Source organism: Stenotrophomonas sp. 107298_Sma, assembly GCF_056480345.1.
Genome location: NZ_CM151094.1, coordinates 4,625,981 through 4,683,651, shown reverse-complemented (window position 1 = coordinate 4,683,651; position 57,671 = coordinate 4,625,981). Strand labels below are relative to the sequence as shown.

General features: G+C 67.1%; 48 protein-coding genes and 1 riboswitch (2 of these 49 running past the window's edge). Of the genes, 32 read left to right on the top strand and 16 right to left on the bottom strand.

The features are described 5' to 3' along the window. The 3 genes from ACZK2G_RS21590 to hemH all read right to left on the bottom strand — a co-directional run. Positions 1 to 193, bottom strand: the 5' end (the start) of a protein-coding gene (locus tag ACZK2G_RS21590; protein WP_478474335.1) for a methyl-accepting chemotaxis protein. Its footprint begins 1,913 nt before the window's first position; the window shows 193 of its 2,106 coding nt (coding positions 1-193); its start codon is at positions 191 to 193; the stop codon falls past the left edge of the window. A 290-nt stretch (positions 194 to 483) separates the two neighbouring features. Continuing rightward, positions 484 to 1,338, bottom strand: a complete 855-nt coding sequence (locus ACZK2G_RS21585) for an alpha/beta fold hydrolase (protein ID WP_046982580.1) — start codon at positions 1,336 to 1,338, stop codon at positions 484 to 486. Further along, the gene (hemH, locus tag ACZK2G_RS21580) at positions 1,335 to 2,297 is read right to left on the bottom strand and encodes a ferrochelatase (RefSeq protein ID WP_046982593.1); all 963 of its coding nucleotides are present in this window, start codon (positions 2,295 to 2,297) and stop codon (positions 1,335 to 1,337) included. Before hemH ends, ACZK2G_RS21585 begins: the two co-directional genes overlap by 4 nt. A gap of 165 nt (positions 2,298 to 2,462) precedes the next feature. Between hemH and ACZK2G_RS21575 the strand changes: the two genes are divergently transcribed. The 4 genes from ACZK2G_RS21575 (at position 2,463) to tatC (ending at position 4,918) form a co-directional block, all read left to right on the top strand. Further along, a complete protein-coding gene (locus ACZK2G_RS21575) occupies positions 2,463 to 3,356 on the top strand; it encodes a lipid-binding SYLF domain-containing protein (protein ID WP_046982581.1) in 894 nt (297 codons plus the stop codon). A 75-nt stretch (positions 3,357 to 3,431) separates the two neighbouring features. Next, a complete protein-coding gene (gene tatA / locus ACZK2G_RS21570) occupies positions 3,432 to 3,659 on the top strand; it encodes a Sec-independent protein translocase subunit TatA (protein ID WP_012512521.1) in 228 nt (75 codons plus the stop codon). Between the two features lie 15 nt (positions 3,660 to 3,674). Then, on the top strand, positions 3,675 to 4,172 hold the full coding sequence (gene tatB / locus ACZK2G_RS21565; protein WP_478474333.1) for a Sec-independent protein translocase protein TatB: 498 nt from the start codon (positions 3,675 to 3,677) through the stop codon (positions 4,170 to 4,172). After that, complete coding sequence (gene tatC, locus ACZK2G_RS21560) at positions 4,169 to 4,918, top strand: twin-arginine translocase subunit TatC (protein ID WP_478474332.1); 750 nt, start codon at positions 4,169 to 4,171, stop codon at positions 4,916 to 4,918. Before tatB ends, tatC begins: the two co-directional genes overlap by 4 nt. A gap of 77 nt (positions 4,919 to 4,995) precedes the next feature. On the opposite strand, the gene ACZK2G_RS21555 is transcribed toward tatC, so the two are convergent. The 3 genes from ACZK2G_RS21555 to ACZK2G_RS21545 are packed head-to-tail and all read right to left on the bottom strand — an operon-like array spanning position 4,996 to position 8,511. Next, positions 4,996 to 5,907, bottom strand: coding sequence for a BPSS1780 family membrane protein (locus tag ACZK2G_RS21555; RefSeq protein WP_057499371.1), 912 nt, complete (start codon positions 5,905 to 5,907; stop codon positions 4,996 to 4,998). 50 nt (positions 5,908 to 5,957) lie between these two features. Next, positions 5,958 to 6,704 carry a glutamine amidotransferase gene (locus ACZK2G_RS21550; protein ID WP_049443849.1) on the bottom strand — a complete coding sequence of 249 codons (747 nt, stop codon included), beginning with the start codon at positions 6,702 to 6,704 and terminating at the stop codon, positions 5,958 to 5,960. After that, positions 6,676 to 8,511 carry a GspE/PulE family protein gene (locus tag ACZK2G_RS21545; protein ID WP_046982585.1) on the bottom strand — a complete coding sequence of 612 codons (1,836 nt, stop codon included), beginning with the start codon at positions 8,509 to 8,511 and terminating at the stop codon, positions 6,676 to 6,678. The genes ACZK2G_RS21550 and ACZK2G_RS21545 overlap by 29 nt, the downstream gene beginning before the upstream one ends. 83 nt (positions 8,512 to 8,594) lie before the next feature. Between ACZK2G_RS21545 and glyQ the strand changes: the two genes are divergently transcribed. From glyQ to ACZK2G_RS21515, 6 genes are all read left to right on the top strand, one after another. Then, positions 8,595 to 9,506 (top strand): glycine--tRNA ligase subunit alpha, encoded by a 912-nt coding sequence (gene glyQ, locus ACZK2G_RS21540; protein ID WP_006403404.1) that lies wholly within the window; start codon positions 8,595 to 8,597, stop codon positions 9,504 to 9,506. 71 nt (positions 9,507 to 9,577) lie between these two features. Beyond that, a complete protein-coding gene (gene glyS, locus ACZK2G_RS21535) occupies positions 9,578 to 11,653 on the top strand; it encodes a glycine--tRNA ligase subunit beta (protein ID WP_136639437.1) in 2,076 nt (691 codons plus the stop codon). Positions 11,654 to 11,909: 256 nt separating this feature from the next. Further along, positions 11,910 to 13,706, top strand: a complete 1,797-nt coding sequence (locus ACZK2G_RS21530; RefSeq protein ID WP_136639445.1) for an autotransporter assembly complex protein TamA — start codon at positions 11,910 to 11,912, stop codon at positions 13,704 to 13,706. Beyond that, complete coding sequence (locus ACZK2G_RS21525) at positions 13,703 to 17,560, top strand: translocation/assembly module TamB domain-containing protein (RefSeq protein ID WP_478474329.1); 3,858 nt, start codon at positions 13,703 to 13,705, stop codon at positions 17,558 to 17,560. Before ACZK2G_RS21530 ends, ACZK2G_RS21525 begins: the two co-directional genes overlap by 4 nt. Before the next feature lie 170 nt (positions 17,561 to 17,730). After that, positions 17,731 to 19,878: a S46 family peptidase gene (locus tag ACZK2G_RS21520; RefSeq protein ID WP_478474327.1), complete on the top strand. Its 2,148-nt coding sequence runs from the start codon at positions 17,731 to 17,733 to the stop codon at positions 19,876 to 19,878. 135 nt (positions 19,879 to 20,013) lie between these two features. Beyond that, a complete protein-coding gene (locus tag ACZK2G_RS21515) occupies positions 20,014 to 23,460 on the top strand; it encodes a hybrid sensor histidine kinase/response regulator (protein ID WP_046982590.1) in 3,447 nt (1,148 codons plus the stop codon). A gap of 156 nt (positions 23,461 to 23,616) precedes the next feature. On the opposite strand, the gene ACZK2G_RS21510 is transcribed toward ACZK2G_RS21515, so the two are convergent. The 3 genes from ACZK2G_RS21510 to acs all read right to left on the bottom strand — a co-directional run bounded on the left by ACZK2G_RS21510 (position 23,617) and on the right by acs (position 27,283). Continuing rightward, positions 23,617 to 24,192: a manganese efflux pump MntP gene (locus tag ACZK2G_RS21510; protein WP_046982591.1), complete on the bottom strand. Its 576-nt coding sequence runs from the start codon at positions 24,190 to 24,192 to the stop codon at positions 23,617 to 23,619. Between the two features lie 88 nt (positions 24,193 to 24,280). Beyond that, a riboswitch (yybP-ykoY riboswitch) is annotated at positions 24,281 to 24,370 on the bottom strand. A gap of 223 nt (positions 24,371 to 24,593) precedes the next feature. After that, positions 24,594 to 25,259 carry a response regulator transcription factor gene (locus tag ACZK2G_RS21505; protein WP_046982592.1) on the bottom strand — a complete coding sequence of 222 codons (666 nt, stop codon included), beginning with the start codon at positions 25,257 to 25,259 and terminating at the stop codon, positions 24,594 to 24,596. 80 nt (positions 25,260 to 25,339) lie between these two features. Further along, complete coding sequence (gene acs / locus ACZK2G_RS21500) at positions 25,340 to 27,283, bottom strand: acetate--CoA ligase (RefSeq protein ID WP_478474325.1); 1,944 nt, start codon at positions 27,281 to 27,283, stop codon at positions 25,340 to 25,342. A gap of 245 nt (positions 27,284 to 27,528) precedes the next feature. Between acs and ACZK2G_RS21495 the strand changes: the two genes are divergently transcribed. The 4 genes from ACZK2G_RS21495 to xth all read left to right on the top strand — a co-directional run bounded on the left by ACZK2G_RS21495 (position 27,529) and on the right by xth (position 33,250). Continuing rightward, complete coding sequence (locus ACZK2G_RS21495) at positions 27,529 to 28,956, top strand: DcaP family trimeric outer membrane transporter (RefSeq protein WP_046983432.1); 1,428 nt, start codon at positions 27,529 to 27,531, stop codon at positions 28,954 to 28,956. Between the two features lie 78 nt (positions 28,957 to 29,034). Continuing rightward, positions 29,035 to 30,696: an MFS transporter gene (locus ACZK2G_RS21490; protein WP_253078553.1), complete on the top strand. Its 1,662-nt coding sequence runs from the start codon at positions 29,035 to 29,037 to the stop codon at positions 30,694 to 30,696. Between the two features lie 154 nt (positions 30,697 to 30,850). After that, complete coding sequence (locus tag ACZK2G_RS21485; protein ID WP_478474323.1) at positions 30,851 to 32,260, top strand: coniferyl aldehyde dehydrogenase; 1,410 nt, start codon at positions 30,851 to 30,853, stop codon at positions 32,258 to 32,260. Positions 32,261 to 32,482: 222 nt separating this feature from the next. Further along, positions 32,483 to 33,250 (top strand): exodeoxyribonuclease III, encoded by a 768-nt coding sequence (xth, locus tag ACZK2G_RS21480; protein WP_253078555.1) that lies wholly within the window; start codon positions 32,483 to 32,485, stop codon positions 33,248 to 33,250. Positions 33,251 to 33,322: 72 nt separating this feature from the next. On the opposite strand, the gene ACZK2G_RS21475 is transcribed toward xth, so the two are convergent. Beyond that, complete coding sequence (locus ACZK2G_RS21475) at positions 33,323 to 33,574, bottom strand: GlsB/YeaQ/YmgE family stress response membrane protein (RefSeq protein WP_012512507.1); 252 nt, start codon at positions 33,572 to 33,574, stop codon at positions 33,323 to 33,325. An 84-nt stretch (positions 33,575 to 33,658) separates the two neighbouring features. Between ACZK2G_RS21475 and ACZK2G_RS21470 the strand changes: the two genes are divergently transcribed. From ACZK2G_RS21470 to ACZK2G_RS21430, 9 genes are all read left to right on the top strand, one after another. After that, entirely contained in the window at positions 33,659 to 34,258 is a 600-nt protein-coding gene (locus tag ACZK2G_RS21470) for a 4'-phosphopantetheinyl transferase family protein (protein ID WP_478474321.1), read from the top strand. Between the two features lie 39 nt (positions 34,259 to 34,297). Further along, positions 34,298 to 34,936: a 16S rRNA (guanine(527)-N(7))-methyltransferase RsmG gene (gene rsmG, locus ACZK2G_RS21465; protein ID WP_478474320.1), complete on the top strand. Its 639-nt coding sequence runs from the start codon at positions 34,298 to 34,300 to the stop codon at positions 34,934 to 34,936. Positions 34,937 to 35,048: 112 nt separating this feature from the next. Beyond that, positions 35,049 to 35,846 carry a ParA family protein gene (locus tag ACZK2G_RS21460; protein ID WP_478474318.1) on the top strand — a complete coding sequence of 266 codons (798 nt, stop codon included), beginning with the start codon at positions 35,049 to 35,051 and terminating at the stop codon, positions 35,844 to 35,846. After that, the gene (locus ACZK2G_RS21455; RefSeq protein WP_046983442.1) at positions 35,846 to 36,769 is read left to right on the top strand and encodes a ParB/RepB/Spo0J family partition protein; all 924 of its coding nucleotides are present in this window, start codon (positions 35,846 to 35,848) and stop codon (positions 36,767 to 36,769) included. The genes ACZK2G_RS21460 and ACZK2G_RS21455 overlap by 1 nt, the downstream gene beginning before the upstream one ends. A 128-nt stretch (positions 36,770 to 36,897) precedes the next feature. After that, positions 36,898 to 37,629 (top strand): suppressor of fused domain protein, encoded by a 732-nt coding sequence (locus ACZK2G_RS21450; RefSeq protein WP_046983443.1) that lies wholly within the window; start codon positions 36,898 to 36,900, stop codon positions 37,627 to 37,629. Between the two features lie 46 nt (positions 37,630 to 37,675). Then, positions 37,676 to 38,641, top strand: a complete 966-nt coding sequence (locus tag ACZK2G_RS21445; RefSeq protein WP_046983444.1) for an NAD-dependent epimerase/dehydratase family protein — start codon at positions 37,676 to 37,678, stop codon at positions 38,639 to 38,641. An 89-nt stretch (positions 38,642 to 38,730) separates the two neighbouring features. Further along, positions 38,731 to 39,453 (top strand): glycosyltransferase family 2 protein, encoded by a 723-nt coding sequence (locus ACZK2G_RS21440; protein ID WP_136639431.1) that lies wholly within the window; start codon positions 38,731 to 38,733, stop codon positions 39,451 to 39,453. Next, positions 39,453 to 39,800, top strand: coding sequence for a lipid-A-disaccharide synthase N-terminal domain-containing protein (locus tag ACZK2G_RS21435; protein WP_046983511.1), 348 nt, complete (start codon positions 39,453 to 39,455; stop codon positions 39,798 to 39,800). Before ACZK2G_RS21440 ends, ACZK2G_RS21435 begins: the two co-directional genes overlap by 1 nt. A gap of 303 nt (positions 39,801 to 40,103) precedes the next feature. Then, positions 40,104 to 41,876, top strand: a complete 1,773-nt coding sequence (locus ACZK2G_RS21430; protein ID WP_046983446.1) for a DUF885 domain-containing protein — start codon at positions 40,104 to 40,106, stop codon at positions 41,874 to 41,876. Positions 41,877 to 42,009: 133 nt separating this feature from the next. On the opposite strand, the gene ACZK2G_RS21425 is transcribed toward ACZK2G_RS21430, so the two are convergent. The 5 genes from ACZK2G_RS21425 to ACZK2G_RS21405 form a co-directional block, all read right to left on the bottom strand. Further along, positions 42,010 to 45,219 (bottom strand): efflux RND transporter permease subunit, encoded by a 3,210-nt coding sequence (locus tag ACZK2G_RS21425; RefSeq protein ID WP_478474315.1) that lies wholly within the window; start codon positions 45,217 to 45,219, stop codon positions 42,010 to 42,012. Positions 45,220 to 45,229: 10 nt separating this feature from the next. Beyond that, entirely contained in the window at positions 45,230 to 46,435 is a 1,206-nt protein-coding gene (locus tag ACZK2G_RS21420; protein WP_478474314.1) for an efflux RND transporter periplasmic adaptor subunit, read from the bottom strand. Next, the gene (locus tag ACZK2G_RS21415) at positions 46,432 to 47,685 is read right to left on the bottom strand and encodes a TolC family protein (protein ID WP_046983448.1); all 1,254 of its coding nucleotides are present in this window, start codon (positions 47,683 to 47,685) and stop codon (positions 46,432 to 46,434) included. The genes ACZK2G_RS21420 and ACZK2G_RS21415 overlap by 4 nt, the downstream gene beginning before the upstream one ends. Before the next feature lie 56 nt (positions 47,686 to 47,741). Next, positions 47,742 to 48,077 carry a hypothetical protein gene (locus ACZK2G_RS21410; protein ID WP_006402574.1) on the bottom strand — a complete coding sequence of 112 codons (336 nt, stop codon included), beginning with the start codon at positions 48,075 to 48,077 and terminating at the stop codon, positions 47,742 to 47,744. A gap of 179 nt (positions 48,078 to 48,256) precedes the next feature. Beyond that, complete coding sequence (locus tag ACZK2G_RS21405) at positions 48,257 to 48,655, bottom strand: RidA family protein (protein WP_308517612.1); 399 nt, start codon at positions 48,653 to 48,655, stop codon at positions 48,257 to 48,259. Between the two features lie 108 nt (positions 48,656 to 48,763). Between ACZK2G_RS21405 and ACZK2G_RS21400 the strand changes: the two genes are divergently transcribed. The 9 genes from ACZK2G_RS21400 (at position 48,764) to ACZK2G_RS21360 (ending at position 57,428) form a co-directional block, all read left to right on the top strand. Next, complete coding sequence (locus tag ACZK2G_RS21400) at positions 48,764 to 49,657, top strand: LysR family transcriptional regulator (RefSeq protein WP_478474312.1); 894 nt, start codon at positions 48,764 to 48,766, stop codon at positions 49,655 to 49,657. 165 nt (positions 49,658 to 49,822) lie between these two features. After that, a complete protein-coding gene (gene dnaQ / locus ACZK2G_RS21395; protein WP_136639428.1) occupies positions 49,823 to 50,332 on the top strand; it encodes a DNA polymerase III subunit epsilon in 510 nt (169 codons plus the stop codon). A 264-nt stretch (positions 50,333 to 50,596) separates the two neighbouring features. Further along, positions 50,597 to 50,833: a 50S ribosomal protein L28 gene (rpmB, locus tag ACZK2G_RS21390; protein ID WP_005411638.1), complete on the top strand. Its 237-nt coding sequence runs from the start codon at positions 50,597 to 50,599 to the stop codon at positions 50,831 to 50,833. A 10-nt stretch (positions 50,834 to 50,843) separates the two neighbouring features. Beyond that, positions 50,844 to 51,011 (top strand): 50S ribosomal protein L33, encoded by a 168-nt coding sequence (gene rpmG / locus ACZK2G_RS21385; protein ID WP_170272460.1) that lies wholly within the window; start codon positions 50,844 to 50,846, stop codon positions 51,009 to 51,011. Positions 51,012 to 51,214: 203 nt separating this feature from the next. Then, on the top strand, positions 51,215 to 52,633 hold the full coding sequence (gene cls / locus ACZK2G_RS21380; protein ID WP_478475611.1) for a cardiolipin synthase: 1,419 nt from the start codon (positions 51,215 to 51,217) through the stop codon (positions 52,631 to 52,633). A gap of 45 nt (positions 52,634 to 52,678) precedes the next feature. After that, positions 52,679 to 54,100 carry an FAD/NAD(P)-binding protein gene (locus ACZK2G_RS21375; protein ID WP_478474311.1) on the top strand — a complete coding sequence of 474 codons (1,422 nt, stop codon included), beginning with the start codon at positions 52,679 to 52,681 and terminating at the stop codon, positions 54,098 to 54,100. A gap of 10 nt (positions 54,101 to 54,110) precedes the next feature. Next, entirely contained in the window at positions 54,111 to 56,303 is a 2,193-nt protein-coding gene (gene uvrD / locus ACZK2G_RS21370) for a DNA helicase II (RefSeq protein ID WP_478474309.1), read from the top strand. Between the two features lie 136 nt (positions 56,304 to 56,439). Next, positions 56,440 to 56,766, top strand: coding sequence for a low molecular weight protein tyrosine phosphatase family protein (locus ACZK2G_RS21365; RefSeq protein ID WP_046983454.1), 327 nt, complete (start codon positions 56,440 to 56,442; stop codon positions 56,764 to 56,766). A 107-nt stretch (positions 56,767 to 56,873) separates the two neighbouring features. Beyond that, a complete protein-coding gene (locus tag ACZK2G_RS21360; protein WP_337302388.1) occupies positions 56,874 to 57,428 on the top strand; it encodes a hypothetical protein in 555 nt (184 codons plus the stop codon). A gap of 134 nt (positions 57,429 to 57,562) precedes the next feature. Here ACZK2G_RS21360 and ACZK2G_RS21355 read toward each other — a convergent pair whose 3' ends face one another. Further along, positions 57,563 to 57,671 carry the 3' portion of a hypothetical protein gene (locus ACZK2G_RS21355; RefSeq protein WP_253078564.1) on the bottom strand. Its footprint extends 38 nt past the window's final position, so 109 of the gene's 147 nt are visible here — the last part of the coding sequence; its start codon lies off the right edge, out of view — the gene reads right to left on this strand; it ends in the stop codon at positions 57,563 to 57,565.

The window sequence follows — 57,671 nt, the reverse complement described above, 5'->3', positions numbered from 1 at the left end:
GCCACATGGCAGGCAATACCGCGACGGCGGCCAACGAGGCGCTCAGCACCTGCGGGCCGCGCACGGCCAGCAGCAGGCTGGCCACGGCCAGGGCCGCACTGCCAAGCAGCAGGCGACGATCAGCACTGCGTGCGAGCTGCTGCAGATGCGGCAGGCGGGCGGTATCGGGGGGACGGGAGAATGCAGCGGACATCGGCGACTCCTGGATCAACAAACGACAACGGCCACGCCCTGATGCACGCGCAACGGCGTGCTCATGGCATGGACCGGGAATTGGGGGAATGCGGCGCAATCAACGCCGCAGCGACGGCGCGCCGTGACCCCATCCTGTGGGTGACGGTGCAGTAAAGCGGGCATGCGGACTTCCTTGCAGAACCAGACACACGCCGCAGGCCCGACCGGACCCGCGTGCCGCGGGCGCAGGGGCCCGCAACTGGTGTATCGGCCGCAAGCGCGCAGAGTGAAGTGCGCGTCGGTCCGGACTCAGCCGGCGTTGTCGTTGTTGCAGAAGCGCAGGATCACTTCGGCGATCCGTGCCGGGTCTTCCATGTGCAGGTGGTGGTTGCCGGGAAACACCGCCAGCCGTCCATCACGCAGGTGCCGCAGGCGATCACTACGCATCGGCTCCGGATAGTAGGACTGCGCCGGCGTGGCATAGATCACCTGTGTCGGGCAGGCGATGGCCTGCAGCAGGTTGTCGATCTGGCCTTCACTGAGGCGGATCGCGGTGGGCAGCATCAGGCGTGGATCACTGCACCAGCGGTAGCCACCTTCCACGGGTTCGACGCCGCGTTCGACCAGCAGCCGTGCGCAGCCTTCGCTGAGCTGGTTGGTCATCATCCGCGCGCGGATCGGTGCGGCCAGGTCGGGAAATACACGCAGCTGCTTGCGGGCCAGGCCACGTGTGGCATTCACATGCTCGCGCAGGCGGTTGGCGGTTTCTTCTTCGGGCCCGCGCAGGCCACCGAGTGCTTCGATCGCCACCAGCCGTTCGATGCGGTCGCTGACCGACGCGGTGAGGCTGGCGATGCCGGCGCCCATCGAATGGCCGAGCAGGGTGAAGCGGTCCCAACCCAGTGCATCGGCGACATCGAGCACGTGGCAGATCGCGGCTGCGGTGGTGTAGCTGGCACCGGCCGGCAGATGCGCGCTGTGGCCATGGCCGGGCAGGTCGATCGCCACCAGCTGCAACGATGACAGGTGGGGTGCCAGCGGCATGAAGCTGGCCGCGTTGTCGAGCCAGCCATGCAGGGCCAGCACACGCGGGCCGTCGCCGTGGTTGCGCAGGCCGGCGACGCGGCTGCCACCCACCTCGAGTTCAAACGGCTGCAGGCTCATGCCAGTGACGCCACGGCCAGCCGTGCCAGCGCACGCGCGTGATCTGGTTCGGCGTTGAGGCACGGGATGTAGCGCATCTTCGCGCCACGTTCGGCCAGCGTTTCGGTGAAGCCCATCGCCACTTCTTCCAATGTTTCCAGGCAGTCGGTGGCGAAACCCGGGCAGACCACGTCGATCTGCTTCACGCCGGATTCGGCCAGCGCCCACAGGCTGGGCTCGGCGTACGGCTGCAGCCAGCGTTCGCGGCCGAAGCGCGACTGGTAGCCGAGTTGCCACTCGTCGTTGGCCAGGCCCAGTGCATTGGCGATGGCACGTGCACTGGCCTCGCAGCGCTGCGGATACGGGTCACCGCCATCGGCCAGGCGCTGTGGGATGCCATGGAAGGAGAACATCAGCTTCTGGCCGCGGCCATGCTGCTCCCAGTAGCGCCGGATGGAGCCGGCAACCGCCTCGACCCAGCCCGGATCGACTGAATAGTCGCGGACCAGGCTGACGGTCACGCCCGGGTTGCGGCGCTGCCAGGCATCGACACGGTCTTCGACCGAGGCGGTGGTGGTCGTCGAGTACTGCGGATACAGCGGCAGCACCACGATGCGGCGCGCGCCTTCGGCGGCCAGGCGGTCGAGCTCGCTGCCCAGTGCCGGTTCACCGTAGCGCATCGCATGGCGTACCGTCAGCGACGGCAGCAGCGCCTGCATGGCCTGCGCCAGCTGACGGGTATACACCATCAGCGGTGAGCCATCGGGCAGCCAGACCTGGGCATACTTGGCCGCCGAACGGCTGCTGCGCAGCGGCAGGATCAGCCCCCGCAGCAGCGGCTGCCACAGCAGCGCCGGGATCGAGACCACGCGGGGGTCGGACAGGAATTCAGCCAGGTAACGGCGTACGGCAGGAGCCGTCGGCGTCTCGGGCGTGCCTAGGTTGACCGCCAACACGGCGGTATCGGGTGCGTCGAGCATGGTGGCTATTGTCGCCGATCCGATGCCGCGCCGGGATGCAGGGTTCGGATTGCAGGCATAGCCCACGTCAATGTGGGTGGGCAACGCTCATTGGCGATTCATGGCAACACTATTAATTTCAGTCACTTGCTATATCTTTCTATGGACTGACTTCTGGAGCCTGCCATGCGTCGCCCGATCCAAGCCCTGCTGATCGCCGCCACTCTGCTGTCCAGCCAGGCCATGGCCGGACCGCAGGAAGACCAACGCGCCCGCAATGCGGTACGTGTGCTGGCCGAAATCCAGGGAATCCCTGAACAGGGTATTCCTGACAAATTGCTGGACGAAGGCCGCGCCGTCATCGTCATTCCCGACACGATCAAGGCCGGTCTGGTCATTGGTGGTCGCCGTGGGCATGGACTGATGTCGGTGCGCATGCCCAACGGCGCCTGGTCCAACCCGGTGTTCATCAAGCTCACTGGTGGCAGCATCGGCTTCCAGGCCGGTGTGCAGTCCTCCGACGTGGTGCTGGTGTTCCGCAACGACCGCAGCCTGGACAATCTGGTCAACGGCAAGTTCACCCTTGGCGCCGATGCCGGTGTCGCGGCGGGCCCGGTTGGCCGCAATGCCGCTGCTGCGACCGACGGCCAGCTGAAGGCCGAGATCTGGTCGTGGTCCCGCGCTCGTGGCCTGTTCGCCGGTGTTGCCCTTGATGGTGCGGTGCTGCAGATCGACGATGCCGCCAACCTCGACGCCTACGGCAGCAACACCACGCCGCGGATGATCTTCGAAGGCCGTGCGTCGGGTTCGCCGTCGATGGATGTGGTCGCCTTCCGCGACCGCCTGGAAGAGGCCACCTACGCCGCTCGCAACAACCGCAACGGCAACGGCGGCAACGCCCCGCGGCCGGCAGCAGTCCCGGCCGCTGCGCCGGCGCCTGTTCAGGCAGCGCCCGCCGCGCCGGCCGAAGCCACCACCGCGCCGCTGCAGAACGTGCCGCAGGCCCCGCCGCCGCAGCAGCAGGGCTTCCAGCCGGTCACCGACGGTGAAATCCGCACGGAAACGCTGGGCGGAAACTGACTTTCGTCACGCGCGCCGGCTAACACCCGGTGCGCTATGCTCGACAGCCTGATCACTAACGTAACGAGCGTCTTTATGGGCAGTTTCAGCATCTGGCATTGGTTGGTCGTGCTGGCCATCGTCCTGCTGGTGTTCGGCACCAAGCGCCTGACCAGCGGCGCCAAGGATCTCGGTTCGGCGGTCAAGGAATTCAAGAAGGGCATGCGCGACGAGGACAAGCCGAACGCGCAGCTGGGCGATGAATCGCGCAGCCAGGATGCCTCGCGCACCGCGCAGGACGAGCACGACCGCACCCCACGCTGATCCGGAGCGGTTGCGGTGTTTGATATCGGCTTCAGCGAACTGCTGGTGATTGCGGTGGTTGCCTTGGTGGTGCTCGGTCCCGAGCGCCTGCCCAAGGCGGCCCGCTTTGCCGGCCTGTGGGTACGTCGTGCCCGCAATCAGTGGGATTCGGTGAAACAGGAACTGGAGCGCGAACTGCAGGCCGAGGACATCAAGCGGCAGATGCAGGACGTGCGCCAGGGCATGCAGGACACCGAGAACCAGTTGCGTGCCAGCGGTGAAGCAATCCGCCGCGAAGCGCAGCAGGCGCAGCAGCAGGGCGATGACCTGGTGCAGGACGTGCGTACACCCGCACAGGCGGATCTGCCGCCACACCTGGGCCAGCCGGCCGAGACCGAGGCGCCGGCACAGGACAACGGCCTGGTTTCGACAAAGGCTGCTACGGAAGGCGCTGTTTCTTCAGGGGCCGTTCCTGCCACGTCCCCTGAAGCCGGCCCGACGCCGCCGACGCAGAGCACGGAGCGTCATCCATGAGTGAACAGGACTTCGGCGAAAGCTCGCTGGTTGAACATCTGGTGGAACTGCGCGGACGCCTGGTACGCGCGCTGCTGGGTCTGGGCGTAGTGCTACTGGGCCTGCTGCCGTTCACCCAGAAGCTGTACAACGCCTTGGCCGAACCGCTGGTCTCGCAGCTGCCGAACGGGCAGACGATGATCGCCACCAACCCGGCCGGCGCCTTCTTCGCCCCGCTGAAGCTGACCTTCTTCGTCGCCCTGTTCGTGGCGGTGCCGTGGCTGCTGTACCAGCTGTGGGCGTTCGTGGCCCCGGGCCTGTATGCGCGCGAGAAGCGCCTGGCGGTGCCGTTGCTGGTGTCGTCGGTGCTGCTGTTCTACGCCGGCTGCGCCTTCGCCTACTTCCTGGTGCTGCCGGCGGTGTTCCACTTCCTCACCACCTTCAGCCCGGACGTGATCGCGATCACCCCGGATGCGAATGCCTACCTGGATTTCGTGCTGGCGATCTTCTTCGCCTTCGGCGGCAGCTTCGAACTGCCGGTGGCGATGGTGATCCTGGTGCTGCTGGGCTGGGTGACGCCGCAGCAGTTCAAGGAAGGCCGCGGTTACGCGATCGTCGGCATCTTCGTGCTGGCCGCAGTGCTCACCCCGCCGGACGTGGTCTCGCAGCTGATGCTGGCGATTCCGATGTGCCTGCTCTACGAGCTGGGCATCCACGCCGCACGCTGGCTGGTGCCGTCGTCGGTAGTGAAGAAGCCCGCTGCCTGAAAAAAGGGGACGGAGGGGATTAAGTCGTTAGCCGCACAGTGGCACAAACGACTTAATCCCCTCCGTCCCCTTTTTCGTCAGGCGTGGAACACGTCGCTCGAGGTTGGCGTGGTCGGAATCGGAGGCGCTGCGCGGCTGCCGCGGTGCACGAACATCTGCTTCCAGGCGGCGTAGACCGCGCCGACATACAGCGGCATCAGCACCGTGGTCAGCACCAGCTGGGCGATGAAGGCGGCAGCCAGCGGGCCGCCGACCAGCATCGCGATCTGGATCACGATCACGAACAGGATGTACATGCAGAACGCAGCGATCAGGCCGAGCGCTGCGAACACGATCATCGCGCCGATGTTCTCGATGCAGCCCTGCAGGCTCAGGCGCAGCGCGTGCATGCCGCTCTGCTTGTCGAACACCACCAGCGCCGGCTGGGTGAACATTGCCAGCGACAGCGCCACCGCGCTCAGGAATACCAGCAGCATCCACAGCGCGATGCGCTTGGCCGGCAGGTTGGCGACCAGCGCGGCGGCATCGTCCGGCTTGATCTGCTGGCCACTGCGGCTGATCTCTTCCATCTTGGTCATGACCTCGCTGAAGGCGGTGAAGCCCTCGCGGCCGATCATCAGGAACAGCAGCGCGCCCAGCAGCAGTACCGCCAGCACCTGGATCGCCAGCGGCACCAGCAGGTGGCTGACGCGGTGGTCGCGGATCGGCTGCAGCAGGTGCGAGGCCAGGCCCGGGCGGCCTTCGTCGATCTCGCCCACGGCGTACAACATGCCGCCGAACATGATCGGCGAGATGGCCAGGGTCATCAGCTGCACGGCCATGCCGGCAGCGCCGGGAATCAGCGTCGACAGCAGAGTCACCACCCAGCTCACCAGCAGCCAGGCCAGGCCGATCCGGGCCAGCTGCAGCGGCGCGCGCCGGTACAGCGAGAACGTATCCAGCAACCACTGGGCGCCCGCCGAAGCCGGCAGCTTGCGAATCTCTTTCATGGACATCCGGGAAGGACAGGAGGGGGCCGGGCGGCTGCCCGTGCCGCCGATTATCCCTGTTTTGCCACCGGCTGGGCTGAAGACAGCCGCGCCTGGCGGACGAAGCGGCGCAACAGCTGGCGGGCCAGCGGTGCGGCGCTGACCGCGCGCTCGATGCTGCGGGCGCAGCCGCCGTGGCGACCGATGCAGTCGGCGCGGGCGCGTACGTAGCCGCGCATGTGGTGGGTGGCGAACTCCGGATGGAACTGCACGCCCCAGGCCTGGCGGCCCCAGCGGAAGGCGTGGCAGCCATCCAGCGGTGAGCGTGCCAGCACCTCGGCACCGTCCGGCGCGCGCAGCACGGTCTGCAGGTGGGTGGCGTGAGCGGCGAAGTGCTGCGGCAGGCCCTGGAACAGCGGGTCCTGCGCGGCCTGCGGCTGCAGTTCCAGCTCGATCGTGCCGGACTCACGGCCGGCCGGGTTGTAGGCCACCTCGCCTCCCAGCGCGTGCGCCAGCAGCTGGTGGCCGTAGCAGATGCCGAACACCGGCAGGTCCGCGTGGGCGGTCTGGCGCAGCCATGCGGCGCTGCGCTCGCTCCATTCGGCGTGGTCGGTGACGAAGGCGGCCGAGCCGGTCACCAGTACGCCGGCGAAGGCATGTGGGTCGGGCAGGGCGCCACCGTGTTCGACATCAACCACCACCGTCTCGTGTTCTTCCAGCCCGGCGGCGACGCGGATCCAGTGCGGAAAGCGCCCGTAGCGGCGCAGCGACGGAACCGGGCGGCCGGTTTCAAGGATCAGGAATGGGGCTGGGTTCATCCGGGGGCGGCAGGACTGACAGGACTTCCTCGATTGTAGTCAGCCCCTGCGCCACCTTTTCAAGCCCGGCCTGGCGCAGGGTTCGCAGCCCTTCAGCCCGCGCGGCGCGGGTGAAACCGGCCAGATCCATGTCGGCGCGGATCTGCCCGCGCAGCCGCGAGCCCAATGGCAGCAACTCATACAGGCCGATGCGGCCCAGGAATCCGGTGCGCCGGCACTCCAGGCAACCGACCGGCCGACAGGGCGTGGCGGCATCTGGATATGCAGCATGGCTATCAGCCAGAACCGCCCAATCGGCCGCGCCGAGACTGTGTGGCTGCTTGCAGTGCGGGCACAGCGTGCGTACCAGGCGCTGGGCAAGGATGCCGTTGAGGGTGCTGGCCAGCAGGTAGTGCGGCACGCCCAGGTCGAGCAGGCGGGTGACCGCCGAGGGCGCGTCGTTGGTGTGCAGGGTGGACAGCACCAGGTGGCCGGTCAACGAAGCCTGCACCGCCATCTGCGCGGTTTCCAGATCGCGGATCTCACCGATCATGATGATGTCCGGGTCCTGCCGCAGCAGGGTGCGCACGCCGCTGGCGAAGTCCAGGTCGATGTTGGTCTGCACCTGCATCTGGTTGAACTCGGGCGCGATCATCTCGATCGGGTCCTCCACCGTGCACACGTTCACGTCCGGCGTGGCCAGGCGCTTCAGCGTCGAATACAGGGTGGTGGTCTTGCCCGAGCCGGTCGGGCCGGTGACCAGCACGATGCCGTGCGGACGCTCCACCAGCGCATTCCAGCCAGCGGCCTCCTGCGGGCTGAAACCGAGCTGGTCGATGCTCTTGAAGGCGGCATCGGGGTCGAAGATGCGCATCACGCACTTCTCGCCGAAGGCGGTGGGCATGGTCGACAGGCGCATCTCGACCTCGCGGCCGCCGGGCGAACGGGTCTTGATGCGGCCATCCTGCGGGCGCCGGCGTTCGGCCAGATCCATGCGGCCAAGCACCTTGATGCGGCTGACCACGGCGGTCATCACCGCCGGCGGCACCTCGAACACCTTGTGCAGCACGCCGTCGATGCGGAAGCGCATGCGCCCCATCTCGCGGCGCGGCTCCAGGTGGATGTCCGACGCGCGCTGCTCGTAGGCGTACTGCAGCAGCCAGTCGACGATATGCACGATGTGCTGGTCGTCGGCGTTGACGTCGCCGGTGCGGCCCAGCTCGACCAGCTGCTCGAAGCTCGGCAGGGTGGTGTTGGCCTCGCCGCGCACGTCGCCACGGGCCCCGCGCACCGAGCGGGTCACCCCGTAGAACTCCATGGTGTAGCGGTGCAGGTCCAGCGGATTGACTACCGCCAGCTCGATCCGGCGCCGGGTCAGGTGCTGCAGGTCACGGCGCCATTCCTGCACCAGCGGCTCGCTGGTGGCCACCAGTACGCGCTCGGCATCCACCGCCAGCGGCAGGAAGCGGTGGCGGCGGGCGTAGGCGTGGGAGACCAGTGCGGTGACGGCGGCAACGTCGACCCGGGTCGGATCGATACGCAGGTAGCGGCTGCTGGTGTGCCGCGCCAGCCACTCGGTGAGGCGCTCCAGGGTCAGCTCGCCGCCGCCACTGGCCGCCAGCTTGAGGTTGGACAGCAGCACCAGCGGGTGCACTTCGCTGGCATTGCGCGCGCCCTGTGCGGAAAACCGCATGCGTTCCCGGTCCTGCTCGGCCACCAGGCCATCGGCGATCAGGGCCGCGCCCACCTGTTCGAACTGCAGGCGACCCCACGGCAGCGGTACGCCGCCAGCCTCGCCGGGCGTGCCCACCGGCAGCCGATGTTCCATCTGCCTGCTCCTCCCGGGTACGGAATGCCCCGCAGGTCGGCCGTTATACTAGCGCACCCCCTTGCCGGCCAAGACTCGTCCGCATGTCCGCGACCCCGACCGTTCCGATCACTTTCCAGGGCCTGATCCAGACCCTGAACCAGTTCTGGGCCCAGCAGGGCTGCGTGCTCATCCAGCCGCTCGACCTGGAGGTGGGCGCCGGTACCTTCCACCCGGCCACCTTCCTGCGTGCGATCGGTCCGGAAAGCTGGAACGCGGCCTACGTGCAGCCCTCGCGCCGCCCGACCGACGGCCGCTACGGCGAGAACCCGAACCGCCTGCAGCGCTATTACCAGTACCAGGTGGCGATGAAGCCGGCGCCGGACAACATCCAGCAGCTGTACCTGGATTCGCTGAAGGCGCTGGGCATCGATCCGCTGGTGCACGACCTGCGCTTCGTCGAGGACAACTGGGAATCGCCGACGCTGGGCGCCTGGGGTCTGGGCTGGGAAGTCTGGCTCAACGGCATGGAAGTGACCCAGTTCACCTACTTCCAGCAGGCCGGTGGCCTGGAGTGCCGCCCGGTGCTGGGCGAGATCACCTATGGTCTCGAACGCCTGTGCATGTACCTGCAGAACTGCGACAACGTCTACGACCTGGTGTGGACCTACGGTCCGGACGGCCAGCCGGTGACCTACGGCGATGTGTACCACCAGAACGAGGTAGAGCAGAGTACCTACAACTTCGAATACGCCGACGTGGAAGAAATGTTCCACCGCTTCGATGCCTGCGAGCGTGAAGCGCAGAAGCTGGTGGAAGTGAACCTGCCGCTGCCGGCCTACGAACAGGTGATGAAGGCCAGTCATACCTTCAACCTGCTCGATGCACGCCGCGCGATCAGCGTGACCGAGCGCCAGCGCTACATCCTGCGCGTGCGCGCGCTGGCCCAGGCGGTGGCCAAGGCGTACTACGAGCAGCGCGAGAAGCTGGGCTTCCCGGGCGCGAAGAAGGCCTGACGGCCGCTCTCCCCCTTACTCCGGGGCGCCGGACGCGTCGCGCGCTGCGCCCCCACCACAGGATTGAAACGATGAGCCAATTGTCCCCCCTGCTGATCGAACTGGGCACCGAAGAGCTACCGGTCAAGGCGCTGCCGGGCCTGGCCCAGGCCTTCTTCGATGGCGTTGTCGACGGCCTGCGCAAGCGCGGCGTCGCGCTGGAACTGGGCGATGCACGCCCGCTGTCGACCCCGCGCCGCCTGGCCGTGCTGCTGCCGGGCGTCGGCCTGGAGCAGCCGGAACAGCACAGCGAAGTGCTGGGCCCGTACCTGAACATCGCGCTGGACGCCGAAGGCCAGCCGACCAAGGCCCTGCAGGGCTTCGCCGCCAAGGCCGGGATCGACTGGACTGCGCTGGAGAAGACCACCGACAACAAGGGTGAGCGTTTCGTGCACCGCGCGGTGACGCCGGGCGCGAGCACCGCCAGCCTGCTGCCGGAGATCCTGCGCGAGGCAATTGCGGCGATGCCGATTCCCAAGCCGATGCGCTGGGGCGATCACGCCTGGGGCTTCGCGCGCCCGGCCCACTGGCTGGTGCTGCTGCACGGTGCCAACGTGGTTGAAGCCGAGCTGTTCGGCCTACAGGCCGGCCGCGTCAGCCGTGGCCATCGCTTCCACCACGACCAGGCGGTGTCGCTGGCACAGCCGCAGGACTATGTTGAAGCCCTGCGCGCCGCCTTCGTGCTGGTCGACCCGAGTGAGCGCCGCGCGCGCATCGTCGCCGAGGTCGAGGCCGCCGCGGCCAAGGCCGGTGGCAGTGCGCGCATCACCGAAGACAACCTGGAGCAGGTGGTGAACCTGGTCGAGTGGCCGTCGGCGGTGCTGTGCAGCTTCGAGCGCGCGTTCCTGGCGGTACCGCAGGAAGCGCTGATCGAAACGATGGAGATCAACCAGAAGTTCTTCCCGGTGCTGGATGACAGTGGCACGCTGACCGAGAAGTTCATCGGCATCGCCAACATCGAATCGAAGGACGTGGCTGAAGTGGCCAAGGGCTACGAGCGCGTGATCCGCCCGCGCTTCGCCGATGCCAAGTTCTTCTTCGACGAGGACCTGAAGCAGGGCCTGGTGTCGATGGGTGACGGCCTGAAGACAGTGACCTACCAGGCCAAGCTGGGCAGCGTGGCCGACAAGGTGGCGCGCGTGGCGGCCCTGGCCGAGGTGATCGCACCGCAGGTCGGCGCCGACGCCGCACAGGCCCGGCGTGCCGCCGAGCTGGCCAAGAACGACCTGCAGTCGCGCATGGTCAACGAGTTCCCGGAACTGCAGGGCATCGCCGGCCGCCACTACGCCGTGGCCGGTGGCGAAGCGGAGGATGTGGCGCTGGCCATCGACGAGGCCTACCAGCCGCGCTTCGGTGGCGATGACATCGCACTCTCGCCGCTGGGCAAGGTGCTGGCCATTGCTGAACGCGTGGACACGCTGGCCGGTGGTTTCGCCGCGGGTCTGAAGCCGACCGGCAACAAGGACCCGTTCGCCCTGCGCCGCAACGCGCTGGGCCTGGCCCGTACCATCATCGAAAGCGGTTTCGAGCTGGACCTGCGCGCGCTGCTGGCCAGTGCCAACGCCGGCCTGGCTGCGCGCAACGTGCAGGCCGACGTTGGCGAACTGTACGACTTCATCCTCGACCGCCTGAAGGGCTACTACGCTGACAAGGGCGTGCCGGCCACGCACTTCAACGCCGTAGCCGAGCTGAAGCCGGCCTCGCTGTACGACTTCGACCGCCGACTGGATGCGATCGGCACCTTCGCCGCGCTGCCGGAAGCCGAGGCGCTGGCTGCGGCCAACAAGCGCATCCGCAACATCCTGCGCAAGGCAGAAGGCGACATCCCGGGCCAGATCGACCCGGCGCTGCTGCAGGAAGACGCCGAGCGCGCGCTGGCCGAAGCGGTCACCGCGGCCATCGACGACACCGGCACCAGCCTGCAGCAGAAGGACTACGTGGCCGTGCTGGCGCGCCTGGCGCGCCTGCGCCCGCAGGTCGATGCCTTCTTCGATGGCGTGATGGTCAATGCGGAAGATCCGGCCCTGCGTGGCAACCGCCTGGCGCTGCTGACGATGCTGGGCGAGCGCCTGGGCAAGGTCGCGGCGATCGAGCATCTGTCGAGCTGACGCCCGTATCGGTAGTGCCGGCCGCTGGCCGGCGTTGCCACCGCGTTTCGAATCGATGTGTGGGTTGCCGGCCAGCGGCCGGCACTACTGGAACATCGCCGGCGGATGTCCATCGGGGTCATTGCCGGCATCGCGCACGATGCCGGCATCCTCGCCTTCAATTGCGATGATCGCCACAAAGGCGCGTATTTTGACCGCCACTTAACAACCGATCCCCAATGACGTGATGCATTTCGCATCGTCACCTCCGGTCGGTATGCTGTGCCGCATGCAGCCAAAGAAATACGCCCTGCCGCTGATGGTCCTGACGCTGGCCGCCACCTCCGTGGCCCATGCGCGCGGCACCATCGACAAGGTGGACATCAAGGGATTGGACAAGGGCGACGACGCCGCAATCATCGAGAACATCCAGGAATCGCTGTCGCTGTACGACACGATCGGCAAGGAACAGGGCGAATCGCGCCTGGAGTACCTGCTGTCCCAGGCCGAGCGGCAGACCCGCCAGGCGCTGGAGCCGTTCGGGTACTACAACCCGGTGATCAAGGTCGAGGCGCCGCGCGAGGACGAGCACGTGCGCGTGCTGATCCACGTCGACAAGGGCACCCCGGTGACCGTGCGCCGCGAGCACATCGACATCACCGGCCCGGCGATGTACGACCAGTACCTGCAGGACGACCTGGCCAAGTTCAAGCCGCGCAAGGGCCAGCGCTTCGTGCATACCCAGTACGAGGCCAGCAAGATCACCGTAACCCGCCGCCTGGCCGAGCGCGGTTACTTCGACGCCGACTACACCCAGCGCCAGGTGCAGATCACCCGCGCCGACAACGCTGCCGACATCGACCTGACCTGGGACAGCGGCCGCCGCTACAACATGGGCCCGGTGCGTTTCGAGCAGGACTACTTCGTCGACAAGCTGTTCGACCCGCTGGTGTACTGGGACCAGGGCAGCTACTTCCACGAGGGCAAGCTGGACCGGCTGCGCGAGTCGCTGACCAAGCTGGATTACTTCAGCGTGATCGACATCCAGCCGCGGCCGGACCAGGCCGATGAGAACGGCGAAGTGCCGGTGGACGTGAAGCTCACCCGCGCCAAGCGCACCATTTACACCGCCGGCCTGAGCTACGGCAGTGAGAGTGGCCCGGGTGTGCGCGGTGGCATCGAGCGGCGGTGGCTGAACAACCGCGGCCACAAGATGAACACGCAGCTGGACTATGCACAGAGGCGCAAGAGCCTGGTCACCAGCTACCGTATTCCCGCCTTCAAGTGGCTTGATGGCTGGTACACCTTCGCCGCCAGTGCCTACGACGAGCAGACCGATTACATCGACCTGCGCAACTTCAAGCTGATCGCCAGCCGCAGCGGCGAGATCAACGAGCACTGGACCGCGATCGCCTCGATCAACGCGCTGCGTGAGCGCTGGCGCTATGCCTCGGGTACCGAGTTCACCGACGCGGTCTACAACACCTCGACGCTGGTCTACCCGCAGCTGGTGGCCGACTACGTCAACGTCGACGACGAGATGTTCCCGCGCAAGGGCATCAGCGGCACCGCGACGATGCGTACCGGCATTGAAGGCGTGGGTTCGGACACCAGCTTCGTGCAGGCCAACGCCGTGCTGCGCTGGTACATCCCGGTGGGTGAAAGCAACCGCCTGATCCTGCGCGGCGAAGGCGGCACCACCTGGACCAGCGATCTGGTGGCGATGCCGCCCAGCCTGCGCTACTTCGCCGGTGGCGACCGCAGCATCCGCGGCTACGCCTATCGCGAGGTCGGCCCGCGGACCCCGGCGCCGGACAAGTACGCGCTGGGTGCCAAGAACCTGGTGATCGGTTCGGCCGAGTACGAGCACTACTTCAATGGCGGTCCGTGGGGCGCGGCGGTGTTCGTTGATACCGGCAGCGCGTTCGACAACACCATTGACCTGCATACCGGCGTTGGCTTCGGCGTGCGCTGGAAGTCGCCGGTGGGGCCGGTGCGCGTGGATATCGCGCATGGCCTGAACAACCCGGATTCGCAGTTCCAGCTGTACCTGAACATCGGAGCGGACCTTTGAGCACGCCCGCACCGACCCCGAACACGCCGCCGCCGCGCGTGCGCTTCTATCGCCGCCGCCGCTTCTGGGCGTGGTCCGGCGCCGGCGTGGTCGGCCTGGTGCTGCTGGCCCTGCTGGCGGTGTACTGGCTGCTGCAGACCGTGGCCGGACGCGATGTGCTGCTGGCACAGGTGGTGGCACGGCTGCCGGTGGGCGCCAGCTTCACCTGGGACAAGGTGGACGGTCCGGTGGCCGGCCCGCTGACCCTGTACAACGTCGACTTCCGCTACGACGACATCCATTTCCATGCCGAGCGTGCACACCTGGAGCCGGACCTGCGCCCGCTGCTGGGCCGCAAGCTGCTGCTGGACAAGCTGGAACTGACCAACGCGACGTTGAACCTGGCCAAGAGCGACGAGCCGTTCAAGCTGCCGTCGTGGCCCGATTCGCTGCCGCAGATCGAAATGCCGCTGGCGATCCAGGCCGATGCCATCGCCATCGACGGTTTCCGCATCAGCCAGGCCAACGAGCCGGTGATCGACATCAGCCGCGTGCGCGGCGGCATCGAGATCGCCAATGGCGAGTTCCAGGCACACAAGCTGGTAGTGGACAGCGACATGGGCAATTTCACTGCCCAGGGCCGCTACATCCCGGCCAAGGACTACGACACCGATGTGACCGTCACTGCGATGCTGCCGGCGCCACGTGGCCGCACCGCCGCTACCCTGGGCCTGGTCGCGCGCGGTGACCTGTCGCACATGGAGGTGGCGGTGGCCGGGCGTGCGCCGAAGCCGCTGCACGCGATGCTGGTGTTCGATGGCCGCACCGATCCGAGCTGGAGCGCCAGCGTGCGCAGCGACGAGCTGGATCTGGCGCTGTTGTCACCGGCACTGGCGAGCTCGGCAATCGCCCCGCTGGCGCTGGATTTCACCGCCGCCGGCAAGGGTGGCAATGCCAACCTGCGCGGCAAGGTGAAGCAGGGCGACCAGGAACTGGAGCTGGCGCCGTCGGTGGTATCGCTGCAGGACCAGGTGCTGAAGGTCTCGCCGCTGCTGGTGAAGGGCTTCGGCGGCGAAGCGCGCCTGGAAGGCACTGCCGATTTCAGCCAGGAAGACCAGCAGAAGCTCAACTTCTCGGTGGTCGCGCATGACCTGACCTACGTGCCGGCAGCGGATCCGAACACGGCCGGCAGTGCGCCGGTACCGGTGACCCTGAAGGAAGCACGCTTCGGCCTGGCCGGTACCCTGAAGGCCTGGGCGGCGATCGGTCGTGCCGATGTCGAGCGCGAAAAGCAGAAAGCACAGCTGCGCTTCGACGTGCGTGGCAATGACCAGGCCGCTGAGATCCGCGAACTGCAGGCGCAGACCCCGGGCGGGCAGCTGCAGGTGGAAGGCAAGGTGGCCTGGGCACCGCAGCTGGACTGGGATGCGAAGGCCACGCTGAAGGATTTCGATCCCGGCTACTTCGCGCCAGGCTGGGACGGGCGCCTGTCGGGCAATCTGGCTTCCAAGGGCCGCCAGCTGCCGGCGCCGGCCAATGCGCCGCCGGGCACCGCCGGCACGCTGGAAGCCACGGTGGATCTGCCGTCGCTGAAGGGCATCCTGCGCCAGCGCAATCTCGATGCGCAGGGCAAGTTCGCGCTGCAGGGTGAGCAGGGCCAGGGCGACCTGAAACTGTCGCTGGGCAGCAGCCGGGTGACCGCTTCGGGCAAGGTTGGCGATCGCCTCGACATCGACGCGCGCTTCGAACCGCTGCAGCTGAGTGACCTGCTGCCGGGCGCCGATGGTGGCCTGCGTGGCCAGGTACAGGTGAAGGGCCCGCGCGATGCGCCGGACATCACCGCCGACCTGGTCGGCAACAACCTCAACTGGGATGGCTACGGCGCCGAGAGCGTGAGCATCAAGGGCCGCCTGCCGTGGCGCGGCGACAGCGGCACGCTGGCGATCCAGGGCCAGCAGGTCAATGCCGGCATGCTGCTGGAGCGGCTGAACATCGACGCGCAGGGCAGTGTCTCCAACCTGCGCCTGGCCGCGCAGACCCGCAACGAGCTGGGCGCGGTCGAGCTGCAGGGCAGCGTCCGCCAGCAGGGCGCGCAGTGGCGTGGCGAGCTGGCATCGCTGCGCATCGCACCGGTGAAGGGCGATGCCTGGTCGTTGCGTGCACCGGCGGCGTTTGCGATCAACGGCAGCACCTACACGCTGGGCGAAGCCTGCCTGGCTGCTGCCAGCAGCGGCGCACTGTGCGCACAGGCCAACTGGCCGCGCGAGGGCCTGGTGGTGCGCAGTGATGCGCTGCCGCTGGCGCTGGTGCAGCCGTGGCTGCCGCCGCAGTCCGGCCGTCGCATCTACCTGCGCGGCGATGTCAGCCTGGACGCGCAGATCCGACCGCGCGGCAACGCCTGGGAAGGCCATGTGGAAGTGCGCTCGAAGGAAGGCGGCGTGCGCCTGGGCGAGAACCGCAACACGGTGGGGGACACCACGCGTGGCGAACTGGTGCGCTACGACCAGTTCTCGCTCAAGCTGGACATGACCCCGGCCAGCATCAAGGGCTACCTGGGCATGGGCTTCCAGGGCAACGGCTTCGTCGATGCGAAGATGCAGACCGGCTGGGAGGCCAGCGCGCCATTGAATGGCGAGCTCTACCTCAACATGTCGCGGCTGTACTGGCTGGAGCTGTTCTCGCCGGACATCGTGCGCCCGACCGGCCTGATCGAAGGCCACGTGAGCCTGCGTGGCACGCGCGGCCAGCCGTCGCTGGGCGGTGATGCGCAGCTGAGCAACTTCAAGGGCGAGTTCCCGGCGCTGGGCCTGACCTTCGACCAGGGCAAGGGCAGCTTCGTCGCCCAGCCCGATGGCTCGGCCAAGATCACCGCACAGGCTAATTCGGGCAAGGGCACGCTGTATGTCGACGGCGGCCTGTCCTGGTTCGGCGATGCGCAGCCGCTGCAGCTGAAGATCCACGGCGACAACGTGCTGCTGTCCAACACCAGCGAGCTGCGCATCGTCGCCAATCCCAATCTCGACTTCACCCTGGCCAAGGCCGCGATGGAACTGCGCGGAACGGTGCATGTACCCGAGGCCGACATCGATCTGGAGCGCCTGGACCGCGGCACCTCGGTGTCCGAAGACGTGGTGGTGCTGGATCCGGCCGATCCGGAAGAGTCGCGCACCTCGCCGCTGGACATGGACCTGACCGTCAGCCTCGGCGACAAGGTGAAGATGACGGGCTTCGGCCTGAAGGGCGCGCTGACCGGCAAGATGCAGGTCTGGGCCAAGCCCGGCCGCGAGATGACCGCCAATGGCGGGCTGGAAGTGAGCGGTCGCTACAAGGCCTATGGCCAGGATCTGACCATCACCCGCGGCAACCTCACCTGGAACTACAACGCGGTGTCCGACCCGCGCATCAACATCCGCGCCGAGCGCCGGATCGGTGATGTCACCGCGGGCATCGACGTGACCGGGCGGGCGCAGCAGCCGCGTGCGGATGTGTGGTCCGAGCCGGCGATGTCGCAGTCCGAGGCACTGGGTTACCTGGTGCTGGGGCGCAGCCTGACCGGCGCCAGCAGTGACCAGACGCAGCAGGTCAACGCCGCCTCGGCGGCGCTGTCGGCAGGCAGTGGCCTGTTGGCGTCGCAGCTCGGTGCCAAACTGGGCCTGGACGATGCCGGCGTGAGCCAGTCGCGCGCGCTGGGTGGCTCGGTGATCGGCGTCGGCAAGTACATCTCGCCCAAGCTGTATGTCGGCTACGGCGTGTCGCTGGTGGGTGCCGGCTCGGTGATCACGCTGAAGTACCTGCTGCGTCGTGGCTTCGACGTGGAAGTGGAATCGAGCACGGTGGAAAACCGTGGATCGATCAACTGGCGGCGGGAGAAGTAACGATGCGGTAGTGCCGGTCGCTGGCCGGCAACTGCACCGTATCTCCGGAGTTGCGTGGGTTGCCGGCCAGCGGCCGGCACTACCGTGCACGTCGACCCAACCATCGGCCGTTGCCCCATCCGGCCCCAGCGGCTATGGTCCCGGGCTGTTCTGTCGTACCGGATCGCCTCATGTCACCACGCAAAGCCTTTCCCACCGCCCTGGCCCTGGGCCTGACCCTCGCCGCCGGCGCCCACGCCGATGAAGGCATGTGGATGCCGACGCAGCTGCCGGAACTGGCCAAGCCGCTGCAGGCAGCAGGTTTCAAGGGCAATCCGGCCGACCTGGCCAACGTCACCGCGCCGCCGCTGAGCGCCGTGGTGCGTGCCGGTGGCGGCACCGGTTCGTTCGTGTCTGCTGACGGCCTGCTGCTGACCAACCACCACGTGGCGATGGGCGTGATCCAGTACAACAGCTCGCCCGAGCACGACCTGATCAACGGCGGCTTCATCGCCAAGGGCCGCGCCGACGAGCGCCCGGCCAACCCGGACTTCCGCGTACTGGTCACCGTCGGCTTCGACAAGGTGACCGACCAGGTGCTGGCACAGGCCAAGGGCAAGACCGGTCGTGCCTACTTCGATGCCGTGGATGCGGCCAGCAAGCAGATCGTGGCCGAGTGCGAGAAGGACGGCAGCGTGCGCTGCTCGGTGGTCAACATGTACTACGGCACCGACTTCTACCGCATCGCCCAGCTTGAGCTGAGCGACGTGCGCCTGGTCTATGCGCCACCGCGTGCGATCGGCAACTACGGCGATGAGATCGACAACTTCATGTGGCCGCGCCACACCGGCGACTTCACCCTGTTGCGTGCCTACGTGGGCAAGGACGGCAAGCCGGCCGCCTATAGCAAGGACAACGTGCCCTACCAGGCCCCGGCGCACCTGCAGATGTCGGTGGAAGGCCCGAAGGAGGGCGACTACGCGATGCTGGCCGGTTACCCGGGCATCACCTATCGCCATCGCACCGCCGCCGAATTCGCCGGCCAGATCGATACCGTGCTGCCGCGCCGCGTGTCGGTGTTCCAGCAGATGATCGACACCATCGAGGCCGCCAGCGCCAAGGACGCGCAGGCGCGCACCCGCTACGCCTCGCAGCTGCAGTCGCTGAAGAACAACCGCAAGCGCGCCGCGGGTGAGCTGGAAGGCCTGCTGCGCAGCGACGCCAAGGCCCAGCGTGCCGCCGACGAGACGGCGATGCTGGCGGCCACCGACCGCAAGTACCAGGGCGACATCAAGGCGCTGCTGACCAACCTGTCGCAGGGCGCGGCGGTGGGCGAGCGTGACCTGCTGCTGGACCAGATGGCCGCACAGAGCCAGCTGCTGCGCTCGGCGCTGCTGCTGGAACGCCTGCGCATCGAATCGGCCAAGCCGGACGCGCAGCGCGAGAGCGGTTTCCAGCAGCGCGACCAGGCGATGATCGAAGGCGTGCTCAAGCAGGTCCAGCGACGTTACGCGCCCGAGGTCGAGAAGGCGCTGCTGACCACCCTGCTGAGCCGCTACCAGCAGCTGCCGGACGCGCAGCGCGTGGCAGAGTTCGACACCGCTTTCGGCCGTACCCCGGAGCAGCTGGCCAAGGCACTGGACACCCTGTACGCCGGCACCCAGCTGGGTGACGAGGCGCAGCGCCTGTCGCGCTTCGCTGCTGCGCGCGAAGGCAAGGCATTGGCCGCCGATCCGCTGATCGCCGTGGCCGGCCCGTTGGTGGCCGCGCAGCTGCGCATCGAGAACGAGAGCAAGACCCGCGAAGGCGAGCAGCTGCGCCTGCGCCCGGCCTACATGCAGGCGCTGTTCGCCTGGCGTGCCAAGCAGGGCCGCGCGGTGTACCCGGATGCAAACCGCACCCTGCGCATCAGCTACGGCAAGGTCGAGGCGCTGCACCCGCGCGATGGCGTGACCTACTCGCCGGTGACCACCGTGGCCGGCATCGTCGAGAAGAACACCAACGCCTATCCGTTCGACGCACCCAAGCCGCTGCTGGCGGCCATCGCCAAGGGCGACTTCGGCAGCACCGCCGATCCGGCACTGAAGACCCAGACCGTCAATTTCCTGACCAACCTGGATACCACCGGTGGCAACTCCGGCTCGCCGGTGCTCAACGCCAAGGGCGAACTGATCGGCCTGAACTTCGACAGCAACTGGGAGTCGGTCAGCGCCAGCTGGTGGTTCGACCCGCGCTACAAGCGCGCCGTGCACGTGGACATGCGCTACCTGCGCTGGCTGCTGGCCAAGGTCTACCCGGCGCCGGAACTGCTGAAGGAAATGGGCGTTCCGGCCCAGTAAGAAGCCGGCCACGACCAACGGTTGTGGCCCGCACCGCGTAAGCCCCCACCTTGGTGGGGGTGGTTGCCCCCAACGAGCCCGTACACCCGGCCACGCCTGGCCTACACTGCGGGTTCTTCCGACGGAAACGCGCGCGTGGTCTCCAGCTGGATCCTGCTGCTGGTCTCGGTTGCCTATGCTGCGCTGCTGTTCGGCGTGGCGTGGTGGGGCGACCGTCGGCCGATGTATCCGGATAGACCCTGGCTGCGGCCAGTGGTCTACAGCCTTGCGCTGGCCGTGTACTGCTCGTCGTGGACCTTCTACGGCGCAGTCGGCACCGCCGTGCGCAACGGCGTGGGTTATCTGCCGATCTATATCGGCCCGTTGCTGTTGTTGTTGTTCGGCTGGCGCATCATTGAACGCCTGGCGCTGATCGCGCGCAGCCAGAACGTGGTCTCGATCGCCGACTTCATCTCCTCGCGTTTCGGCCGCTCACGGCGGCTGGCGGCGCTGGTGGCGATCATTGCGCTGATAGGCATCATTCCGTACCTGGCCCTGCAGTACAAAGCGGTGGCAATGAGCTTGCAGGTGCTGACCGGCAACACAGGCCCGACCGGGTTCTTCAGCGATCCGGCGCTGTACGTGGCGCTGTTGATGGCGCTGTTCGCCACCCTGTTCGGCACCCGCCAGGTCGATGCCACCGAGCACCACCACGGCATGATGCTGGCCATCGCGCTGGAATCGGTGATCAAGCTGGTGGCGATGGTGGCGGTGGGCGTGTTCGCCTATGTGTGGCTCAGCGACCGCAACGAGGCGGTGGTGGAGTCGGTGCATACGCTGTTCACCGGGCTGCCGCCGGTAGGCTTCATCTCGCAGACCCTGCTCAGTTTCCTCGCCATCATCTGCCTGCCGCGCCAGTTCCACGTGGCCGTGGTTGAATGCGGTGACGTGCGCGATGTGCGCCGCGCGCGCTGGATGTTTGGTGGTTACCTGGTACTGATTTCGGCGATGGTGCTGCCGATCGCTACCGCGGGTGTCAGCCTGTTCGGCACCGGCAGCAGCGTCGCCGATGATTCGATGGTGCTGGCGTTGCCGCTGGCCGAGGGGCGCAACGCCCTGGCGCTGATCGCCTACGTCGGCGGATTCTCCGCCGCTACCGGCATGGTCATCGTGTCTTCGATCGCGCTGGCTACCATGGTCAGCAACGACCTGGTGATGCCGGTGCTGCTGCGCCGCAGTGGTGATCACCAGGAAGCGGCCGACGTCGCTTCACGGGTGTTGTGGATCCGCCGCCTGGCGATCCTGCTGCTGGCGTTGATGGCCTACAGCTACTACCGCAGCAGCAGCAACGACAGCACGCTGGCCTCGTACGGCCTGATGGCCTTCGCCGCGGTGGCCCAGTTCGCGCCGGGCCTGATCGGTGGCCTGTACTGGCGCGGTGCCAGCCGCCGCGGTGTCGAGACCGGCATGCTGCTGGGCTTCGCTACCTGGCTCTACACACTGCTGCTGCCGGCGATGACCATCGCCGGCTGGATGGACGACGGCTGGGTGCAGAACGGCCCGTTCGGTATTGCCTGGCTGCGCCCGCAGCAGTTGTTCGGCATGACCGGCTGGGATCCGCTGACCCACGGCACGTTCTGGTCGCTGCTGGTCAACGCGGCGACGATGATGCTGGTGTCCGCGCGCTGGCGTCCCGGCGTGGACGAGCGCCTGCGCGCTGCACCGTTCCTCGACCCGTATGCCGAACGCCCGTCGGTGGCCGGTGGCTGGCCCGGTCACGTGCATGTGGGCGACCTGCTGGCGCTGGCCTCGCGCGTCGTGGGTGAACGCCATGCACGGCGCTCGTTCTTCGAACAGGCGCAGTCACTGGGCCGTGAGCTGCAATCCTCGGCACCGGCCGACCGGCCGTGGGTGCAGTTCACCGAGCGCCTGCTGGCTGCCTCGATCGGCGCGGCATCGGCACGCCTGTTGCTGACCAGCCTGCTGCGTGGTTCGGGCATGGACCTGGGCGAAGTGGTGGCGGTGCTGGATGAAGCCGGGCAGGAGCTGCGCTTCAACCGCGAGATCCTCTCGACCACACTGGAGAACATCAGCGCCGGGGTCAGCGTGGTCGACCCGGACATGCGCCTGACTGCATGGAACCGCCGTTACCAGGACATGTTCGGCTACCCCGACGGCATGCTCTACGTCGGCCGGCCGGTGGCTGACCTGATCCGCTACAACGCCGAACGTGGTGAGCTGGGCGAGGGCGATATCGAAATCCAGATCAACCGCCGTATCGGCTACATGCGGGCCGGTTCACCGCACGTGTTCGAACGCACCCGCAGCGACGGCAAGGTGATCGAGATGCGTGGCCAGGCGCTGCCCGGCGGCGGTTACGTGACCAGCTACAACGACATCACCGACTACAAGCATGCCGAGCGCGCGCTGCTGGAAGCCAATGAAACGCTGGAACAGCGCGTGGCCGAGCGTTCGCATGAAGCCGAGGTCGCGCAGCAGTCGAAGACCCGTTTCCTGGCCGCGATCAGCCATGACGTGCTGCAGCCGCTGAATGCCGCGCGGCTGTTTGCGTCGGCGCTACGCGACAGCGACCATGTGAGTGACGAGCAGAAGCATCTGGCCGAGCGCGTGGATGCTTCGCTGCGTGCGGCCGAGGAACTGCTTGATGGCCTGCTGGACGTGTCACGTCTGGATGCCGGTGGCCTGCACCCGGTGATCGGCGAGTTCGATGTGAGCGCGCTGATGCGCGAGCTGGCCGCGCAGTACACCCCGGTCGCCGCTGGCCGTGGCCTGCGCCTGGACCTGTTCGCACGCCCGGCGTGGGTTCGTAGTGACCGGCGCCTGCTGCGCCGCGTGCTGCAGAACTTCCTCGCCAATGCGCTGCGCTACACGCGCCAGGGACGCATCGTGCTGGCGGTGCGTCACCGCGGCGACGAGGTGGAACTGCAGGTGTGGGACACCGGCCCGGGTATTCCCGAGCACCACATGCGGCAGATCTTCGACGAGTTCCATCGCTACCAGCAACCGTTCGACTGGGGTGAGCAGGGGCTGGGGTTGGGCCTGTCGATCTGCCAGCGCATCTCGCGCCTGCTTGATCATCGGTTGAACGCACGCAGCCGCGTGGGTAGTGGTTCGATGTTCTCGATCATCCTGCCGCGGGTGGCACCGCTGCCGGGCTATACCGAGCTGGCCACACCTGCACAGACCGTAGCCGCGCCAGTGCGCAGCGATTCGCTGGCGGGCCTGCGCGTGCTGTGCGTGGACAACGACGAAGAGATCCTCGACGGCATGCGCGCGTTGCTGGGCCGTTGGCAGGTGCAGGTGATCACCGCCGCCACCGTCGACCAGGCACTGGAGAAGATCGCCGAGCGCCCGCAGGTGATGCTGGTCGATTACCACCTGCACGACCGCATGGATGGCTTGGATGCGCTGGTGGCGCTGCGCGAGGCGGCCGGCTACCCGCTGCCCGGCGCGCTGCTGACTGCCGATGGTCGCGACGAGCTGAAGCGGATGGCACGCGAACGGGGATACCGCGTGCTGACCAAGCCGATCAAGCCAGCCTCGCTGCGCGCCTTCCTCGGCGCGCTGCGCGATGCGCAGTAATGCCGGCCGCTGGCCGGCAACCGTAACGTGAAACCATGCCAGGCAAGCCTGGCATCTACCAAAGCTTCATCGGCCTGGCAGTAGATCCACGCCATGCGTGGATGTGATGCCTGGTAGTGCCGGCCGCTGGCCGGCAACCACGTAATCGCGGGTGCGTTACCCCACGCCATGCAGGTGTTCGTACAGGATCGTCGCGCCGATGATCACCAGGATCACGCCGCCGATGATCTCGGCGCGCTTGCCGACCATGCTGCCCAGCACGCGGCCGAGCATGATGCCGACGGTGACCATGGTCAGCGTGCACAGGCCGATGACCGCAGCCATCACGCCGATATGCACATCCATGAAGGCCAGGCCGATACCCACCGCCATTGCGTCGATGCTGGTGGCGAAACCGGTCAGCGCCAGCTTCCAGAAGCCGTGGTGCTGCGAGGGGTCTTCGTCATCCTCGGCATTGTCCGGGCGAAGGCCGTTGTAGATCATGTGGATGCCCAGCGCGCCGAGCAGGCCGAAGGCGATCCAGTGGTCGAAGGCTTCGACGTACTGCAGCGCGGCGCGGCCGAGCAGCCAGCCGATGATGGGCGTGATCGCCTCGATGACGCCGAAGATGATGCCGGCACGCAGTGCGTCGCGGAACACCGGCTTGCGCATGGCCGCACCCTTGCCGATCGCCGCGGCGAAGGCATCGGTGGACATGGCAAAGCCGATCAGGAGGATCGAAATGGGGGACATGGGCGGCGGCTGAGGTCGGGCTAGGGCGGACGCACGGCCTGCGCTCGCGCCCAACCTGACGTTGCGCGCGCGGGCCGCTGGTCTCGCCAACCATCATGGTTGTCCACGCCACGGCGCACTGGCCGAGTATGTTGACGTGGACGATTCCTGCGAAGGAATCCGGCTACTCCCCAAGGGGACGCGCAGCTTAGCATCGCGATTCGCGCGTGGCGCATTTCCAGCGAAACGCGCAGGCAGGGCTGGTTTGTATAGCGATGGCTATATCGAGAGCGCAGCGGTGCCTGGTAGTGCCGGCCGCTGGCCGGCATGCGCAACGCCGAGAGCGCGCCAAGCAAGCTTGGCACCTACCAGAGCGATTTCACGCGTTTCAGGCGATTGCCGGCCAGCGGCCGGCACTACCTTCAGTCTTCTTCCGGCGGCAGCACGATAGCGTCGTCGTCGATGGCCAGCTTGCCGGCCATCAGCACGGCCTGGGTGCGGTTGGTCACGCCCAGTTTGCGCAGGATCGCGGTGACATGTGCCTTGATCGTCGCCTCGGAGACGTTGAGGTCGTAGGCAATCTGCTTGTTCAAGCGACCGGCGCCGAGCATCTGCAGCACGCGGAACTGCTGAGGGGTCAGTTCGCGCAGGCGGTGGCCGACTTCGCGTTCCTCGCTGCCGGTGGGCGGCACGTTGTGCGCTTCCGGCGGTGCCCAGGTCTCACCATCGAGGATGGTGCCGAGCGCGTGGCCGATGGTGTCCGAGTCGGCCGATTTGGGAATGAAGCCCAGCGCACCATGGTCAAGCGCCCGGCGCATCACCGTCGCTTCTTCGCGCGCGGACACCACCACCACCGGCAGGTGGGGATGCAACGAGCGCATGTGCACCAGTGCGTTGAAACCCTGTGCACCGGGCATGTTGAGGTCCATCAGGACCAGGTCGGCATCGTTGTGCTGGTCGGCCAGCGCGTACAGCGCTTCCACGCTGTCGGCTTCGAACAGCTGCACGCCGGGGATGACCCGCTGCACGGCGCCGCGCAGGGCTTCGCGGAACAGCGGGTGGTCATCGGCAATCAGGAGGGTGGTCATGGTCGGGGGGAACCGTGGGGGAAGCTACATGGGGCCAGAGCCCTTTCCCGGCGGAAAGGGCTCTGACCCCGGGTGATGCATCATCGCACCTTGCGCTCGTCCACCAGCGACGCCACCACCGACGGATCGGCCAGGGTCGAGGTGTCGCCGAGCTGGTCCGGTGCGTTCTCGGCGATCTTGCGCAGGATGCGGCGCATGATCTTGCCCGAGCGGGTCTTGGGCAGGCCCGGCGCCCACTGCAGGTGGTCCGGCGTGGCGATCGGGCCGATTTCCTTGCGCACCCACGCAATCAGCTCCTTGTGCAGCTCATCGGTTGGCACCTCTTCGGCCACCAGCGTCACGTACGCATAGATGCCCTGGCCCTTCACGTCGTGGGGGAACCCGACCACGGCGGCTTCGGCCACCTTCGGGTGCGAGACCAGCGCGCTTTCCACTTCGGCAGTACCGATGCGGTGGCCGGAGACGTTGATCACATCGTCCACGCGGCCAGTGATCCAGTAGTAGCCGTCTTCATCGCGGCGGCAACCGTCACCGGTGAAGTAGCTGCCCGGGTAGGTGCGGAAATACGTATCGATGAAACGCTGGTGGTCGCCGTACACCGTGCGCATCTGGCCCGGCCAGGAATCACGGATGATCAGGTTGCCCTCGGTCGGGCCGTCCTTGATCTCGCCATCGGCATTGACCAGCGCCGGCTGCACGCCGAAGAAGGGCAGGGTGGCCGAACCCGGCTTGAGGTCCATCGCGCCGGCCAGCGGCGAAATCAGGATGCCGCCGGTCTCGGTCTGCCACCAGGTATCGACGATCGGGCAGCGGCTGTCGCCGACCACTTCGTAGTACCAGCGCCAGGCTTCCGGGTTGATCGGCTCGCCGACGCTGCCCAGCAGGCGCAGCGAGGCACGCGAAGTCTTCTTCACCGGCTCCTCGCCTTCGCGCATCAGTGCACGGATGGCGGTCGGCGCGGTGTAGAAGATCGACACCTTGTGCTTGTCGATCACGTTCCAGAAGCGCGAGGTATCCGGATAGTTCGGCACGCCTTCGAACATCAGCGAGGTCGCGCCGTTGGCCAGCGGGCCGTACACGATGTAGCTGTGGCCGGTGACCCAGCCGACGTCGGCGGTGCACCAGTAGATGTCGTCCTCGCGCAGGTCGAACACCGCTTCATGGGTGTAGGCCGCATACAGCAGGTAGCCACCGGTGGTGTGCAGAACGCCTTTCGGCTTGCCGGTGGAACCGGAGGTGTAGAGGATGAACAGCGGGTCTTCCGCGTTCATGCGTTCCGGCTTGCAGCTGGCCGGCTGGCTGTCCACCACGTCGTGGAACCAGCGGTCGCGCGGTGCCTGCATGTCCACCGCGCCGCCGGTGTGACGCACCACCAGCACGGTTTCGACGGTATTGGTGCCGGGCAGCTTCAGCGCGGCATCAACATTAGCCTTCAGCGGAATCCTGCGACCACCGCGCAGGCCCTCGTCGGCGGTGATGATCAGCTTGCTCTGGCAGTCGCTGACGCGGTCGGCGATCGAGTTCGGTGCGAAGCCACCGAACACCACTGAGTGGATTGCACCGATGCGCGCGCAGGCCAGCATGGCCACGGCGGCGTCGACGATCATCGGCAGGTAGATGGTGACCCTGTCGCCCTTCTTGACGCCGAGGTTGCGCAGCGCGTTGCCGAGGCGGCAGGTGCGCTCGTACAGCTCGCGATAGGTCACGTGCTGTGCCGGTGCGTCCGGACCGTCCGGCTCGAACAGCAGGGCGGTCTTGTCGCCACGCTTCTCCAGCTGGCGGTCCAGGCAGTTCACGCTGGCATTGAGCTCGCCATCCTCGAACCACTTGATGTGGAAGTCGGACAGGTCGTAGTTGACGTTCTTGATCTTCGTCGGCTTGCGCATCCACTCCAGGCGCTCGGCGGCCTTGCCCCAGAAACCATCCGGGTCGGTCACCGAAGCCTGGTACTGCTGTTCATAGGACGTCTTGTCGATGCGTGCCTTGGCGGCGAACTGCGGATCGACGGGGTAGATATCAGCCATGGCACCCTCACTTGCACGTTGACTTTGTATGTGCGGTCGCAGCATCGCAGCGACCGATCCCCCTCAGTTTGCCCCATCCACCCCCGCCCGCGTCACCACCTTGCTTAGACCATGGTCGAAAGTGAGCGTCCTGCAGGGCCGGGTTCGACCAATGGCGAATAGCCGGTGTGCGTGAACGCCCCGCAGTCTCGGCTCGACCGTGCCCCACGCGCGGCATCACCTTGCCACTTGGGAGAGAGGGCAACATGAGCCACCGTACGTTGAAAGCCGTGCGCAAACCTTTGGCGGCCTGCCTGTTGGTCGCCTTGGTCGCACCGGGCATGGCGTTCGCAGAGACCGCCAAAGAGAAAGCGCTGGAAGCACGCGTTGCCGAACTGGAACGCCAGGTCCAGGCGCTGCTGTCTTCGCAACAGCAACAGCAGACCCAGATCAGCCAGACCCAGCAGGCCGTAACCGAAGTCCGCACCGTGCAGGCCGAGCAGAAGCCGGTCGCCTCGGTGCCGACCGGCAAGCAGCCGATCCAGGTCACCACCATCACCCCAGGCGCCGCGCCGGGCACCACGGTCAAGATCGGCGGCTTCATCAAGGCCGACTTCCTCGCCACCCAGACCAGCGATGGCCAGCTGGCCGACGACGCCACCGGCCGCTCGCTGTATCTGCCGGGCCAGACGCCGGTGGAAGGCGCCGGCGGCAGCGGCAAGCGTTCGGGCACTGACTTCAACGCCCATGCCAAGTTCTCGCGCTTCAACCTGGGCATCGACAACGTGAGCGAATCGGGCAACAAGGCCGGTGCGTTCTTCGAGATGGACTTCTTCGGCAATTCGCTGGGCAACCAGACCGCGACCAATACCTACGGTGTGACCCTGCGCCACGCCTACATGTACTGGAACAACTGGATGGCGGGCCAGACCTGGTCCAACTTCATGGACGCGGCCGCACTGCCGGAAGCGGTCGACTTCGTCGGCCCCACCGACGGCGTGATCTTCGTGCGTCAGGCGCAGGTGCGCTACACCCAGGGCGGCTTCAGCGTCGCGCTGGAAAACCCGGAAACCACCACCCTCACCGGTACCCGCAACCCGGTTACCGGTGCGTGGACCAATGCCAGCGCCAACTCCGATCGTGGCAGCCTGCCTGATCTGACGATGCGTTACGGCTGGAAGGGCAACTGGGGCACCTTCGGCGTCGGCGGCATCGTCCGTCAGCTGAAGGTCGACAACCAGGCCACCGGCGCCAAGGCCGACAAGGTGGCCGGCGGCCTGACCCTGGGCGGCAAGTGGGTGATGGGTGACAGCGATTCGCTGCACTACCAGCTGACCGGCGGCGAAGGCATCGCCCGCTACATCGGCCTGGGCATCACCGCCGATAGTGCCTACGACGTGGCCCGCGACGAGCTCAACCCGACCGGCGTGCTTGCCGGCTACGTGGGCTGGCGGCACGCGTTCTCGCCGAAGCTGCGCACCAACCTGATCTACGCGCGCAGCGACTACGACAACGACAGCATCCTCGGCCCGCTGGTGACCAAGAGCGTGCAGAGCATCCGCGGCAATATCTTCTACTCGCCGCTGCCCAAGGTCGATATCGGTGCAGAGCTGATGTATGGCCGTCGCGAAGTGGAGAACGGCAACAAGGGTGACATCACCCGGTTGCAGTTCACCACGAAGTACAGCTTCTAAGAGCGTGCCGGCCAACGGCCGGCACCTACCGAATTGCGTGTCGACCAACGGTCGGCATCTACAGAGGGAAAGCGTCCCATGTCCAGCACACCCAGCACCGCACACAAAGCGGGCACCCTGACCCAGGGCCACAAGAAGGTCATTTTCGCGTCGAGCCTCGGCACGGTGTTCGAGTGGTATGACTTCTTCCTGTACGGCTCGCTTGCGGCGATCATCGCCAAGCAGTTCTTCAGTGGTGTCAATGAAACCACGGGCATGATCTTTGCCCTGCTGGCCTTCGCGGCCGGCTTCTTCGTGCGCCCGTTCGGCGCGGCCTTCTTCGGCAGCCTCGGCGATCGCATCGGCCGCAAGTACACCTTCCTGGTCACCATCCTGATCATGGGCATCTCGACCTTCCTGGTCGGTGTGCTGCCCAACTACGCTTCGATCGGTTTCGCCGCACCGGTGATCCTGATCATCCTGCGCCTGGCCCAGGGCCTGGCGATGGGCGGCGAGTACGGCGGTGCCGCCACCTACGTGGCCGAGCATGCGCCGGACGACAAGCGTGGCCTGTACACCAGCTTCATCCAGTGCACGGCCACGCTCGGTCTGTTCATGTCGCTGCTGATCATCCTGGCCTGCCGCTACTTCCTCGGCAACGAAGCCTTCGAAGCTTGGGGCTGGCGCATTCCGTTCCTGGTCTCGATCGTGCTGCTGGGCGTGTCGGTGTGGATCCGCCTGCAGCTGAGCGAGTCGCCGCTGTTCCAGCAGATGAAGTCGGAGGGCAAGGGTTCCAAGACGCCGTTCCGTGACAGCCTGAAGGGCGGCAACCTGAAGCTGATGCTGCTGGTTCTGCTGGGTGCTGCGGCCGGCCAGGCGGTGGTGTGGTACGGCGGTCAGTTCTACGCGCTGTTCTTCCTCAGCAGCATGCTGAAGGTCGACGCCACCACCTCCTACCTGCTGATCGCCGCCGCGCTGGCGCTGGGCGTGCCGTTCTTTATCTTCTTCGGCTGGCTGTCCGACCGTATCGGCCGCAAGAAGATCATCCTCGCCGGCTGCCTGCTGGCCGCCGTCACCTACATCCCGATCTTCAAGGGCCTGACCCACTTCGCCAACCCGGCCATCGAAGAAGCCCGCACCAATTCGCCGGCGCTGGTGGTTGCCGATCCGAACACCTGTTCGTTCCAGTTCGATCCGGTCGGCCTGCGCAAGTTCACCAGCTCCTGCGACGTGGCCACCGCCGCGCTGACCAAGGCCGGTGTGCCGTACGACGTGCAGCCCGCCGCCGCTGGTTCGCTGGCGATGGTGAACGTGGGCAGCGCCAGCGTGACCTCGTACGAAGCCGCCGGCCTGACCAAGGAAGACGGCAAAGCCAAGGCCGATGCGTTCGGTGCGGAGCTGAAGACCGCCCTGGCCACCGCTGGTTATCCGGCCAAGGCCGACGGCGCACGCATCAACATCGCCGGCACCATCTTCATGCTGTGGCTGCTGGTGCTGTACGTGACCATGGTCTACGGCCCGATCGCCGCCTACCTGGTCGAACTGTTCCCGACCCGCATCCGCTACACCTCGATGTCGCTGCCGTACCACATCGGCAACGGCTGGTTCGGTGGCTTCCTGCCGGCGATCTCGTTCGCGCTGGTGGCCGGCACCGGCAACCTCTACTACGGCCTGTGGTACCCCATCATCATCGCGCTGATGTCGGTGGTGATCGGCGGCCTGTTCCTGCGCGAAACCAAGGACGTGGATATCACCAAATAACCGGTGTGCCGACCAACGGTCGGCACCCACCGGGTTTCAGGGGCCGCGGTGCAGACCGCGGCCTTTTTGTTTCCCTGTTTTTGGGGTCAGATCCTTTTCGCTTGCGAAAGGGATCTGACCCCATCGAGACGTGTCGCACCCGTATAGTCGGCCCATGACCACCACCGTCCCAGCCGACCTTCCCGCCATCCTGCACACCCTGCGCAGCGCCTGGCAGTCGCAGCAGCCCACGCTCGATCAGCGCGAAGCTGACCTGCGCCGCCTGCGCGAGGCGTTGAAGCCACGCCTGGACGAAATGGCCCAGGCCATCGCCGAGGACTTCGGCCACCGCGCCCACGTCGAATCAAAGCTGGCCGATGGCATGAGCGTGCTGTCGGCCATCGACCACCTGCGCCGCCACCTCCGGCGCTGGTCGAAGCCGCAGCGGGTGGGCGCCGGTTGGCGGCTGTGGCCGGCGCGCGCGCAGCTGCGGCCGACGCCGCTGGGGGTGGTCGGGGTGATCTCGCCCTGGAATTACCCGGTCACGTTGGCACTGGTACCGCTGGCCACCGCGATTGCCGCCGGCAACCACGTGCTGCTCAAACCCTCCGAACACACGCCGCGCACCAGTGCATTCCTGGCCGATCTGCTGGCCAGCGTGTTCCCGCCCGATCGGGTGGCGGTGGTGCAGGGTGGGGCGGATGTGGCCGCAACGGTGTCATCGCTGCCGCTGGACCATCTGCTGTTCACTGGCTCGACGGCTGTTGGCCGCAAAGTGATGGCTGCCGCCGCCGAGCATCTGGTGCCGGTCACGCTGGAACTGGGCGGAAAGTCGCCGGCCATCGTCTGCCGCGATTTCCCGCTGGACAAGGCCGCTGCACGGCTGGCTACCGGCAAATGGTTCAACGCCGGGCAGACCTGCATCGCGCCGGATTACGTGCTGATCGATACCGCGCGCCAGCGCGAGTTCGTGCAGACGCTGCAGCAGCAGGTGCGCGAACGCTACGGCGATTTCAGCGATGCCGACGATTACACGCGGATCATCAATGAGGCCCAGTACCGGCGCCTGCAGGGCTATCTGGCGCAGGCGCGCGAACGCGGCGTGCCGGTGATTCCTTTGGCTCAGGTGGACGATGCGCGCGCCGACCGCGAGCGTCTGCTGGTGCCCACCGTGGTGCTGGACCCGCCGGACGACCTGGACCTGATGCGCGAGGAGATCTTCGGCCCGATCCTGCCGGTACGGGCGTACCCGGATCTGGATGCGGCGCTGGCCGACGTGCTGTCCCGCGACCGGCCGCTGGCGCTGTATCCCTTCAGCCATGACAAAGCGGCGGTGGAGCGCATCCTCGGCCAGGTGGTGGCCGGTGGGGTGACGGTCAATGACACCCTGCTGCACTTCGCGGCCGATGGCCTGCCGTTTGGCGGGGTAGGGGCCAGCGGCATGGGCGCGTACCACGGCCGGGCCGGGTTCGATGCGATGAGCAAGCGGCTGCCGGTGCTGTGGCAGTCGCGCTGGGCGGCCAGTGACCGGCTGCGGCCGCCGTATTCGAAGATTGCGGGGTTGTTGAAACTGCTGCTGCGATGAATCCAGGCAGGGCGTGCATCCAGTGGTAGTGCCGGCCGCTGGCCGGCAGGCGCAGGGTCTTGCCGGAAGGGTTATCGGGTTGCCGGCCAGCGGCCGGCACTACCGGTAGGGGCCAACCCGCGCGGCCCGTTCCGGTAGGTGCCAACCTTGGTTGGCACGCGTGAACCCCAAGCGCCGACCAAGGTCGGCCTCTACCAAAGCCCACCCGGGTAGAATGCCCGCATGAAGATCGCCTCGTGGAACGTCAATTCGCTCAACGTCCGCCTGCCGCACCTGGAGCAGTGGCTCAAGGACTTCGGCCCGGACATCGTCGGTATCCAGGAAACCAAGCTGGAGGACCACAAGTTCCCCGATTCGGCGCTGATCGCCGCGGGCTACCGCAGCGTGTTCGCCGGGCAGAAGACCTACAACGGCGTCGCGCTGGTGTCGCGTGAGCCGGCGCAGGACGTGCAGATCGGCATTCCCGGCTTCGAGGACGAGCAGAAGCGCGTCATCGCCGGTACCTTCGGCGACCTGCGGGTGATCAACCTGTACGTGGTCAACGGCCAGGACATCGGCACCGACAAGTACGACTACAAGCTGCGCTGGCTGGAAGCGGTGCATGCGTGGATCGCCGAAGAACTGCAGCGGCACCCGAAGCTGATCGTGATGGGCGACTTCAACATCGCCCCGGATGCGCGCGATGTGCACGACCCGGAGGTGTGGAACGAAAACCACATCCTCACCTCCACCGCCGAGCGCGGTGCATTGAACAAGCTGCTGCAGCTGGGTCTGCACGATGGCTTCCGCCTGCACAACGACGAGGCCGGTGTGTTCAGCTGGTGGGATTACCGTGCCGCCGGTTTCCGCCGCGACCTGGGCCTGCGCATCGACCTGACCCTGGTCTCCGACGCGCTGAAGGGCAGTGCGGTGGCCTCGGGCATCGACCGCGAGCCGCGTACCTGGGAACGCCCCAGCGATCATGCGCCAGCGTGGGTGCAGATCGGTTGAACGAACGGGGCCCGACAAATGCCGGGCCCGTTGTGATGCGTCTGCCGGCCAGCGGCCGGCACGACTGCCGCGTCAGCGTATGCTCTTGCGGGTGAACAGGTTGACGATCGCCAGCAGGATCACCGCACCGATCAGCGAGAACAGGAAGGTGCGGATGGTGATCGCTTCGTTGATGCCGCCGCCGAACAGCCAGCCGGAAATCAGCGCGCCGACGATGCCGACCACGATGTTGAGGATGATGCCCTGCTGGGCATCGCGCTTCATGATGATGCTGGCCAGCCAGCCTACGATGCCGCCGACGATCAGCCAAACGATGATGCCCATGATCGAACCTCCGGTGGGGAACTGTGACCAGTTGACGCGCATGGCTGTGAACCCGTCGTGCAATTGCGTGATGGGCGCGTGCGGATGAGCCTGCCAGCCACCCTCGACGGCCCGTGGCGCTTCGGCCCGGTAACGGTCTGGCGGCGCCCGCACGTGCCGGGCCACCGCGGCGAACCGCAGGCGCGACAGGTACTGGCGCAGGCGCTGGGCACCGACCCGGAGACGCTGCCACTGGTTCGCGATGACAAGGGCCGGCCGGAGCTGAGCGGCGCGCTGGCCCACTACGGCACTGGCTGGAGCCACAGTGGCGAGGTGCTGCTTGTGGCACTGGGCGAGGGCGTGCGGTTGGGCGTCGACCTGGAGCTGCTGCGGCCGCGGGCCCGCCTGCTGGAGATCGTGCAGCGCTTCTTCCACCCCGAGGAAGTGGCCTGGCTGGAAAGCCTGGACGAGGCCGGGCGCGAGCACTGGTTCTTCCGCGTGTGGTGCGCCAAGGAAGCCATGCTGAAGGCACACGGGCAGGGCATCTCGTTCGGCCTGCACCGCCTGCAGCTGGCCCCGGGGGCCGATGGCGCCCTGCACCTGCGCTGGTGTGACCCGGCACTGGGCGTGGCCGCGCGCTGGCATCTGCACGAATGGCAGGCCACCGGGCAATTCCGCGCTGCTCTGGCCTGGTATCCGCACTGAAGCGGGGAATCAGCGCGCAAAACCGGCGATAATGTCGGCATGAGCGAACACCCACTTCCCGCCAGCGTGGCTGCCACGCTGGAACAGGGCCTGGCCAGCATGGGCCTGGACGCCGCGCTGGCGCCGCCGCTGCTGCGATACCTGGCCCTGCTGCACCGCTGGAACGGCACCTACAACCTCACCGCCATCCGCGACCCGCAGGAGATGGTCACCCGCCACCTGCTCGACTCGCTGGCGATGCAGCCGCTTGTGGCTGATGGCAGCCTGGCCGACCTCGGTACCGGTCCCGGCTTGCCCGGCATCCCGCTGGCGATCGCCTGCCCGGGCCTGCAGGTCACCCTGGTGGAGAGCAACGGCAAGAAGGCGCGCTTCATGCGCGAGGCCGTGCGCCAGCTCGGTCTGGGCAATGCCCGCGTGGCCGAATCGCGCGCCGAGGCGCTGGACGAAGCTGGCCACTACGACCAGCTGACCGCGCGCGCGATGGACACCCTGGCCGGCATCGTCCGCGTTGGTGGCCACCTGCTGAGCCCCGGTGGCGTGCTGCTGGCCATGAAGGGCGTCTACCCGCATGAGGAGATCGCGGACCTGCCGGCTGGCTGGCAGGTGCGTGAGGTGACCCCGTTGAGCGTGCCCGGCCTGGCCGGCGAACGCCACCTGGTCACCGTTACAGGTCCCTGATTCCCGTCGCCAGCCCCTTGTGGAACAACGGGTTGGCGATTCACGATTTCCGCAAGGGGCCGGTTGTACGCATAATGACCGGTCCCAGCACACGTCGACGAGGCACACCCGCATGGCCCGCATCATCGCCATCGCCAACCAGAAGGGTGGCGTCGGCAAGACCACGACCGCCGTCAACCTGGCCGCTTCCCTGGCCAACGCACCCAAGCGCGTGCTATTGGTCGACCTGGATTCGCAGGGCAACGCGACCATGGGCAGTGGCGTGGACAAGCGCGAGCTGGTCTCCTCCACCTACGACCTGCTGCTGGGCGAGTCCAGCGCCGCCGACGTGCGCGTGCAGACCGCCGAAGGCTACGACCTGCTGCCGGGCAACATCGACCTGACCGCGGCCGAGATCCAGCTGATGGCGCAGAGCGAGCGCGAGCAGCGCCTGAAGCGTGCGCTGGCGCCGATCCGCGACGAGTACGACTACATCCTGATCGACTGCCCGCCGGCGCTGTCGCTGCTGACGCTCAACGCGCTGGCCGCCGCCGACTCGGTGATCGTGCCGATGCAGTGCGAGTACTACGCACTGGAAGGCCTGAGCGCGCTGGTGGAAACCATCGAGGCGCTGCGTGCCAACCTCAACCCGGCGCTGGAGATCGAAGGCGTGCTGCGCACCATGTTCGATGTGCGCAACAACCTGGCCAACGCGGTCTCGGCCGAGCTGACCGAGCACTTCGGCGACCGCGTGTTCCGCACCATCGTGCCGCGCAACGTGCGCCTGGCCGAGGCGCCCAGCCATGGCCAGAGCATCGTCGGCTACGACCGCGCCTCGCGCGGTGGCGTCGCCTACCTGGGCCTGGCCGGCGAGATCATCCGCCGCAGCAACGAACGCAACAAGGCCGGCAAGGCCGTGGAGATCGTCTGATGACCAGCAGCAAGCCGGCAGCCAAGAAGCGAGGCCTCGGCCGTGGCCTGGATGCCCTGCTGGGTCCCAAGGGTGCGGTCAGCCAGGTGCAGGCCAGCACCGCGGTGATCGAACCGTTGCCGGGTGAAGTGCTGCGCAAGCTGGCCGTGGGTCAGTTGCAGCCGGGCAAGTACCAGCCGCGCCGCGAGATGGACGAGGGCAAGCTGTCCGAGCTGGCCGACTCGATCAAGTCGCAGGGCGTGATCCAGCCGATCCTGGTGCGCCAGCTGCCGGCAGGCAACTACGAAATCGTCGCCGGTGAACGCCGCTGGCGTGCATCGCAGCTGGCCGGCCTGGACGAAGTGCCGGTGGTGGTGCGCGAGCTGGAAGACCGCACCGTCATCGCGATGGCGCTGATCGAGAACATCCAGCGCGAAGACCTCAACCCGCTGGAAGAAGCCGAGGCGCTGCAGCGCCTGATCAGCGAATTCACCCTGACCCATGCCGAGGCCGCCGAGGCCGTCGGCCGCTCGCGCGCGGCGGTGTCCAACCTGCTGCGCCTGCTGGAGCTGCCGGTGGCGATCCGCCTGCTGCTGGAAACCCGCCGCCTGGAAATGGGCCACGCCCGTGCACTGCTGACCCTGGCCCCCGAACTGGCCGGCAAGCTGGCGCAGGAAGCGGCCGATGAAGGCTGGTCGGTGCGTGAGGTCGAGCGCCGTGCGCAGGCCTTCGCCGCCGGCAAGGTGCCGAGCAACCGTCCGGTGGCCACGCCGAAGGTGCAGCAGGCCGATATCGCTTCGCTGGAAACCGAGCTGTCCGAATCGCTGGGTGCCAAGGTGGCGATCAGCCACGGCCGCGGCGGTAAGGGCAAGCTGATCATCCATTACACCGACCTGGATACCCTGGACGGTGTGCTGGAAAAGCTGCGCGCCCGCCAGGCCTGAGTCCGGCGTCGCGACGGGGGGGGCGCGGCCTGTTCCTGCCGCGTCCTGCAATTGACAGGGAACGCACCGCCGCGCGCGCCGTGGGATGCACTGCTCTCCGGCCCGTGGTCTCATCCAGGGAGCAGGACATGAGCAACGCATTCGACGACGTCAGCCCGGGCGGCAGCCCGATCATGGTGCACAGCCGCGAGAAGGACTTCACCCCGCCGCAGGGCGAAGAGCACATCGAGGCGATCGGCGCGCACATCGAGCGCCATCTCGGCCCGGTGTCCGGTGTCTTCCACGAAATCATCTCCGACCTGGTGCACATCGACGTGCACGTGGTGCCGGCCACTGAGCAGTTTCCGTATCTGCGGCTGGTGACCTCGGGCATGAGCGACCTGCCGATGACCGTGCCCGACGAGGTGGACGCGGACGTGCCGCGCTACATGGAACTGATGGTGACCCTGCCGGCCGACTGGCCGATCTCGCAGGACGCCTTCGAGGATGAGCGCAACTACTGGCCGGTGCGCCTGTTGAAGGGACTGGCACGGCTGCCGCACGAGTACGACACCTGGCTGGGTTTCGGCCACACCATTCCCAACGGCCACCCCAGCGAGCCCTATGCACCGGGCGTGGGTTTCGATGGCGCCATCGTGCTGCCGCCGGTAACCCCCCCGGAAGACTTCGCCGAGCTGGCGCTGGAGGACGGCAAGGTCATCAGTTTCATGACCATCATCCCGCTGTATCCGGAAGAAATGGACCTGAAGCTGAAGAAGGGCGCCGAAGCGCTGCTCGACCGCTTCGATGCGAAGAACATCCAGGACGTGATCGAGCCCGGGCGCGTCAACGTGGCCAGGAAGCGTTTCGGTTTGTTCTGAGACCGGTAACATCAGGGGTCTGAATTTCTGCTTCCGGGCCCCTGCCATGACCATCCTGCTTACCGGCGCTGCCGGCTTCATTGGTGCCTACACCGCCCGCGCGCTGCTGGAGGCGGGTCGGCCCGTGGTCGGCCTGGACAACTTCAACGACTACTACGACCCGCAGATCAAGCGCGACCGCGTGGCCGCACTGTGCCCGACGCTGGACCTGCGCACCCTCGACCTGACCGACCAGCAGGGCCTGGCCGCGCTGTTCGACGAGGTGAAGCCGACGGCGGTGATCCATCTGGCTGCACAGGCGGGCGTGCGCTATTCGCTGGAAAACCCGCAGGCCTACGTCGACAGCAATCTGGTCGGCTTCGTCAACATCCTCGAGCTGTGCCGCCACCGTGGCGTGCAGCACCTGGTGTATGCGTCGAGCAGCTCGGTCTACGGTGATTCGGCCACGCCGCCGTTTTCCGAAGACCAGCGCGTGGACCAGCCGCGCTCGCTGTACGCGGCGACCAAGGCGGCCAACGAGCTGATGGCCTACACCTACGCGCAGCTGTACGGCCTGCATGCCACCGGCCTGCGCTTCTTCACCGTGTACGGGCCGTGGGGCCGGCCGGACATGGCTCCGCTGCTGTTCTCGCGCGCGGTGCTGGCCGGGCGGCCGATCGATGTGTTCAACGAAGGCCGCATGCAGCGCGATTTCACACATGTCTCCGACATCGTGGCCGGTATCCTCGGCGCGCTCGCGCATCCGGCCGATGGTCCGGTGCCGCACCGGGTGTTCAACCTCGGCAACCATACGCCGGTCGAGCTGGAGCGCTTCATCAGCGTGATCGAACAGGCTGCCGGCCGCCCTGCGCAGAAGGTCTACAAGCCGATGCAGCCGGGCGACATGGTGCGCACGATGGCGGATACCCGGCGTGCACATGACGCATTCGGCTTTGATGCGGTCACCCCGATCGAAGCGGGGCTGCCGCCCGTCGTGCAGTGGTGCCGCGAGTATTTTGGCGACCGCGCCTGAGAGTGGATCCTCACACAACCGGATTCATCTTCGGATAACCTTGGTTTCGGAGAATGCGCGGTCTTTGTTCCCTCTTGGCCGAGTCCCCCATGAGCCAACCCGAGCTTTCCGTCGTCGTCCCGGTGTTCAACGAGCGCGACAACGTCGCACCGCTGGTGGCCGAGATCACCGCTGCCCTGCGTGGCCGGTTGCCGTTCGAGATCGTCTACATCGATGACCACTCGCGCGATGACACCCTGGCGGTGCTGCAGGGCCTGAAGGCCACCACCCCGGAACTGCGGGTGCTGCACCACGTGAACCAGAGTGGGCAGAGCACGGCTGTGCGAACCGGCGTCAAGCACGCTCGTGCGCCGTGGATCGCCACCCTCGATGGCGATGGCCAGAATGATCCGGCCGACATTCCCAAGCTGCTGGCTGCCCGTGACGCCGCAGCGGCGCAGGTAAAGCTGTTCGCCGGCTGGCGCGTCAACCGCCAGGACAGCGGCAGCAAGCGCTGGGCCAGCAAGTGGGCCAATGCCATCCGCGCGCGCATGCTGCGCGATGACACCCCAGACACCGGCTGTGGTATCAAGCTGTTCGAGCGCAGCGCATTCCTCGACCTGCCGTACTTCGACCACATGCACCGCTACCTGCCGGCGCTGATGCAGCGCGCCGGCTGGAAGACCACCAGCGTGCCGGTCAATCACCGCCACCGTACCGCCGGCGTGTCCAAGTACAACAACCTGGGCCGTGCGCTGGTCGGCATCCGCGATCTGCGCGGTGTGGCCTGGCTGATCACCCGCAGCAAGCGCACCGCGGTGGAAGAGCGATGATGGCACTGGCACTGCACTGGCTCGACCAGCCGCTGACCTGGCTGTACTGGACCGGCCTGCATGTGACCGGCTGGAAGCTGATCGGCTACACCGGTGCGCTGATGTTCGGTGGGCGCTGGCTGGTCCAGTTCGTGGCCTCCAAGCGCGCCGGCAAGCCGGTCATCCCGCGCCTGTTCTGGTACATGAGCGTGGTCGGCAGCCTGATGACGCTGAGCTACTTCCTGTTCTCGGCCAAGCAGGACTCGGTGGGCGTGCTGCAGAACCTGTTCCCGGCGTTCACCGCGCTGTACAGCCTGCAGCTGGACATCAAGCACCGCGGCTGGAAGCGGGACAAGGCCAGCCACTAGGTCTTCGGTAGATGCCAACCTTGGTTGGCGCTGGGATTCGCCGGGTGCCAACCAAGGTTGGCAGCTACCAGAGTGGCCGTGCATCGGTAGCGCCGGGCCATGCCCGGCGGCTGTATCCGTCGACCGCGCTGCGCGCTCGCGGGGCATGGCCCCGCGCTACCGCGCGCCTTCGGTGCTGGGTCTCCCCGTTTGCCAACCAAGGTTGGCAGCTACCAGGACACGGCTCAGGCAGGACCTTCGTCCCATGCCACGGGCGATGCGCGGTGCCATGATCGGGGTCTGCCTTCCCGGGAACCTGTGCTCGTGAAAACCCGTCTTGCCGTCGCCCTGCTGCTCGCTCTGTCCGCCCCCGCCGTGGCCTTGGCCGCACCTCCCGCCACTATGGCTCCGGCCAGCGTGGCCACCGAATCGCCCGCTGACGCCGCCTTCCGCGCGTTGTACGAAAAGGAATGGAAGTGGCGCCAGCAGGGCGGTGGTGAGGCCAGCGAGGACGAAGACGCCCCGGCCAACGCCACCCGCATGCCCGACGTCGGCCCGGCCGCGCAGCAGGCGCGCCTGAAGGTGTGGGATGAAACCCTCGCTGCGCTGAAGAAAATCGACCCGAAGACCCTGTCGCCCGACAACCAGGTCAACTACGCGATCTACCGTGACCAGGTGTTCAACCTGGCCGAAGAGACGCGTCTGCGTGGCTACGAGATGCCGTTCAACGCCGACTCCTCGTTCTGGTCCAACCTGTCCTTCATGGCCCGGCGCGAGATGAAGACCGTGCAGGACTACCAGAACTACATCGCCCGCCTGAATGATGTGCCGCGCTACTTCGGCCAGCAGACCGAGAACATGCGCGCCGGCCTGAAGCGCGGTTTCAGCGTGCCGCGCGCGGTGCTCGATGGCCGCGAAGTGTCCATCGCCACCGTCGCCGAGCTGAAAGACCCGACCGAATCGCCGCTGTACGCGCCGTTCAAGAAGCTGCCCAACAGCATCCCGGGCACCGTGCAGGCCAAGCTGCAGGCGCAGGCGCGTGAAGCGATCAGTGGCAAGGTGGTGCCGGCCTTCCAGCAGCTGCGCACCTTCTTCGTCAACGAGTACGTGCCGCAGGCGCGCACCACGCTGGCCGCCGAAGCGATGCCTGACGGCAAGGCGTACTACAAGCAGCAGATCCACGAATACACCACGCTGGACCTGTCGCCGGACGAGATCCACCGCATCGGCCTGGATGAAGTGGCACGCATCCAGAAGGAAATGAACGACATCATCAAGCAGGTGAAGTTCAAGGGCAGCTTTGCCGAGTTCCTGACCTTCCTGCGTACCGACCCGCAGTTCTATGCCAAGACGCCGGAAGAACTGCTGTCGCGCGCCGCATGGATCTCCAAGCGGGCAGACGGTCAGCTGGGCAAGTACATGACCCTGCCGCGCGCGCGCTTCACCATCGTGCCGGTGCCGCCGGACATCGCACCGTTCTGGACCGCCGGCCGCGGTGGCATGGGCACCTACTGGCTCAACACCTACAACCTGCCGTCGCGCCCGCTGTACAACCTGCCGGCGCTGACCCTGCATGAATCCGATCCGGGCCACGCGCTGCAAGGTGCCATCGCCGCCGAGCAGAAGAACCTGCCCGAGTTCCGCCGCAACGCCTACATCTCCGCCTACGGCGAAGGCTGGGCGCTGTACTGCGAGAAGCTGGGCGTGGAGATGGGTATCTACGAAACCCCGTACGAGGATTTCGGCCGCTTGACCTACGAAATGTGGCGCGCCACGCGTCTGGTGATCGACACCGGCGTGCACAGCAAGGGCTGGACCCGCGAGCAGGCGCTGGCCTACCTGCGCGACCACACCGCGCTGAGCGAGCATGAAGTGACCACCGAAGTGGACCGCTACATCTCCTGGCCGGGCCAGGCGCTGAGCTACAAGCTGGGTGAGATCGCCATCGTGCGCCTACGCGCGCAGGCCGAGAAGGAACTGGGCGACAAGTTCGACATCAAGGGCTTCCACGACACCCTGCTCAAGCAGGGCTCGGTGCCGCTGCCGGTGCTGGAACAGCAGATCCAGGCCTACATCGCCGAACGCAAGAAGGCCTGACCGTTCCAAGGTAGTGCCGGCCGCTGGCCGGCAACCTGCACGCACTGCAATCGTTCGACATTGCCGGCCAGCGGCCGGCACTACCGGGGATCGGAAAACGGGGTCGGATCGCAGGATCCGACCCCGTCATGTTTCACCCCACCGCCCTTGGCTTGGCCACCCGCGCAGCGAAGGTCGGCAGCACCAGCAGGGTCAGCACGGTGGCGGTGATCAACCCGCCGATCACCACCGTGGCCAGCGGCTTCTGCACCTCCGCGCCGGAACCGCTGGCAATCGCCATCGGAATGAAGCCGACGATCGCCACCAGCGCGGTGGTCAGCACCGCGCGGATGCGGCTGGACGCACCGTTGATCGCCGCCATCATCGGTAGGTCACCGGCATCCAGGCGCTCGCGGATCGCCTGCATCAGCACCAGGCCGTTCAACGTGGCCACGCCGGAGACGGCGATGAAGCCGACCGCCGCCGACACCGAGAACGGCATGCCCCGCAGCAGCAGCGCGAGAATGCCGCCGACCAGCGCCAACGGTACGCAGCTGAACACCAGCACGGCTTCCTTGCCGCTGCGCAGGGCCATGAACAGCAGGCTGCCGATCAGCAGGAACACCACCGGCACCACCGTTGCCAGCCGCTTCTCCGCGCGCTGCAGGTTCTCGAACTGGCCACCCCAGGTCAGGTAGGCGCCCGGCGGCAATGCAACATCAGCCACCGCCGCCTGTGCCTCGCCGACGAAACCGCCCAGATCGCGGCCACGCACGTTGGCCTGCACCACCACACGGCGGCTGCCGTTGTTGCGGCTGATCTGGTTGGGTCCTTCGCTCACTGTGATGCGCGCGACCGACGACAGCGGAATCACCAGGCCCGCGGGCGTGGCGATCGGCAGCGAGGCCAGCTGGTCTGGATCGTTGCGCGAGGCATCGTCCAGGCGCACCACCACGTTGAAACGACGATCGCCTTCGAAGATCTTGCCGGCGGCGGTACCACCGATGCCGGTGGCCAGCGCGTCACTTACATCGGCCGCGGTCAGGCCGTACTGCGCCGCCGCCACGTGGTCGATGGCCACGTTGAGGGTGGGAAGGCCGGAGATCTGTTCCACCCGCACGTCGGCCGCGCCGTTCACCGCACGCAGCTTCAGCGCCACCTGGTCGGCCACCTTCTGCAGCTGGCTGAAATCATCGCCGAAGATCATCACCGCCAGGTCGGTACGCACGCCGGAGATGAGCTCGTTGAAGCGCAGCTCGATCGGCTGGCTGAACTCGAAGCTGTTGCCCAGTTGCTGCCCGGCCAGCTTTTCGAAGCGTGCCACCAGTGCATCCTTGCCCAGGTTCGGATCCGGCCAGTCCTTGCGTGGCTTGAGCACGATCACGCTGTCGGAGATGTTGGTCGGCATCGGATCGATCGCCGCCTCGGCGGTACCGGTGCGCGAGAACACGGTCTCCACTTCCGGTTGCTTGGCAATCGCCTTTTCCAGCGCCAGTTGCATCGCCAGCGACTGCTCCAGCGACGTCGACGGCACGCGCAGGGCCTGCATCGCCACGTTGCCTTCGTCCAGCGTCGGCATGAACTCGCGGCCCAGCAGCGAGAACGAACCGATGCCCACCACCACCATCATCACCGCGCCTACCACCACCGTGCGCGGATGGTCCACGGCCTTGCGGATCACCGGTTCGATGCGCGCGCGCAGCACGCGGATCAGCTTGGTCTCGTGCTCGCCATCATCGGCATGCGCATCGCCGTCCTTCAGCTTCGGTTCCCGCACAAGCAGCGCGGCCATCGCCGGCACGAAGGTGAAGGAGAAGATGAAGGCACCGATCAGGGCCAGCATGAAGGTGGCCGCCATCGGGTGGAACGTCTTGCCCTCCACGCCTTCCAGGGTAAGGATCGGCGCGAACACCAGCAGGATGATCAGCTGGCCGAATGCGGCCGGGCGTGCCATCTTGCGCGCCGAATCGGCGGCCACGCGCAGGCGTTCCATCGCGGTCAACGCACGGCCCAGTTCGGCGCGGCGCTGGCCCAGCATCAGCAGCGTCGATTCGATCACGATCACCGCACCGTCCACCAGGATGCCGAAGTCCAGCGCACCCAGGCTCATCAGGTTGCCGCTGATGCCGAAGCGGTTCATGCCGATCACGGCGAACAGGAACGACAGCGGAATCACCAGCGCGGTGATCGTCGCTGCACGCAGGTTGCCCAGCAGCAGGAACAGCACCACCACCACCAGCAGCGCACCCTCGGTGAGGTTCTTGGCCACGGTCTTGATGGTGGAATTGACCAGCACGCTGCGGTCCAGCACCGGTGCTGCCACGATGTCCGCCGGCAGCGACTTGTTGACCTGTTCCAGGCGCGCCGCAGCTGCCTGCGCCACGGTGCGGCTGTTGCCGCCGGCGATCATCAGCGCGGTGCCGAGCACGGCTTCGTGGCCGTTACGGCTGGCCGCACCCAGGCGCGGTGCGCGGCTCAGGTCAACGTCGGCCACATCGGCCACGCGCACCACCACGCCATTGCGGGTGGCCACCGGGGCCTGCGCCAGATCGTCGGTGGTCAGCGCCAGGCCATCGGCACGTACCACCAGGCCTTCGCCGGCACGCTGTACGAAACCGGCACCGGCCTGCACGTTGGAACGTTGCAGGGCAGTGACCAGGTCGGCCAGGCCGAGCCCGTGCGCGGCCAGCCTTGCACTGTCCGGATGTACGCCGTATTCCTTGACGTAGCCGCCGACTGTATCGACGCCGGCCAGACCGGGGCTGGAGCGCATCTGCGGCGCGATGATCCAGTCCTGCACGGTGCGCAGGTAGGTCGCACGTTCTTCCGGCGTGCGCAGCAGGTTGCCTTCGGGCGTGCGGTAGACCTCACCGGCCTGCCAGCCGGCTTCACCCGGCTTGGCCAGCTTGGCTGGATCGAACGCGGTGAAGTCCACCGTCCACATCAGCACTTCGCCGAGGCCTGTGGTGACCGGCGACAGCATCGGCGACGCACCGTCGGGCAGGTCTTCCGATGCTTCGCGCATGCGTTCGGCCACCTGCTGGCGGGCGAAGTAGATGTCGGTGGCATCGGTGAAGATCGCGGTGACCTGCGAGAAGCCATTGCGCGACAGCGAACGGGTGGTGGTCAGGCCGGGAATGCCGGCCAGCGCGGTCTCCAGCGGGTAGGTCACCTGCCGCTCGATCTGCTCCGGCGTCAGCGCCGGTGCCACCGTGTTGATCTGCACCTGGCGGTTGGTGATGTCCGGCACCGCGTCGATCGGCAGCTTGCCCAGCTGGAACAGGCCTACCGCGGCGATCAGTGCCGCCATGAACACCACCAGCCAGCGGTGCCGAACCGCTGTTTCAATGATCAGCTTGAACATGGTCGCCTCCTCAGTGGCCGTGCTCGGCTTCGCCCTTGGCCAGTTCGGCCTTGAGCAGGAAGGCGTTGCTGCCAACGATGCGCTCGCTGCCGGTCAGCCCACCGAGGATCTCGATGCGGTCACCGGCACGGCGTCCGGCCAGGACCGGCTGCGCCTTGAAGCCGCCTTCGACGGCGATGAACACCGCACTGCTGCCATCGACGTTCTGCACCGCATCGGCCGGCACGCTGAGCGAACCATCCTGGCCTTCGGTGACCACCACGGCGGATACCGGTGAACCGGCAGGCGGCAAGGAGGCGTCCACCGGCGTGGCACGGATCACCGCGACGCCGCCCTGCTGGCGGACATCGGCGGCCGAACCGGTGACGGTGGCGGTGAAGCTGCCACCCGGCACGCTCACTTCCAGCTTCATGCCGGGCGTGACCTGCGCGGCCAGCGCTGGCGGTGCGGTGAACACCAGTTCGTTCATGTTCGGATCGGCGACGTCGGCCACCGCACTACCGGCGGCGACCACGCCGCCCGGGGTGACCTGCACGTTGCCGACGATGCCGGCCACCGGGCTGGTGATGCGCACGCGGCCACTGGCATCGGGCGCACCGTTGGCGGCGGCCTGGGCCTGCGCGGCGGCCGCCTGGGCCTGTGCCGCCAGCGAACGTGCGCGTGAGGCTTCCAGCTCCTGGCGCGCAACCACACCCTGGTCGACCAGCGCCTTGTCGCGGCCGTAGGCCAGGCGTGCGGCCTCGGCTTCGGCCGATGCGGCCAGCGCATTGGCGCGGAACACTGCCGCCTCGCCACTGACCACGATGGCCAGCGCCTGGTTCTGCTTCACCGCCGTGCCCGGTGCCACCAGCACGCGTTCGACGCGGCCGGTCACGGTCGAGGCCACCGACGCGCGTGCGCCCACCGACGGTTCAACGCGGCCGGACAGGCGCGTGGAGCCACCGCCACCACGGCCGATGGCGACCACCTCGATACCGGACGCCTTGATCTGTTCCGGGGTCAGCTGCACCACGCCTTCATCGGCGTCGGCGGGAGCCTTGGCGGTTTCCGCCTTGGCTTCCTTGCTGTCGGCAGCATGGCCGTGGCCATCGTCGGTGCCGGCCTTGGCGGTGGTCGCATCGGCCGTTTCCGGCGTCTGCGCGTTGCCGGCGCAGCCGGCCAGGAACACGGCCAGCAGGACACCGCCGATCAGCGGAAAAGTACGAGAGAGAGTCATGGGGCCTCCACAAAGGGGGCGCGTCCTTCAAGGCGCGCAAGATCGATTTCGGCGCCGACGCGCGAGAGGCGCGCGTCTACGGCGGTGCCGCGGGCGGCGATGAGGGCGCTGCGGGTGCTGCGCAGTTCCAGCTGCGAGATGCGTCCTGCGTCGAAGCCGACCCGGGCAAGCCGATAGGCCTCCTCGGCGGCGACCACGCTTTCGTCGGAGGCACGGGTGCGGCTGCCGGCCGCCTTCAATCCGGCCACGGCGGAGAGGCGCGCGGCCTCGCTGTCGCGGCGTTGCTGGTCCAGACGGGCTTCGGCCGCGCGCTGGTCGGCATTGGCGGCGCGGATGCCACCGCGGTTGCGGTCGAACAGCGGGATGCTGAGGCTGACGCCGAGGTTGTAGGCGCGCTCGCCGCCTTCGCGGAAGCGTGTCTGTGCGGCAGTGACGCTGAGGTCGGGCAGGGCGCGCTTGCGCTCAACGTCAACAAGCTTGCCTGCTGCATCGGCTTCGGCCTCGGCGATGCGCACCGCCAGCGCAGCATCGGTGGCGCCACGCGGCAGCGGCGGAGCACGGTCGAGCAGGCTGTCGTTGATCGACTGCACCGGTGCATCCAGCAGCGCGGCACCTGCCAGGCGGGCCAACGCGGCGTCGCGGAACGCCTGCGCCTCATCCAGCGCGGCGCTGGCGTTGGCCACTTCGCTCTGCGCCTGCACCGCGCGCAACTGCGGTTCGCGGCCCTGCTTGACCATCGCATTGACCGCGTTGGCGTCGTCGCGGGTGAGCGTCAGCGCTTCTTCGGCCAGGCTGTAGCGGCGCAGTGCACTTTCCGCCTGTGCATAGACCACCGCCAACTGGCTGGCCACATCGCTGCGGCTTTGGGCGCCACGCAGGTTGGCCGCCTGTGCCTCGGCGCGGGCGGCACGGACGCGCGCGCCACGCTGGCCCCATACCTCCAGGGGCTGGGACAGGGTGAGCACGGTGTCGGCCTTGCCCATGCCGCCATAGGAGCCGGTGCCCCACGCGTTCTCGGCGGAGTAGGAGAGGGAAGGATTGGGCAACGCACGGGCCTGGTCGGCACGGGCGTCGGCGGCTTCGGCCAGCGCCGCGCCGACACGGGTGCCGGGCAGCTGGTCGAGGCGTTCAAGCAGGGTGTCGTAGGAAGGGGCGGCTTGCGCCATCACCGATGCCGCCGGGGCGAGGCCCAGCAACACAGCGACGACCAGCCCGGCCGCGCGCGGCGACCGAGGTGTCAGGATCGACATAGGGGGATTCCGGTTGTGAGTGAAACGGGAGCCCGCGATTGCGGGACGCGCTCAACTCACGCCCGGGGGGGACGCGTCAATTCATCCTGGGCGACCGCATAGGTCGCCACGTCGCCGGCATTCATCCAGCGCGCCGGCAGCGGCGTACCGAAGGCGGCGAAATCGTTCGCTGGCAGGCTCAGCGTGGAGTGGTGGCAGTGGTTATGCGTGCAGGCACCGGTGTGCTTGCTGTCGCTGTCACCGCCTGCGTCGTCCGCGAGGGATTCGACATGGGCGCTGCTGGCATGCGGTTCCACCGCACACACCAGTGCGTCGGCCACCGGCACGACCACGAATGCCGCCATCAGCAGCATCATCAGGTACGTACGCAGTTGGCGGGTGATCCGGCGCATGGAGGGGAGGCTAGCAAGCGGTTTTCGCCGGATACAATATCAATGGCCACCTCGGGAATTCGTCGGAACCTCCCGTTCAGGTGGGCAGCCCGGGGGCCTTCTGCCCTGGTGGGTGCCGACCTTGGTCGGCACGCTTTTCGACCCCCGACACATTGCCGGCCAGCGGCCAGCGGCCGGCACTACCGGTCTGCAGGCAGCTTCGCGATCACCTTGATCTCGAACTGGAACCCATACAGCCAGGTCACGCCGATGCCGGTCAGGGTCGGGTGCGGCGCCTCGCCCCAATACTCGGGCACGATCGCCCATGCCTTCTCGAAGTTGGTTTCCGGATCGACCAGGAACACGGTCACGTCGACCACGTCATCGAAGCTGCAGCCGGCGGCAGCCAACACCGCATTGAGGTTGTCGAAGGCGCGGCGCACCTGCGCTTCGAAGTCCGGCTCGGGCGAGCCGTCCTCGCGGCTACCCACCTGGCCGGAGACGAACAGGAAGCCGTTGGATCGGATCGCCGGCGAGTAGCGGTTGCGCTCGTACAGGGCCTGGCGGCCGGCGGGGAAAACGACATCACGCTGTGACATGGAGAAGATCCCGTGGGAGAGGATGCCATCCTCCGCGCCAGCGCTGTCTGGATAAACGGCGATGATCGGCCTAGATTGATTGTCAATTCCAAACAATCATGACCCACCATGGACCGCTTCGAGGCGATGCGGGCGTTTGCCCGGGTAGTGGAAACCGGCAGCTTCACCCGTGCCGCGCACACCCTGCAGGTCAGCCGCACCACGGTCACCCAGCTGGTGCAGCAGCTGGAGGCGCATCTGCGGCTGCGCCTGCTCAACCGCACCACGCGCCGGGTCAGCGTCACCGCCGATGGCGCGGCCTACTACCCGCGCATCGCTCGCCTGCTGGCCGAGCTGGAAGAGGTGGAGGGCGGGCTGGGCGATGCCGCCACGCGGCCGCGTGGGCGCCTGCGCGTGGACGTGCCTGGACCCTACGCGCGGCTGCGGCTGGTGCCGGCGCTGCCGGACTTCCAGGCACGCTACCCGGAGATCCAGCTGGACATCGGCGTGAGTGACCGCGAGGTGGATGTCATCGCCGACAACGTCGATTGCGTGATTCGTGGTGGCACGCCGGCCGATCCGGCGCTGGTGGCGCGGCCGTTGGCTGCACTGCCGATCGGTTTTCATGCCAGCCCCGGCTACGTGCAGTGCTTCGGCATGCCGACCGACCCGCGCGCGCTGGAAGGCCCGGATCACCACATGGTCGGCTTCCTCAGCCCGCGCAGTGGCCGCGCCCGGGTGTTCAACGCCCAGCGTGGCGATGAGCGCATCGAGGTGCAGGGCCGCCATACGGTCGGTTTCGACGACGGCAATGCGTATCTGGCGGCTGCATTGGCAGGGCTGGGCGTGGTCGCGCTGCCCAGCTACATGGCCGATCCGCACGTGGCGCGTGGCGAGTTGATGCCGGTGTTGCAGGACTGGCAGCTGCCGCCGATGCCGATGCACGTGATGTTCCCGCCGAACCGGCACATGAGCCAGCGGTTGCGGGTGTTCATCGATTGGGTGGTGGAGGTATTGGGGTGAAATCCGCTTGTCTGCAGAGCCGAGCCCACGCTCGGCTGCTTCTGGCTGCAACGTTCAGGGCCCGCGCTTCGCGCGCCAGCCGAGCGCGGGCTCGGCTCTTTAGGGGGCTTCCTGCTGCAGGCATGCGAAAATCATCACGGCACGCAACAGGAAACATCGCTACTCATGAGTCGCATCGTCGCACTGGATACCGAAACCACCGGCATCTCCCACCGCCTGGGGCACCGGGTCATCGAAATCGGTGCCGTCGAACTGATCGATGGCCAGCTGACCGGTCGCCAGTTCCACACCTATCTGCAGCCGCAGCGCAAGGTGGACTGGGGCGCGCAGCGCGTGCACGGCATCAGCGACGCAATGCTGGTGGGCAAGCCGCTGTTCTCCAGCAAGGCCGCCGAACTGCTGGATTTCCTGCGCGGCAGCGAGATGGTCGCGCACAACGCCACCTTCGATGTGGGCTTCCTGGACAACGAGCTGCGCCTGGCCGGCATCTCCGCCAGTCTGGCCCAGCATTGCCGCATTACCTGCAGCCTGAAGCTGGCGCGTAGTCGTTGGCCCGGCATGCCCAACAAGCTGGACGACCTGCTTGTGCGCCTGCGCATCCCAAGCAACCGGGGCCTGCATGGCGCGTTGAAGGACGCGCACCTGCTTGCCCAGGTGGTTTCGCACCTGCGCTGAGCCGGCCCGGCCCGGCCCGGCTTTACAGGGGGAGCGGCCGTCGCGTCCAGCCCCAGCCTGTGGGTAACTTGCGCAAGTGCTTGAACCCGTGCATAATGCGCGGCTCGCTGTGTCCGGTTTTCTACCGGGCGGCGCCCCCGGGAGCACGTCCCCGGCCGCCCAACGCCAGCGTAACCCTTTGATTCTCTTGACGTGTGGTGGGCAACCATCGAGGCCGCCGTCTCCCGGGCTACGGGCTGACACAACTTACTATCGAGGTGCGCAATGTCCCGCGTATGCCAGGTTTCCGGCAAGCGAGTGCAGACGGGTAACAACGTCTCGCACGCCAACAACAAGACCCGTCGTCGTTTCCTGCCGAATCTGCACGAGCGCCGCTTCTGGGTTGCCAGCGAAAACCGCTGGGTGAAGCTTCGTGTTTCCGCGCATGCACTGCGCACCATCGACAAGAACGGTATCGATTCCGTTCTGGCTGAGCTGCGTGCGCGCGGCGAAAAGGTCTGAGGAGTAGACGATCATGGCAGGCAAGCGCGATAAGGTCCGTATGATTTCGACCGCTGGTACCGGTCACTTCTACACGACCGACAAGAACAAGAAGAACACCCCGGGGAAGATGGAATTCTCCAAGTACGATCCGGTCGTGCGCAAGCACGTCCCGTACAAGGAAGGCAAGATCAAGTAATCCGCAAGGATTGCTGATCGCCTCCGAAGAAACCCGCCCTTGTGGCGGGTTTTTTCATGCCCGGTATTCATGCCCGGTGTTCCCGTGGTGGGTGCCGACCGTTGGTCGGCACGCTCTTCCAACACACGGTAGGTGCCAACCTTGGTTGGCACGTTGGCGGAAGGCTGGGCAGAATGGCCCATCACCTCCCGACGGGCGACGCGATGCTGTTCGAGTGGCTGCTGGGTTCCTACCTGCTGTTGATCGACTGGCTCATCCGGCTGGTCGCGCTGTGCTGGATCCCCACCCGCACCACGCCGGGTGCGGCGCGCAGCTGGCTGCTGCTGGTCGGCTTCGTGCCGCTGCTGGGCCTGCCGCTGTACCTGCTGTTCGGCCACCCGTGGCTGTCGCGCGAGCGCATCCGCCGCCAGGCCGAGGCCTCGCAGGTCATCCGCGAGGAACAGGCGCTGCAGCATCGCCTGCGCTGGACGCCGCGGCCGGATACCGCCTGTGCCGAGATCGTACCGCTGGTGCAGCGCCAGGGCGACTTCATGCCGGTGCACGGCAACGCGGTCGACCTGCTGACCGACTACGACGAATCACTGCACACGCTGATCGCAGACATCGACCAGGCCGAAGACCGCGTGCACCTGCTGTATTACCTGATGTTTGACGACGCGGTGGGCGAGGCGGTGGTCGAGGCACTGCAGCGTGCCGCAGCACGTGGCGTGCAGTGCCGCGTGCTGCTCGACGCGGTGGGTGCCAAGCGCGGTCTGCGCGCCTATCGCAAGCGCCTGGAAGCGCGTGACATCGAGGTGCGCGCGATGCTGCCCGGCGGCCTGCGCTGGCGCCGCAGCGGACGCATGGATCTGCGCAACCACCGCAAGATCGCGGTGATCGACAACGAAGTGGCCTATGTCGGTTCGCAGAACCTGGCAGGCCCGCAGTTCGTGCCCGGCCACCCGAACCGCGAGCTGGTGGCGCGCGTGCGTGGCCCGGCGGTGGCGCATCTGGAAGCCGTGTTCGCCAGCGACTGGTACATGGAAACCGGCCAGCGCCTGGACGTGATCGCCGATGTGCCCGAATGCAGCGACGACATCGCCACCCAGCTGCTGCCCAGCGGCCCGGCATATCCCTATAGCAACGCGCGTGATGCGGTAGCGGCACTGATCCACCTGGCGCGGCGCCGGCTGGTGATGGTCACGCCGTACTTCGTGCCGGACGAAGCCACGCTGAGCGCACTGCGCATTGCGGCCTTGTCCGGCGTGCAGGTGCAGCTGATCCTGTCGGCCAGCAACAACCAGCGGCTGACCTCGTGGGCGCAGGAGGCGTACTACGACGAGCTGCTGCGCAGTGGCGTGCGCATCGCCCTGTACGAACCGCAGTTCCTGCACGCCAAGCACATGAGCGTGGACGAGGACATCGCCGTGCTCGGCTCGATCAACATGGATATCCGCTCGTTCGCGCTGAACGCCGAAATCGGCCTGATCTGCTACGACCGCGCGCTGGTGAAGCAGTTGTGCGAGATCGAGGATGGCTATCTGCGCGAATCGCGGCAGCTGGACCTGCAGCAGTGGCGCAGCCGCCCCACGTGGCGGCGCAGCCGCGAGGGCATCGCACGCTTGGCAGATGCGTTGATGTAAGGCAATGCCGGCCGCCCATTTCGGCAATCCGGCCTGTCATCGCCGATGGCCTACAATCGGCACATGACTGATTCACCGCGTAATGGCGAACTGGACCTGGCAATCATCGGTGGTGGTGCGGCCGGGGTGCTGGTGGCGATCCAGGTATTGCGCCAGGCCCACGCGCCGCTGGCGCTGGCCATTATCGAACCGGCCTCGCAGCTGGCCCAGGGCATCGCCTATGCCACGCCATGGCCGGAGCATCTGCTGAACGTGCCGGCGGCGAAGATGAGTGCATTTGCCGACCAACCCGGTGATTTCCTCGATTACCTGATGGCTGCCAACGCCTACCCGGGCGAGGCGCGCGAGGTGCTGGGCGAGCGCTATGTGTGCCGCCACTTCTTTGCCGCCTACCTGCAGCAGCGGCTGCAGGAAGCTGCCGCAGCCAGCCCCGCGCAGCTGCAGGTGATCGCGCAGCCGGTGCTGGGCCTGCAGCCGGATGACCATGGTTACCGGCTGCAGCTGGGTGATGGCGCTGCGCTGCACGCCGCGCAGGCGGTACTGGCCCTCGGCAACAGCATGCGTCCGCTGCCTGTGGCCGGCGCCGAGGCGCTGCCTGCCGATGACGTGATCGAGGCCTGGGACTACGACGGCGTACGCACCCTGGCCGGGGAGCAGACTGTCGCCATTGTCGGGTCCGGCCTGAGCATGGCCGACACCGTGCTGGCGCTGGTCGCTGCCGGCCACACTGGCCCGCTGCATGTGATCTCGCGCCATGGCCTGCTGCCGTTGCCGCATGCGCACGGGGGTCTGCCCACGTTTGATCCGACTACGTTGCTGCCGATGAACCTGCGCCAGCGCCTGCGCGCATTGCGCGGGTTCGCACGCCAAGCCCAAGCCGACGGCCTGCCGTGGCAGGGTGTGATGGACCGCATCCGCCCACACGGCCAGGCGCTGTGGTGCAGCCTTGATGAGGCCGACCAGCGTCGCTTCCTGCGCCATGTGGTGCGCTATTGGGACGTGCATCGCCACCGCATCGCCGAAGAGGTCGATGAACAGCTGCAGTCCCTGCAGGACAGCGGCCAGCTGCATATCCACCGGTCCCGCCTGCAACGTGTCTGGCGCGAAGGCGATGCACTGCAGCTGTCCGGCCGCGATGCCACTGGCAACGAGCAGCAGTGGACGATTGGCGGAGTGATCAACGCCACCGGCGTGGAAACCCGCGCCAGCGCACTGCGTAATCCGTTGCTGCAGCAGCTGCAGGCCGACGGCATGGCACGCCCCGGCCCACATGGGCTCGGCCTGGACAGCACGGTGCCGGGCGACCGCCTGCGTGCCGCTGGTGGACAGCCGCAGGCGCGGCTGGGCGTGCTCGGCAGCCTGCGCATCGGCAGCCTGTGGGAAAGCCTGGCGGTGCCTGAACTGCGTCAGCAGGCACACGCACTTGCAACCCAGGTGGTCGCAGGAGCCGCGACGGCGATGCCGTAAAATGGGGGGCATGGATGTCTCCCACCTGCTTGATGGCCTGAACCCGGCCCAGCGCGAAGCCGTCTCCGCTCCCCCCGGCCACCACCTGGTGCTGGCCGGTGCCGGTTCCGGCAAGACCCGCGTACTTACCCACCGCATCGCCTGGCTGCATGAAGTCGATGGCGTGCCGACCCACGGCATCTTCGCGGTGACCTTCACCAACAAGGCGGCCGGCGAAATGCGCCACCGCATCGACGCACAGTTGCCCAACGGCAGCCGCGGCATGTGGATCGGCACCTTCCACGGCCTGGCCAACCGCCTGCTGCGCCTGCACTGGCAGGACGCGAAGCTGCCGGAAGGCTTCCAGGTGATGGATTCGGACGACCAGCTGCGGCTGGTCAAGCGCGTGGTGCAGGCGCTGGAACTGGATGACGGCAAGTACCCGGCCAAGCAGATCGCGTGGTGGATCAACGCGCAGAAGGACGAAGGCCGCCGCCCACAGCACATCCAGCCGGAACCGCACGATGCATGGCTGGAAACCATGCGTCAGACCTACATCGAGTACCAGGCGCGTTGCGACCGCGCCGGCCTGGTCGACTTCGCTGAACTACTGCTGCGCGCGCACGAACTGCTGCGTGACAACCCGGCGTTGCTGTCGCACTACCGCGCGCGCTTCCGCGAGATCCTGGTGGACGAGTTCCAGGACACCAACGCCATCCAGTACGCCTTCGTGCGCGTGCTGGCCGGCGATTCCGGCCACGTGTTCGTGGTCGGCGACGATGACCAGGCCATCTACGGCTGGCGCGGTGCCAAGGTCGAGAACGTACAGGGCTTCCTGCGCGATTTCCCAGGCGCGCAGACCATCCGCCTGGAACAGAACTACCGCTCCACCGCCAACATCCTCGGCGCCGCCAACGCGGTGATCGCGCACAACCCGGACCGCATCGGCAAGGAACTGTGGACCGACAGCGGCGACGGCGAGCCGATCGACCTGTACGCGGCGTACAACGAGATGGACGAAGCACGCTACATCGTCGAGCGTGCCCGCCAATGGGTGCGCGATGGTGGCAGCTACACTGAAGTGGCCGTGCTCTACCGCAGCAACGCGCAGTCGCGCGCGCTGGAAGAAGCACTGCTGAGCGAGCAGGTTCCGTACCGCGTGTATGGCGGCATGCGCTTCTTCGAGCGTGCCGAAATCAAGGACGCGCTGGCCTACCTGCGCCTGCTGTCCAACCGCAACGATGACGCCGCCTTCGAACGCGCGGTCAACACGCCCACCCGTGGCATCGGCGACCGTACGCTGGACGAAGTGCGCCGCGAGGCGCGCGCGCAGGGTATCTCGCTGTGGGAAGCGACCATGCTGGTCACCCAGGGCAGCGCGCTGGCCGCACGCGCGCGCAACGCGCTGGCCGGCTTCCTGGTGCTGGTCAACGAGCTGCAGGCGCAGACCCTGCACATGACCTTGGCCGAGCGCGTGGACCACGTGCTGGCCCGCTCGCAGCTGCGCGAGCACTGGAGCAAGGAAAGCCGCAACGCGCTGGATTCGGAATCGCGCACCGACAACCTCGACGAACTGGTTTCGGTGGCCTCGCGCTTCGTGCGCCGCGCCGACGATATCGAGGAAGTGGGCGAGGACATGGACGAGCTGGTCGCGTTCCTGGCCTATGCCGCGCTGGAGGCCGGTGAGGGCCAGGCGCAGGCCGGCGAGGAAGGCGTGCAGCTGATGACCCTGCACTCGGCCAAGGGCCTGGAATTCCCGCTGGTGTTCCTGGCCGGCCTGGAAGAAGGCCTGTTCCCCAGCGCACGTTCGCTGGAGGAAAGCGGGCGGCTGGAAGAAGAGCGCCGCCTGGCCTACGTGGGCATCACCCGCGCGCGCCAGAAGCTGGTGCTGAGCTACGCCGAGTCGCGCCGCATCCACGGCCAGGACAACTACAGTCTGCCGTCGCGCTTCCTGCGCGAGATTCCGCGCGAGCTGCTGCACGAAGTGCGCCCGAAGGTGCAGGTCTCGCGGCCGGCCTCGATGGGCGCGAGCCGGGTAATGGGCCATGCCTCGATCGAGGCGCCGCCGCTGAAGCTCGGCGCGTTGGTCACCCATCCCAAGTTCGGCGAAGGCATGGTGACCGACTACGAAGGCAACGGCGCCCACGCCCGCGTGCAGGTCGAGTTCGCCGACGCCGGCAGCAAGTGGCTGGTGATGGCCTACGCCAACCTGACGGTGATCTGATCACTGCCGGGGTCGGATCCCTCCCGCGGGGAGGGCTCTGACGCCATTGCGGGAAAACCCAGCCGAGCATGGGCTCGGCTCTACAGCAATCGCGGCCTCCGTTGGAAAAGGGATCCGACCCCGATACGCTGCGCTCATGACCCGCAACGTGCTCTTCCTCTGCAGTCAGAACCGCCTGCGCAGCCCGACGGCCGAGCAGGTGTTTGCCGATTGGCCGGGCATCGAAACAGCCTCGGCCGGGCTGCTGGCCGACGCCGAGGAAGTGCTCAGCCCCGAGCTGCTGCAGTGGGCCGACCTGGTGTTCGTGATGGAGAAGACCCACCGCAATCGGCTGTCCAGCCGCTATAAGGCAGGGCTGAAGGGCAAGCGGGTGATCTGCCTGGATATCCCGGATGACTACGACTACATGGACCCGGTGCTGGTGGAGTTGCTCAAGCGCAAGGTGGCGCCGTTCCTGCGTTGACGGGCTGTTGTGGAGCCGAGCCCATGCTCGGCTGCTTCTGGTGGGAAAGAGCAGCCGGGCATGGGCTCGGCTCTACAATAGGCGGCACTTCTTCCAGGAACGCCCCGATGACCGAACCCACGCTGCACGTCACCGTGAAGTTGAACGCCAAGCTGCAGCCCGAGCATCGCCATGAGCTGTTCGAGGATCCGCTCGATGCGCTGCTGCAGGCGGCCGAGGTCGGCGGGATCACCGGCGGTGGCACCGCGATGTCCGACGAGGGCGAAGTCGAGTACGGCGATATCGAAGTGGCGCTGGTGGACGCTGCGGGCGTGCCGAAGCTGATCGACCTGCTGGAGCAGCTGGGCGCGCCGAAGGGCTCGCAGCTGCAGGGTGCGGGTGAGGCTGATCGCAGCTTCGGCGTGACCGAGGGCCTGGGCATCTACCTGGATGGCCTGACCCTGCCGGACGAGGTCTACGAGCAGTGCGATTCCAACCACGTGTTTGAGCAGCTGTCCGAGCGCATCGATGGCCTGGGCGAGATCTGCAGCTGGTGGCAGGGCCCGACGGAGACCGCGCTGTACATGTACGGCGAATCGTTCGAGGCGATGCGTGATGCGGTCGCTGAATTCGTCGGCAGTTATCCGTTGTGCCAGAACGCGCGCGTGGTGCAGATCGCCTGAGGGCAGGCTTGATGTAGAGCCGAAGGTAGCGGCAGGAGCCGCTGCCGACGTCTCCTGCGACAGCCCGTGGGGGTAACGGTCAGGACGACCGGCATAACCCATGCTCGGCTCTACAGAAACAGAAGAGGGGCGTGTTATTTGCCCGCTGCTTGGCGGGCATTGTCACGCAAGGCCATATCCTTGCCGACCTGGTAGCCGCCGAAAAGCACCGCCAAGGCGACGATCACGGCGACCAGGATGGAT

Coding starts and splice junctions, on each gene's coding strand:
- rsmG (WP_478474320.1), top strand. CDS start 34,298: ATGAGCGAACACCCACTTCCCGCCAGCGTGGCTGCCACGCTGGAACAG.
- ACZK2G_RS21555 (WP_057499371.1), bottom strand. CDS start 5,907: ATGAAAGAGATTCGCAAGCTGCCGGCTTCGGCGGGCGCCCAGTGGTTG.
- tatA (WP_012512521.1), top strand. CDS start 3,432: ATGGGCAGTTTCAGCATCTGGCATTGGTTGGTCGTGCTGGCCATCGTC.
- hemH (WP_046982593.1), bottom strand. CDS start 2,297: ATGCTCGACGCACCCGATACCGCCGTGTTGGCGGTCAACCTAGGCACG.
- ACZK2G_RS21410 (WP_006402574.1), bottom strand. CDS start 48,077: ATGCGCCGGATCACCCGCCAACTGCGTACGTACCTGATGATGCTGCTG.
- ACZK2G_RS21520 (WP_478474327.1), top strand. CDS start 17,731: ATGTCACCACGCAAAGCCTTTCCCACCGCCCTGGCCCTGGGCCTGACC.
- xth (WP_253078555.1), top strand. CDS start 32,483: ATGAAGATCGCCTCGTGGAACGTCAATTCGCTCAACGTCCGCCTGCCG.
- ACZK2G_RS21365 (WP_046983454.1), top strand. CDS start 56,440: ATGACCCGCAACGTGCTCTTCCTCTGCAGTCAGAACCGCCTGCGCAGC.
- ACZK2G_RS21400 (WP_478474312.1), top strand. CDS start 48,764: ATGGACCGCTTCGAGGCGATGCGGGCGTTTGCCCGGGTAGTGGAAACC.
- ACZK2G_RS21450 (WP_046983443.1), top strand. CDS start 36,898: ATGAGCAACGCATTCGACGACGTCAGCCCGGGCGGCAGCCCGATCATG.
- ACZK2G_RS21470 (WP_478474321.1), top strand. CDS start 33,659: ATGAGCCTGCCAGCCACCCTCGACGGCCCGTGGCGCTTCGGCCCGGTA.
- ACZK2G_RS21435 (WP_046983511.1), top strand. CDS start 39,453: ATGGCACTGGCACTGCACTGGCTCGACCAGCCGCTGACCTGGCTGTAC.
- ACZK2G_RS21505 (WP_046982592.1), bottom strand. CDS start 25,259: ATGACCACCCTCCTGATTGCCGATGACCACCCGCTGTTCCGCGAAGCC.
- ACZK2G_RS21440 (WP_136639431.1), top strand. CDS start 38,731: ATGAGCCAACCCGAGCTTTCCGTCGTCGTCCCGGTGTTCAACGAGCGC.
- ACZK2G_RS21425 (WP_478474315.1), bottom strand. CDS start 45,219: ATGTTCAAGCTGATCATTGAAACAGCGGTTCGGCACCGCTGGCTGGTG.
- uvrD (WP_478474309.1), top strand. CDS start 54,111: ATGGATGTCTCCCACCTGCTTGATGGCCTGAACCCGGCCCAGCGCGAA.
- ACZK2G_RS21495 (WP_046983432.1), top strand. CDS start 27,529: ATGAGCCACCGTACGTTGAAAGCCGTGCGCAAACCTTTGGCGGCCTGC.
- ACZK2G_RS21375 (WP_478474311.1), top strand. CDS start 52,679: ATGGCCTACAATCGGCACATGACTGATTCACCGCGTAATGGCGAACTG.
- ACZK2G_RS21575 (WP_046982581.1), top strand. CDS start 2,463: ATGCGTCGCCCGATCCAAGCCCTGCTGATCGCCGCCACTCTGCTGTCC.
- ACZK2G_RS21360 (WP_337302388.1), top strand. CDS start 56,874: ATGACCGAACCCACGCTGCACGTCACCGTGAAGTTGAACGCCAAGCTG.
- ACZK2G_RS21510 (WP_046982591.1), bottom strand. CDS start 24,192: ATGTCCCCCATTTCGATCCTCCTGATCGGCTTTGCCATGTCCACCGAT.
- ACZK2G_RS21415 (WP_046983448.1), bottom strand. CDS start 47,685: ATGTCGATCCTGACACCTCGGTCGCCGCGCGCGGCCGGGCTGGTCGTC.
- ACZK2G_RS21420 (WP_478474314.1), bottom strand. CDS start 46,435: ATGACTCTCTCTCGTACTTTTCCGCTGATCGGCGGTGTCCTGCTGGCC.
- ACZK2G_RS21405 (WP_308517612.1), bottom strand. CDS start 48,655: ATGTCACAGCGTGATGTCGTTTTCCCCGCCGGCCGCCAGGCCCTGTAC.
- acs (WP_478474325.1), bottom strand. CDS start 27,283: ATGGCTGATATCTACCCCGTCGATCCGCAGTTCGCCGCCAAGGCACGC.
- ACZK2G_RS21550 (WP_049443849.1), bottom strand. CDS start 6,704: ATGAACCCAGCCCCATTCCTGATCCTTGAAACCGGCCGCCCGGTTCCG.
- tatC (WP_478474332.1), top strand. CDS start 4,169: ATGAGTGAACAGGACTTCGGCGAAAGCTCGCTGGTTGAACATCTGGTG.
- ACZK2G_RS21485 (WP_478474323.1), top strand. CDS start 30,851: ATGACCACCACCGTCCCAGCCGACCTTCCCGCCATCCTGCACACCCTG.
- ACZK2G_RS21460 (WP_478474318.1), top strand. CDS start 35,049: ATGGCCCGCATCATCGCCATCGCCAACCAGAAGGGTGGCGTCGGCAAG.
- ACZK2G_RS21455 (WP_046983442.1), top strand. CDS start 35,846: ATGACCAGCAGCAAGCCGGCAGCCAAGAAGCGAGGCCTCGGCCGTGGC.
- glyQ (WP_006403404.1), top strand. CDS start 8,595: ATGTCCGCGACCCCGACCGTTCCGATCACTTTCCAGGGCCTGATCCAG.
- rpmB (WP_005411638.1), top strand. CDS start 50,597: ATGTCCCGCGTATGCCAGGTTTCCGGCAAGCGAGTGCAGACGGGTAAC.
- ACZK2G_RS21490 (WP_253078553.1), top strand. CDS start 29,035: ATGTCCAGCACACCCAGCACCGCACACAAAGCGGGCACCCTGACCCAG.
- ACZK2G_RS21585 (WP_046982580.1), bottom strand. CDS start 1,338: ATGAGCCTGCAGCCGTTTGAACTCGAGGTGGGTGGCAGCCGCGTCGCC.
- glyS (WP_136639437.1), top strand. CDS start 9,578: ATGAGCCAATTGTCCCCCCTGCTGATCGAACTGGGCACCGAAGAGCTA.
- ACZK2G_RS21530 (WP_136639445.1), top strand. CDS start 11,910: ATGCTGTGCCGCATGCAGCCAAAGAAATACGCCCTGCCGCTGATGGTC.
- dnaQ (WP_136639428.1), top strand. CDS start 49,823: ATGAGTCGCATCGTCGCACTGGATACCGAAACCACCGGCATCTCCCAC.
- ACZK2G_RS21445 (WP_046983444.1), top strand. CDS start 37,676: ATGACCATCCTGCTTACCGGCGCTGCCGGCTTCATTGGTGCCTACACC.
- ACZK2G_RS21475 (WP_012512507.1), bottom strand. CDS start 33,574: ATGGGCATCATCGTTTGGCTGATCGTCGGCGGCATCGTAGGCTGGCTG.
- ACZK2G_RS21545 (WP_046982585.1), bottom strand. CDS start 8,511: ATGGAACATCGGCTGCCGGTGGGCACGCCCGGCGAGGCTGGCGGCGTA.
- cls (WP_478475611.1), top strand. CDS start 51,215: ATGCTGTTCGAGTGGCTGCTGGGTTCCTACCTGCTGTTGATCGACTGG.